The organism is Lysobacter arenosi, from assembly GCF_016613475.2.
Taxonomy (GTDB): domain Bacteria; phylum Pseudomonadota; class Gammaproteobacteria; order Xanthomonadales; family Xanthomonadaceae; genus Lysobacter_J; species Lysobacter_J arenosi.
The window spans coordinates 2,840,959-2,897,213 of sequence record NZ_CP071517.1; the positions used below are offsets into that span (position 1 = coordinate 2,840,959).

Annotated in this window: 49 protein-coding genes and 1 pseudogene (2 of these 50 only partly in view); 23 read left to right on the plus strand and 27 right to left on the minus strand. The window is 68.1% G+C overall.

Going from position 1 to position 56,255, the window contains the following annotated elements:
* Positions 1 to 133: the end of a PAS domain-containing hybrid sensor histidine kinase/response regulator gene (locus HIV01_RS13100; protein ID WP_200607764.1), read on the plus strand. The gene continues 3,326 nt to the left of window position 1, outside the view; the window shows 133 of its 3,459 coding nt (coding positions 3,327–3,459); the start codon falls outside the window, past its left edge; it ends in the stop codon at positions 131 to 133.
* A gap of 14 nt (positions 134 to 147) precedes the next feature.
* Here HIV01_RS13100 and HIV01_RS13105 read toward each other — a convergent pair whose 3' ends face one another.
* The 5 genes from HIV01_RS13105 to acs form a co-directional block, all read right to left on the minus strand.
* Complete coding sequence (locus HIV01_RS13105; RefSeq protein ID WP_200607766.1) at positions 148 to 1,479, minus strand: PQQ-dependent sugar dehydrogenase; 1,332 nt, start codon at positions 1,477 to 1,479, stop codon at positions 148 to 150.
* Between the two features lie 123 nt (positions 1,480 to 1,602).
* Positions 1,603 to 2,052: a VOC family protein gene (locus HIV01_RS13110; RefSeq protein WP_200607768.1), complete on the minus strand. Its 450-nt coding sequence runs from the start codon at positions 2,050 to 2,052 to the stop codon at positions 1,603 to 1,605.
* 32 nt (positions 2,053 to 2,084) lie between these two features.
* Positions 2,085 to 2,915, minus strand: a complete 831-nt coding sequence (locus HIV01_RS13115) for a helix-turn-helix transcriptional regulator (RefSeq protein WP_200607770.1) — start codon at positions 2,913 to 2,915, stop codon at positions 2,085 to 2,087.
* Positions 2,916 to 2,960: 45 nt separating this feature from the next.
* Positions 2,961 to 3,629, minus strand: coding sequence for a response regulator transcription factor (locus HIV01_RS13120; protein ID WP_200607771.1), 669 nt, complete (start codon positions 3,627 to 3,629; stop codon positions 2,961 to 2,963).
* A 10-nt stretch (positions 3,630 to 3,639) separates the two neighbouring features.
* A complete protein-coding gene (gene acs / locus HIV01_RS13125; protein ID WP_200607773.1) occupies positions 3,640 to 5,592 on the minus strand; it encodes an acetate--CoA ligase in 1,953 nt (650 codons plus the stop codon).
* 220 nt (positions 5,593 to 5,812) lie between these two features.
* On the opposite strand from acs, the gene HIV01_RS13130 reads away from it, so the two are divergent.
* Both HIV01_RS13130 and HIV01_RS13135 read left to right on the plus strand, forming a co-directional pair.
* Positions 5,813 to 7,270, plus strand: a complete 1,458-nt coding sequence (locus HIV01_RS13130) for a DcaP family trimeric outer membrane transporter (protein ID WP_207526959.1) — start codon at positions 5,813 to 5,815, stop codon at positions 7,268 to 7,270.
* 14 nt (positions 7,271 to 7,284) lie between these two features.
* Positions 7,285 to 8,949, plus strand: a complete 1,665-nt coding sequence (locus HIV01_RS13135) for an MFS transporter (RefSeq protein WP_200607777.1) — start codon at positions 7,285 to 7,287, stop codon at positions 8,947 to 8,949.
* Between the two features lie 106 nt (positions 8,950 to 9,055).
* Here the strand turns inward: HIV01_RS13135 and HIV01_RS13140 are convergent, their stop codons facing one another.
* On the minus strand, positions 9,056 to 11,416 hold the full coding sequence (locus HIV01_RS13140; RefSeq protein WP_207526960.1) for a Tex family protein: 2,361 nt from the start codon (positions 11,414 to 11,416) through the stop codon (positions 9,056 to 9,058).
* 152 nt (positions 11,417 to 11,568) lie between these two features.
* Between HIV01_RS13140 and HIV01_RS13145 the strand changes: the two genes are divergently transcribed.
* The gene (locus HIV01_RS13145) at positions 11,569 to 12,297 is read left to right on the plus strand and encodes a ThuA domain-containing protein (RefSeq protein WP_200607781.1); all 729 of its coding nucleotides are present in this window, start codon (positions 11,569 to 11,571) and stop codon (positions 12,295 to 12,297) included.
* A gap of 57 nt (positions 12,298 to 12,354) precedes the next feature.
* Here HIV01_RS13145 and HIV01_RS13150 read toward each other — a convergent pair whose 3' ends face one another.
* From HIV01_RS13150 to HIV01_RS13180, 7 genes are all read right to left on the minus strand, one after another.
* Entirely contained in the window at positions 12,355 to 13,449 is a 1,095-nt protein-coding gene (locus HIV01_RS13150; protein ID WP_200607783.1) for an efflux RND transporter periplasmic adaptor subunit, read from the minus strand.
* Between the two features lie 26 nt (positions 13,450 to 13,475).
* The gene (locus tag HIV01_RS13155) at positions 13,476 to 16,574 is read right to left on the minus strand and encodes an efflux RND transporter permease subunit (RefSeq protein ID WP_200607785.1); all 3,099 of its coding nucleotides are present in this window, start codon (positions 16,572 to 16,574) and stop codon (positions 13,476 to 13,478) included.
* A gap of 234 nt (positions 16,575 to 16,808) precedes the next feature.
* A complete protein-coding gene (locus HIV01_RS13160) occupies positions 16,809 to 17,690 on the minus strand; it encodes a LytR/AlgR family response regulator transcription factor (RefSeq protein WP_245156802.1) in 882 nt (293 codons plus the stop codon).
* Entirely contained in the window at positions 17,687 to 18,772 is a 1,086-nt protein-coding gene (locus HIV01_RS13165; protein WP_200607788.1) for a sensor histidine kinase, read from the minus strand. The genes HIV01_RS13160 and HIV01_RS13165 overlap by 4 nt, the downstream gene beginning before the upstream one ends.
* 222 nt (positions 18,773 to 18,994) lie before the next feature.
* Positions 18,995 to 19,291, minus strand: coding sequence for an EF-hand domain-containing protein (locus tag HIV01_RS13170; RefSeq protein WP_245157003.1), 297 nt, complete (start codon positions 19,289 to 19,291; stop codon positions 18,995 to 18,997).
* Between the two features lie 95 nt (positions 19,292 to 19,386).
* Positions 19,387 to 20,574, minus strand: coding sequence for a DesA family fatty acid desaturase (locus HIV01_RS13175; protein WP_200607792.1), 1,188 nt, complete (start codon positions 20,572 to 20,574; stop codon positions 19,387 to 19,389).
* Between the two features lie 150 nt (positions 20,575 to 20,724).
* Positions 20,725 to 21,600 carry a CHAD domain-containing protein gene (locus HIV01_RS13180; protein ID WP_200607794.1) on the minus strand — a complete coding sequence of 292 codons (876 nt, stop codon included), beginning with the start codon at positions 21,598 to 21,600 and terminating at the stop codon, positions 20,725 to 20,727.
* A 79-nt stretch (positions 21,601 to 21,679) separates the two neighbouring features.
* Between HIV01_RS13180 and mutM the strand changes: the two genes are divergently transcribed.
* The 3 genes from mutM (at position 21,680) to HIV01_RS13195 (ending at position 25,999) form a co-directional block, all read left to right on the plus strand.
* Positions 21,680 to 22,492: a bifunctional DNA-formamidopyrimidine glycosylase/DNA-(apurinic or apyrimidinic site) lyase gene (gene mutM / locus HIV01_RS13185; protein WP_200607796.1), complete on the plus strand. Its 813-nt coding sequence runs from the start codon at positions 21,680 to 21,682 to the stop codon at positions 22,490 to 22,492.
* Positions 22,493 to 22,582: 90 nt separating this feature from the next.
* Entirely contained in the window at positions 22,583 to 23,146 is a 564-nt protein-coding gene (locus HIV01_RS13190; protein WP_158731879.1) for an ECF-type sigma factor, read from the plus strand.
* A 21-nt stretch (positions 23,147 to 23,167) separates the two neighbouring features.
* Positions 23,168 to 25,999 (plus strand): serine/threonine-protein kinase, encoded by a 2,832-nt coding sequence (locus HIV01_RS13195; RefSeq protein WP_200607798.1) that lies wholly within the window; start codon positions 23,168 to 23,170, stop codon positions 25,997 to 25,999.
* 12 nt (positions 26,000 to 26,011) lie between these two features.
* Here HIV01_RS13195 and HIV01_RS13200 read toward each other — a convergent pair whose 3' ends face one another.
* The 4 genes from HIV01_RS13200 to HIV01_RS13215 form a co-directional block, all read right to left on the minus strand.
* Positions 26,012 to 26,635, minus strand: coding sequence for a thymidine kinase (locus HIV01_RS13200; protein ID WP_200607800.1), 624 nt, complete (start codon positions 26,633 to 26,635; stop codon positions 26,012 to 26,014).
* A 28-nt stretch (positions 26,636 to 26,663) separates the two neighbouring features.
* A complete protein-coding gene (locus HIV01_RS13205) occupies positions 26,664 to 27,539 on the minus strand; it encodes a methylglyoxal synthase (RefSeq protein ID WP_200607802.1) in 876 nt (291 codons plus the stop codon).
* 113 nt (positions 27,540 to 27,652) lie between these two features.
* Entirely contained in the window at positions 27,653 to 28,375 is a 723-nt protein-coding gene (locus HIV01_RS13210; RefSeq protein ID WP_200607803.1) for a tetratricopeptide repeat protein, read from the minus strand.
* Positions 28,376 to 28,414: 39 nt separating this feature from the next.
* Positions 28,415 to 29,191 carry an SEL1-like repeat protein gene (locus HIV01_RS13215; protein WP_200607805.1) on the minus strand — a complete coding sequence of 259 codons (777 nt, stop codon included), beginning with the start codon at positions 29,189 to 29,191 and terminating at the stop codon, positions 28,415 to 28,417.
* A gap of 172 nt (positions 29,192 to 29,363) precedes the next feature.
* On the opposite strand from HIV01_RS13215, the gene HIV01_RS13220 reads away from it, so the two are divergent.
* The 6 genes from HIV01_RS13220 to HIV01_RS13245 all read left to right on the plus strand — a co-directional run bounded on the left by HIV01_RS13220 (position 29,364) and on the right by HIV01_RS13245 (position 34,714).
* Positions 29,364 to 31,343 carry a UvrD-helicase domain-containing protein gene (locus HIV01_RS13220; protein WP_200607807.1) on the plus strand — a complete coding sequence of 660 codons (1,980 nt, stop codon included), beginning with the start codon at positions 29,364 to 29,366 and terminating at the stop codon, positions 31,341 to 31,343.
* An 8-nt stretch (positions 31,344 to 31,351) separates the two neighbouring features.
* Positions 31,352 to 31,741, plus strand: a complete 390-nt coding sequence (gloA2, locus tag HIV01_RS13225; protein WP_200607808.1) for an SMU1112c/YaeR family gloxylase I-like metalloprotein — start codon at positions 31,352 to 31,354, stop codon at positions 31,739 to 31,741.
* 70 nt (positions 31,742 to 31,811) lie between these two features.
* Positions 31,812 to 32,057 carry a hypothetical protein gene (locus HIV01_RS13230; RefSeq protein WP_200607810.1) on the plus strand — a complete coding sequence of 82 codons (246 nt, stop codon included), beginning with the start codon at positions 31,812 to 31,814 and terminating at the stop codon, positions 32,055 to 32,057.
* A gap of 79 nt (positions 32,058 to 32,136) precedes the next feature.
* A complete protein-coding gene (locus HIV01_RS13235) occupies positions 32,137 to 33,150 on the plus strand; it encodes a transporter (RefSeq protein WP_200607812.1) in 1,014 nt (337 codons plus the stop codon).
* Between the two features lie 78 nt (positions 33,151 to 33,228).
* A complete protein-coding gene (locus HIV01_RS13240) occupies positions 33,229 to 33,720 on the plus strand; it encodes a GNAT family N-acetyltransferase (RefSeq protein ID WP_200607814.1) in 492 nt (163 codons plus the stop codon).
* Positions 33,721 to 33,787: 67 nt separating this feature from the next.
* Entirely contained in the window at positions 33,788 to 34,714 is a 927-nt protein-coding gene (locus tag HIV01_RS13245; RefSeq protein ID WP_200607816.1) for a 5'-nucleotidase, lipoprotein e(P4) family, read from the plus strand.
* Between the two features lie 240 nt (positions 34,715 to 34,954).
* Here HIV01_RS13245 and HIV01_RS13250 read toward each other — a convergent pair whose 3' ends face one another.
* From HIV01_RS13250 to HIV01_RS13265, 4 genes are read right to left on the minus strand one after another with little or no spacing between them, the layout of a single operon-like run.
* Positions 34,955 to 35,902 (minus strand): Csu type fimbrial protein, encoded by a 948-nt coding sequence (locus HIV01_RS13250; RefSeq protein WP_200607817.1) that lies wholly within the window; start codon positions 35,900 to 35,902, stop codon positions 34,955 to 34,957.
* Positions 35,902 to 38,352: a fimbria/pilus outer membrane usher protein gene (locus HIV01_RS13255; RefSeq protein ID WP_200607819.1), complete on the minus strand. Its 2,451-nt coding sequence runs from the start codon at positions 38,350 to 38,352 to the stop codon at positions 35,902 to 35,904. Before HIV01_RS13255 ends, HIV01_RS13250 begins: the two co-directional genes overlap by 1 nt.
* Complete coding sequence (locus tag HIV01_RS13260) at positions 38,312 to 39,025, minus strand: fimbrial biogenesis chaperone (RefSeq protein WP_200607821.1); 714 nt, start codon at positions 39,023 to 39,025, stop codon at positions 38,312 to 38,314. The genes HIV01_RS13255 and HIV01_RS13260 overlap by 41 nt, the downstream gene beginning before the upstream one ends.
* Before the next feature lie 2 nt (positions 39,026 to 39,027).
* On the minus strand, positions 39,028 to 39,519 hold the full coding sequence (locus tag HIV01_RS13265; protein WP_200607823.1) for a Csu type fimbrial protein: 492 nt from the start codon (positions 39,517 to 39,519) through the stop codon (positions 39,028 to 39,030).
* A 333-nt stretch (positions 39,520 to 39,852) separates the two neighbouring features.
* Here HIV01_RS13265 and HIV01_RS13270 point away from each other — a divergent pair, with 333 nt between their 5' ends.
* Positions 39,853 to 40,749, plus strand: coding sequence for a hypothetical protein (locus HIV01_RS13270; RefSeq protein WP_200607824.1), 897 nt, complete (start codon positions 39,853 to 39,855; stop codon positions 40,747 to 40,749).
* A 26-nt stretch (positions 40,750 to 40,775) separates the two neighbouring features.
* Positions 40,776 to 43,598, plus strand: a complete 2,823-nt coding sequence (gene plsB / locus HIV01_RS13275; RefSeq protein WP_200607826.1) for a glycerol-3-phosphate 1-O-acyltransferase PlsB — start codon at positions 40,776 to 40,778, stop codon at positions 43,596 to 43,598.
* Positions 43,599 to 43,608: 10 nt separating this feature from the next.
* Here plsB and HIV01_RS13280 read toward each other — a convergent pair whose 3' ends face one another.
* On the minus strand, positions 43,609 to 44,289 hold the full coding sequence (locus tag HIV01_RS13280; RefSeq protein WP_200607828.1) for a hypothetical protein: 681 nt from the start codon (positions 44,287 to 44,289) through the stop codon (positions 43,609 to 43,611).
* A gap of 261 nt (positions 44,290 to 44,550) precedes the next feature.
* On the opposite strand from HIV01_RS13280, the gene HIV01_RS13285 reads away from it, so the two are divergent.
* Complete coding sequence (locus HIV01_RS13285) at positions 44,551 to 47,289, plus strand: tetratricopeptide repeat protein (RefSeq protein WP_200607829.1); 2,739 nt, start codon at positions 44,551 to 44,553, stop codon at positions 47,287 to 47,289.
* A gap of 12 nt (positions 47,290 to 47,301) precedes the next feature.
* On the opposite strand, the gene HIV01_RS13290 is transcribed toward HIV01_RS13285, so the two are convergent.
* Positions 47,302 to 47,511: a YdcH family protein gene (locus HIV01_RS13290; RefSeq protein WP_200607831.1), complete on the minus strand. Its 210-nt coding sequence runs from the start codon at positions 47,509 to 47,511 to the stop codon at positions 47,302 to 47,304.
* A 105-nt stretch (positions 47,512 to 47,616) separates the two neighbouring features.
* Between HIV01_RS13290 and ttcA the strand changes: the two genes are divergently transcribed.
* The 3 genes from ttcA (at position 47,617) to HIV01_RS13305 (ending at position 50,435) form a co-directional block, all read left to right on the plus strand.
* Positions 47,617 to 48,519, plus strand: coding sequence for a tRNA 2-thiocytidine(32) synthetase TtcA (gene ttcA, locus HIV01_RS13295; RefSeq protein ID WP_200607833.1), 903 nt, complete (start codon positions 47,617 to 47,619; stop codon positions 48,517 to 48,519).
* Between the two features lie 110 nt (positions 48,520 to 48,629).
* Entirely contained in the window at positions 48,630 to 49,535 is a 906-nt protein-coding gene (locus HIV01_RS13300) for a recombination-associated protein RdgC (RefSeq protein ID WP_200607835.1), read from the plus strand.
* A 99-nt stretch (positions 49,536 to 49,634) separates the two neighbouring features.
* Positions 49,635 to 50,435 (plus strand): M48 family metallopeptidase, encoded by an 801-nt coding sequence (locus HIV01_RS13305; protein ID WP_245156803.1) that lies wholly within the window; start codon positions 49,635 to 49,637, stop codon positions 50,433 to 50,435.
* 42 nt (positions 50,436 to 50,477) lie between these two features.
* On the opposite strand, the gene HIV01_RS13310 is transcribed toward HIV01_RS13305, so the two are convergent.
* Both HIV01_RS13310 and hemH read right to left on the minus strand, forming a co-directional pair.
* Complete coding sequence (locus HIV01_RS13310; protein WP_200608547.1) at positions 50,478 to 51,347, minus strand: alpha/beta fold hydrolase; 870 nt, start codon at positions 51,345 to 51,347, stop codon at positions 50,478 to 50,480.
* A 14-nt stretch (positions 51,348 to 51,361) separates the two neighbouring features.
* Positions 51,362 to 52,387, minus strand: coding sequence for a ferrochelatase (gene hemH / locus HIV01_RS13315; RefSeq protein ID WP_200607837.1), 1,026 nt, complete (start codon positions 52,385 to 52,387; stop codon positions 51,362 to 51,364).
* A gap of 276 nt (positions 52,388 to 52,663) precedes the next feature.
* Here hemH and HIV01_RS13320 point away from each other — a divergent pair.
* From HIV01_RS13320 to tatC, 4 genes and pseudogenes are all read left to right on the plus strand, one after another.
* Positions 52,664 to 53,601, plus strand: a pseudogene (locus tag HIV01_RS13320) (lipid-binding SYLF domain-containing protein).
* A gap of 56 nt (positions 53,602 to 53,657) precedes the next feature.
* Positions 53,658 to 53,894: a Sec-independent protein translocase subunit TatA gene (tatA, locus tag HIV01_RS13325; RefSeq protein WP_200607839.1), complete on the plus strand. Its 237-nt coding sequence runs from the start codon at positions 53,658 to 53,660 to the stop codon at positions 53,892 to 53,894.
* Positions 53,895 to 53,928: 34 nt separating this feature from the next.
* Positions 53,929 to 54,396, plus strand: a complete 468-nt coding sequence (gene tatB, locus HIV01_RS13330) for a Sec-independent protein translocase protein TatB (protein ID WP_200607841.1) — start codon at positions 53,929 to 53,931, stop codon at positions 54,394 to 54,396.
* Entirely contained in the window at positions 54,393 to 55,181 is a 789-nt protein-coding gene (gene tatC, locus HIV01_RS13335) for a twin-arginine translocase subunit TatC (protein ID WP_200607843.1), read from the plus strand. The genes tatB and tatC overlap by 4 nt, the downstream gene beginning before the upstream one ends.
* An 81-nt stretch (positions 55,182 to 55,262) precedes the next feature.
* Here the strand turns inward: tatC and HIV01_RS13340 are convergent, their stop codons facing one another.
* Positions 55,263 to 56,165 (minus strand): hypothetical protein, encoded by a 903-nt coding sequence (locus HIV01_RS13340; RefSeq protein WP_200607845.1) that lies wholly within the window; start codon positions 56,163 to 56,165, stop codon positions 55,263 to 55,265.
* A 58-nt stretch (positions 56,166 to 56,223) separates the two neighbouring features.
* On the minus strand, positions 56,224 to 56,255 hold the 3' portion of the coding sequence (locus HIV01_RS13345; RefSeq protein ID WP_280633566.1) for a glutamine amidotransferase. It continues 706 nt past the right edge of the window; the window shows 32 of its 738 coding nt (coding positions 707–738); its start codon lies off the right edge, out of view; it ends in the stop codon at positions 56,224 to 56,226.

The window sequence follows — 56,255 nt, forward strand, 5'->3', positions numbered from 1 at the left end:
GCTCACCGGCGATGGCAGCGACGCACTCAAGCTGGCAGCGCGCGAACGCGGCTGCCGGGTGCTGACCAAGCCAGTGAAGCCGGCATCGCTGCGCGCGTTCCTGGCGGCGCAGCGGCAGGTGGTGCAGGTGTAAGGCGACCGCTCGCCCTATCGGGCAGCGCCGCGGGTTACACGCCAGATCACGTTGCCCACGTCGTCTGCGACCAGCAGTGCGCCACGCTTGTCGATCGCAACGCCGACCGGTCGCCCGCGCGCGTTGCCGCCCTCGTCGAGGAAACCGCTGAGCACGTCGCGCATCGCGCCAGCTGGCATGCCGCCTCGGAATGGGACGAAGACCACCTTGTAGCCATTGAGCGGTTTGCGGTTCCACGAGCCGTGCAGGCCGATGAAGGCACCCTCGGCGTAATCGCTGCCCAGCGCATCACCGTTCGCGAACGCCAGGCCGAGCGGGGCGACATGCGAGCCCAGGGCGTAGTCAGGGCGGCGCGCGGTGGCGACCAGGTCCGGGCGTTGCGGCTTCACGCGCGTGTCGACGTGCTGGCCAAAGTAGCTGTACGGCCAGCCATAGAAGGCGCCGCTGTCGACGCGGGTCAGGTAGTCCGGGACCAGGTCGTTGCCGAGCTCGTCGCGCTCATTGACCACGGCCCACAGTTGCCCGCTGCGCGGTTCCCACGCCAAGCCGACCGGGTTGCGCAGGCCACCCGCGTAGACGCGCTGGCTGCCGCCGTTAGCGTCGAGCTCGAGCACGGCGGCACGATTGGCTTCGGCGTCCATGCCGTTCTCGGCGATGTTGCTGTTGGAACCGACGCCTACGTAGAAGCGGCTGCCGTCGGGCGCCGCCAGCAGGCTCTTGGTCCAGTGGTGGTTGAACTTGTCGCCGGCCTTGCCGGGCAGATCGGCGACTTTCTCCGGCGCCGCCGCAAGACGCGTCTCACCGGCGGTGTAGTGCGCACGCACCAGCGAGTCGGTGTTGGCGATGTAGAGCGTGTCGCCGACCAGGGCCATGCCGAACGGCGAGCTGAGGTTGCTGGCGTAGATGCTGCGGGTTTCGGCAACGCCGTCGCCGTTGCTGTCGCGCAACAGGGTGATGCGGTTCGGGCTTGGCACCGCGCCGCCGGCGCGCTTCTTTACCGCGCCCATGATCTTGCCCTTGATGCCGCCAATCCCCGAGCGACCCGGCGGTGCGTTGGATTCGGCGACCAGCACGTCGCCGTTGGGCAGCACGTACAGCCAGCGTGGATGATCGAGTCCGCTGGCGAATGCGGTGACCTTGAGGCCGCTGGCGGCCGTGGGCGTGGTGTTGGCCGGCCACCCTTCGGCAGGGGCGATGTTCACGGTCGGAATGGCCGACGGCGCGGGCTCGGCGATCACCGGATCGGGTCCGGTGTCTTCGCCCGACTTCAGCGAGGCCTGGCCGGCGCACGCCGACAGCGTGGCGGCCAGGCCAAGGCAGGTGGCACGACGCAGCGACAGATGCATGCAGCCTCCATTGCGCACACTGGGATCAGCTGCAAGCACTACGCCGGCCATCGTGGTGCCTAAGTGATAACGGTGCGGACGGCGCGGCGATCGTTCAGATCCGTGGAGGCCGCGTGCACGTACCTAGTCGCACGGCCCCGCGGTCAGCGCGATGAAGCGGCGCTGCATCTCCTGCGGCGTGACGTCCTCGATGCTGTGGCCGATGTTCCAGCGATGTCCGAACGGATCGCGCACGACGCCGGAGCGTTCGCCGTAGAACTGGTCACGGGCAGGCATCACCACCGTTGCTCCGGCCGATACCGCGTGCGCGATCACTTCGTCGGCATTGTCGACATGCACATGCAGGGTCACGCTGCTGGAAGCCGTCGGGTCCGGCGCGAGGATGTCGTACTCGGGGTACTCCTCGCACAGCATCAGCGTGGTGCCGGCGATCGACACCTCGGCATGGCCGATGCGGCCGCCGGCGTCGACCAGGCGCAGGGTTTCGCTGGCGCCGAAGACATCGCGGTAGAAGTCGATGGCCGCTTGCGCATCGCGGACACACAGGTAGGCAAACAGTTCGCGGGTGGACATGGCGGTCTCGCGGCAGTGGGTGTGCGTGGACCTTAGGTCGGGGCCGTGCCCGCGTCTTGAAGGAAATTGACCATGGCGACGTGGGCCTCGCCGCGCACCGGCGCCCGCCTGTACGCCTGCGGCGTCATCCCGGACAGTTCGCGGAACTCGCGGTTGAAGTGCGCCTGGTCGCTGTAGCCGGCGTCGATGGCGATGTCGGCCAGGGGCTGGCCGCGCGCGAGCAGTCGCAACGCATGGCGGAATCGCAGCACACGGGCATAGGCCTTTGGCGCCAGGCCGGTCGCCGCGCGGAATCGCGCCAGCAGGTGTCGATGGCTCAACCCGCTGGCCTGGGCCAGGGATGCGACAGGCTCACGCTGCCCGAGTCCCTGCATTGCCTGGGCGATCGCAGGGTGCATCGCGCGTGCCGGGCGAAGGCGCGCAAACAGTGCGCGCTGCATGAGCTCGAGCTGATGCGATTCGTCGTCGCAGTCGAGCAGCGCTTCATGCAGTCGGCCTGCGGCGGGGCCCCATAACGCATCGAGGGGCGTGTGGCTGGACGACAGTTCGTCGGCGTCGCAGCCGAACAGGGCCTGCGTTGCGCCCGGCCGCAGGATTACGCCGACCGATCGCGAGGGCTGCGTAGTGTCCTTGACGTAGAAGCCGGCGCGCGCGCCAGCCACGACGGCATCGGCTACGGTCTCGCCGCGCAGGTCACCGGCGTCGCGATACAGGCGCAGCGGGCCATCGAGGCGAATCGCCAGATGCATGCCGGTGCAGGGCAACACGTGCTCGCGCGGCGCGACCGATTGCCCTGGCGCAGCGCTGGCCCAGACCGCCTCGACATACGGTCGCAGTGCAGGGTGCGGGCGGCGGAGGCTCATGGGGCGGAGAGTACACCCGCGGGGTTTTCGGGGCCGTGGAGCCGGCTACTCCGCCTCTTCCGGCGGCGGAACTATGGCGCTGGGGTCCAGGGCGAGGCGGCCGGCGATCAGCACGGCCTGGGTGCGGTTGCTGGCGCCGAGCTTGCGCAGGATCGCGGTGACGTGGGCTTTCACCGTTGCCTCCGACACGCCCAGCTCATAGCCGATCTGCTTGTTGAGCAGGCCCGAGCCGAGCATCTGCAACACGCGGAACTGCTGCGGCGTGAGGTCGCGCAGGCGCTGTGCGGCGTCGTGCTCGTCGGCGTGCGCGGCCGGTGCGGACAAGGCCGCCGCCGGTGCCCAGCGGTCGCCGTCGAGCACGCGCGTGATCGCCTCGCCGAGCGTCGCCGCGTCGGCCGACTTGGGAATGAAGCCGACCGCGCCGTGGTCGAGCGCGCGACGCATCACGGTGGGTTCCTCGCGCGCCGACACGACCACGATCGGCAATTGCGGATGCAGTGCGCGCAGATGCACCAGCGCGCTGAAACCCTGCGCGCCGGGCATGTTCAGGTCGAGCAGCAACAGGTCGGCATCGGGCTCGGCCTCGACCAGCGTGTACAGCGCATCGACGCTGTCGGCCTCGCGCAGCTGCGCCTGGGGCAGCACGCGCGCGACCGCGCCGCGCAGTGCCTCGCGGAACAGCGGGTGGTCGTCGGCGATCAGCAGGGTGGTCATGCGGTTGGGGTCAGGGCACGCGGCGTTCGTTGACCAGGCTTTCGACGACGCTCGGGTCGGCCAGCGTGCTGGTGTCGCCGAGCTGGTCAGGAGCGTTCTCGGCGATCTTGCGCAGGATGCGGCGCATGATCTTGCCCGAGCGCGTCTTCGGCAGGCCCGGCGCCCACTGAAGATGGTCGGGCGTGGCGATCGGTCCGATCTCCTTGCGCACGTGCGCGATCAGTTCCTTGTGCAGCGCTTCGGTCGCGGCCTCGCCGGCGATCAGGGTGACGTAGGCGTAGATGCCCTGGCCCTTGATGTCGTGCGGGAAGCCGACCACTGCCGCCTCGGCCACCTTCGGGTGCGAAACCAGCGCGCTTTCGACTTCGGCCGTGCCGATGCGATGGCCGCTGACGTTGATCACGTCATCGACGCGTCCGGTGATCCAGTAGTAGCCGTCGGCATCGCGACGGCAACCGTCGCCGGTGAAGTACATGCCCGGGTAGGTGCGGAAGTAGGTGTCGATGAAGCGCTGGTGGTCACCGTAGACGGTGCGCATCTGGCCCGGCCACGAATCGAGCAGGACCAGGTTGCCCTCGGCCTCGCCTTCGAGCAGTTGGCCATTGGCATCGACCAGCGCCGGCTGCACGCCGAAGAAGGGCTTGGTCGCCGAGCCCGGCTTGAGGTCGATCGCGCCGGCCAGCGGCGTGATCAGGATGCCCCCGGTTTCGGTCTGCCACCAGGTGTCCACGACCGGGCAACGCGAATCGCCGACCACTTCGTAGTACCAGCGCCAGGCCTCGGGATTGATCGGCTCGCCGACCGTGCCGAGCAGGCGCAGCGAGGCGCGCGAGGTCTTCTTCACCGGCTCGTCGCCATCGCGCATCAGTGCGCGGATCGCGGTCGGGGCGGTGTAGAAGATGCTGACCTTGTGCTTGTCGATCACTTCCCAGAAACGCGACACGCTCGGGTAGTTCGGCACGCCTTCGAACACGACCGCGGTAGAACCATTGGAAAGCGGCCCGTAGACGATGTAGCTGTGGCCGGTGACCCAGCCGACGTCGGCGGTGCACCAGTAGATGTCGTCGTCGCGCAGGTCGAACACCATCTCGTGGGTATAGCTGGCGTAGACCAGGTAGCCGGCGGTGGTGTGCAGCACGCCCTTGGGCTTGCCGGTCGAGCCGGAGGTATAGAGGATGAAGAGCGGATCTTCGGCGTTCATGCGCTCGGGCGCGCACTCTTCCGACTGGCCTTCGACGACGGCGTCGTACCAGCGGTCACGCGGCATCTGCATGTCGACGGCCGAACCGGTGTGGCGCACTACCAGCACCGTCTCGACGGTATTGGTGCCGGGCATCTTCAGCGCCGCATCGACGTTGGCCTTGAGCGGCACCTTCTTGCCGCCACGCAGGCCTTCGTCGGCGGTGATGATCAGCTTGCTGGTGCAGTCGGCAACGCGGTCGGCGATCGAGTTCGGGGCGAAGCCGCCGAACACCACCGAGTGGATCGCGCCGACGCGCGCGCAGGCGAGCATCGAGACGATCGCTTCGGGGATCATCGGCAGGTAGATGGTGATGCGGTCGCCCTTGCGCACGCCGAGCGAGCGCAGCGCGTTGGCCAGTTTGCACACCCGTGCATGCAGGTCGCGGTAGGTGATGTGCTCGGCCGGCTTGGACGGATCGTCCTGCTCGAAGATCAACGCGGTCTTGTCGCCGCGCTGGGCCAGGTGGCGGTCGAGGCAGTTGACGCTGGCGTTGAGTTCGCCGTCCTCGTACCAGCGGATGTGGAAGTCGTCGAGCTGGTAGCTGACGTCCTTGACCTTCGTCGGCGCCTTGAACCAGTCCAGGCGCTGCGCGACCTTGCCCCAGAACGCGTCGGGCTGGTTCACCGATTCGGCGTACATGCGCTCGTACGCTTCGCGCGTGACCCGCGACTTGGCGGCGAATTCGGGATCGACAGGGTGGACGACGGCGGGGTGGTTCATGGCGTGCTCCGGGACAAGGTTCTGTCTGGGTTTCTGGCGTGGGACGGTCCAGTTTGCCGCATTCACTGTTAAAGCCTCATCCGGCAGGGTGTAGACCATAGTCGTAATTGGCGGTTATCGAGCCTTTCCTACGACCAATGGGGAATGGTTGTGCAGCGCGATGCGCCAGCAGGCTGGCCGAGGCCGCGCATTGGGTGCGGCGTTCCGTTGGGAGGGAATCATGTCCGCAATCATTGCGTCGCCGACGAGGAAGGCCGCGACTGTGCGTCGCCGCCCGCTCGCCGCCGCCCTGCTGGTCGCGCTGGCGTTGCCGGGGATGGCATTCGCGCAAACCGCGAAGGAAAAAGAGCTCGAAGCACGCGTCGCCCAGCTCGAAGCCATGGTCAAGCAGCTGGTCTCGCAGCAGCAGCAACAGCAGAGCCAGATCAGCGAGGTCAAGACCGCGCAGGCCACGGCGCCCGCAACTGCCGCGGCCCCCGCCGCAGCCGTGACCGCGGGTGCCGCCGCCGGAAATCCGCCGGCGCCGGCCAAACCGACCATCCAGACCGCGCCGATCATGGCCACGGCGAACCCGGGAACGCGCTTCAGCTATGGCGGTTTCATCAAGCTCGATGCTTCGCTGACCCAGACCAACGACGGCGACATTCCCGACGGCACCGTCGGCCGCCTGTTCTACGTGCCCAAGGCAATCCCGGTCGGCGGTGGCCGCACCGACGAAGGCGGCTCCGACACCGACATGGGCGTGAACTTCTCGCGCTTCTGGTTTGGTGCCGACACCGACCTGGACAGCGGCGACAAGCTCAAGGCTTACCTCGAGTTCGATCTGTTCGGTGGCGGCAGCACCGCCTTCACCGGCAACGAGATCGCCACCAACACCTACGCGCTGACCCTGCGCCAGGCGTATGTGCAGTGGAACAACTGGCTGGCCGGCCAGACCTGGACCAACTTCCAGGACACCGCCGCCCTGCCCGACACCGTCGACTTCCTCGGCCCGACCGAGGGCACGGTGTTCGTCCGCCACGCGCAGTTGCGCTACACCAACGGCCCGTGGTCGTTCTCGATGGAGAACCCGGAGACGGTCTACACGCCCTTCAACGGCAACATGGGGCAGGTGCAGGGTGACGACGGCGAGATGCCCGACTTGACCGGCCGCTACACCTTCAAGGGTGATTGGGGCCACTTCGGCATCGCCGGCCTGGTGCGCCAGTTGGCCTTCCAGAACGGCCCGCTCAACCAGGACTCCGACGAGATGGGTTACGGCGTGAGCGTCTCGGGCAAGTTCAACCTCGGCAAGAACGACGACATCCGCTACATGGTCACCGGCGGCAGCGGCATCGGCCGCTACATCGGCCTGGCGCTCAGCAACGACGCCGTGCTCGATTCCACCGGCAACCTGGACAACATCGACCTGATCGCCGGGTTCGTCGGCTGGCGCCATGTGTTCAGTCCGAAGCTGCGCACGAACATCTTCTATTCGCGCGCCGACTACGACCAGGACACCGCCCTCACCGGCCTTGGCATCACCAAGGGTGCGCAGTCCGGCCACGTCAACGTGATCTACACGCCGCTGCCCAAGCTCGACCTCGGTGCCGAGCTGATCTGGGGCCAGCGTGAACTCGAAAACGGCGACCGCGGCGACCTCAATCGCCTGCAGACGCACGTGAAGTACAACTTCTAAGGGGCGACGAGCACATGTCCACCATCACTGCAAACTCCGACAAACCTGCCGCATCGCTGACCCAGGGGCACAAGAAGGTCATCTTCGCCTCCAGCCTCGGCACCGTGTTCGAGTGGTACGACTTCTACCTGTACGGCTCGCTCGCGGCGATCATCGCCAAGCAGTTCTTCTCCGGCCTCAATGACACGAGCGCCTTCATCTTCGCCCTGCTCGCCTTCGCCGCCGGCTTCGCCGTGCGACCGTTCGGCGCGATCTTCTTCGGTCGCATCGGCGACATGATCGGCCGCAAGTACACGTTCCTGGTCACGATCGTGATCATGGGCCTGTCGACGTTCCTGGTCGGCATCCTGCCCAACTACGCCAGCATCGGGTTTGCCGCACCGGCCATCCTGATCTTCCTGCGCTTGTTGCAGGGCCTGGCACTGGGCGGCGAGTACGGCGGCGCGGCGACGTACGTGGCCGAGCACGCCCCGCACGGCAAGCGTGGCCTGTACACCAGCTTCATCCAGACCACCGCGACCATCGGCCTTTTCCTGTCGCTGCTGGTGATCCTGGGCGTTCGCACGTACTTGGGCACCGAGGCGTTCGAGGCCTGGGGCTGGCGCATTCCGTTCCTGCTGTCGATCATCCTGCTCGGCGTGTCGGTGTGGATCCGCCTGCAGCTCAACGAGTCGCCGCTGTTCCAGCAGATGAAGGCCGAGGGCAAGACCTCCAAGGCCCCGATCACCGAAAGCTTCTTCACCAAGAACGGCAAGATCGTGCTGCTGGCCCTGCTCGGCGGTACCGCCGGCCAGGCCGTGGTCTGGTACGCGGGTCAGTTCTACGCGATGTACTTCCTGACGCAGTCGCTGAAGGTGGATGCCACGACTACATGGCTGCTGATCGCGGCGGCACTGGCGATCGGCACGCCGTTCTTCATCTTCTTCGGCTGGCTGTCGGACAAGATCGGCCGCAAGAAGATCGTCATGGCCGGCTGCCTGATCGCCGCGCTGACCTACTTCCCGCTGTTCAAGGCGCTGACCCACTACGCCAACCCGGCCATCGCCGAAGCCAGCACGAACGCACCGGCCGTGGTCCATGCCGATCCGGATACCTGCTCGTTCCAGTTCGACCCGGTCGGCAAGAAGGTCTTCACCAACTCGTGCGACATCGCCACCGCGGCCCTCGCCAAGGCGGGCGTGCCGTACACGATTGCTGCCGCTCCTGCCGGCACCGTGGCCAAGGTCACCGTCGGTTCGGTGGAAGTGGCGGGCTATGAAGGTGCGGGCCTGAGCAAGGAAGATAGCAAGGCCAAGGGCGATGCGTTCACCGGTGAGCTGAAGGCGGCGCTGAAGGCCGGCAGCTATCCGGAGAAGGCCGATGACGCGCGCATCAACAAGCCGATGGTGCTGGTGGTGCTGACCATCCTGGTGATCTACGTGACGATGGTCTACGGCCCGATCGCGGCATGGCTGGTCGAGCTTTTCCCGACCCGCATCCGCTACACCTCGATGTCGCTGCCGTACCACATCGGCAATGGCTGGTTCGGCGGCTTCCTGCCGACGATCGCCTTCGCCCTGGTCGCGGCCACCGGCAACATGTACTACGGCCTGTGGTACCCGATCGTGATCGCACTGATGACCTTCGTGATCGGCTCGCTGTTCCTGCGCGAGACGAAGGACGTGGATATCACGCAGTAACGCTGCCTCTCTCGTCGTAGTGCGGTAACGACAACGCCGGCCCTGGGCCGGCGTTGTTGTTTGAGGGACATCGTCATCCCGGCGTACGCCGGGATCCATTTGCTTCCTAGCTCTTCTTCGCCCGCGCAAACGCCGCCGCCAGCGCGTTGTTCGCCGGTGCCGGAGCCTGCTTCGGCATCGGCGCACCACGGCCGCCATCACGGCCGCCGCCACGGTTCTGGTTCGGCCTCGCATCGCGATCCTCGCGCGGACCACGCGGTGCCGGAGCGCTGTCGTCCAGGCGGCGCGTCAGTGCGATGCGCTTGCGGGCGACATCGACCTCCAGCACCTTGACCTTGACGATGTCGCCGGCCTTCACGACTTCGCGCGGATCCTTGACGTACTTGTCCGACAGCGCCGAGATGTGGATCAGGCCGTCCTGGTGCACGCCGATGTCGACGAACGCGCCGAACGCGGCGACGTTGCTGACCACGCCTTCCAGGATCATGCCTTCGCGCAGGTCCTTGATGTCCTCCACGCCGTCGGCGAAACGCGCGGCCTTGAACTCGGGGCGCGGGTCGCGGCCGGGCTTTTCGAGTTCCTTGAGGATGTCGCGCACGGTCGGCACGCCGAAGCGTTCGTCGGTGAACTGCTCGGGCTTGAGGCCGCGCAGCAGCGAGGCATCGCCGATCACCTGCTTCACTTCACGACCGCACTGCTTGAGGATGCGCTCGACCACCGGATAGGCCTCCGGGTGCACCGACGATGCGTCCAGCGGCTGGTCGCCGTCGCTGATGCGCAGGAAGCCGGCGCACTGTTCGAACGTCTTGTCGCCCAGGCGCGGCACTTTCAGCAGTTCCTTGCGGCTCTTGAACGCGCCGTTGCTGTCGCGGTAGACGACGATGTTCTCGGCCACCGTCGACGACAGGCCGGACACGCGCGTCAGCAGCGCCGCCGAGGCGGTGTTGACGTCGACGCCGACGGCGTTCACGCAGTCCTCCACGCGCGCATCGAGCGTGCGCGCCAGGCGGAACTGGTCGACGTCGTGCTGGTACTGGCCCACGCCAATGGCCTTGGGCTCGATCTTGACCAGCTCTGCCAGCGGATCCTGCAGGCGTCGTGCGATCGACACCGCGCCACGGATCGACACGTCGAGGTTGGGGAATTCCTTGGCGGCGAACTCGGAGGCCGAGTACACCGACGCACCGGCTTCGCTGACCACGATCTTCTGCATCGACAGCGTCGGCACGAGCTTGATCAGGTCACCGGCGAGCTTGTCGGTCTCGCGCGAGGCGGTGCCGTTGCCGATCGCGATCAGTTCGACCTGGTGCTTGACGCACAGCTGGCGCAGCAACGCCAGCGACTGGTCCCACTGGCGCTTCGGCTCGTGCGGGTAGATCGTCGCGTGGTCGACGAACTTGCCGGTGCGGTCGACCACGGCGACCTTGACGCCGGTACGCAGGCCCGGATCGAGGCCAAGCACGGCCTTGGCACCGGCCGGCGCGGCCAGCATCAGGTCCTTGAGGTTGTCGCCGAAGACGTCGATGGCCTCGACTTCGGCCTTCTCGCGCGCCTGCGCGAACAGGTCGAGCAGCAGGTGCAGGTGCAGCTTGGCCTTCCAGGTCAGGCGGCAGCAATCGAGCAGCCACTTGTCGGCCGGACGGCCCTGCGCCTTGATGCCGGCGTGCACGGCGACGCGGCCTTCGGCCAGCAGGTGGCCGGCCGCGGCATCGGTGCCCGGGTCGAGGTCGAGGAACAGGAACTCTTCGCGACGGCCACGGAACAGCGCGAGCAGACGGTGCGAGGGAATCTTCGCCAGCGGTTCGGCATGGTCGAAGTAGTCGCGGAACTTCTCGCCGGCCAGCTCCTTGCCTTCGGCGACCTTGGCGCGGATCACGCCGACTTCGTGCAGCCAGCCGCGCAATTCGCCGACCAGTGCCGCGTCTTCGCCCCAGCGCTCCATCAGGATCGCGCGGGCGCCGTCGAGCGCGGCCTTGACGTCGGCCACGCCCTTCTCGGCATCGACGAAACCGGCGGCGAACTCTTCCGGCACCTGCATCGGATCGGCCAACAGGCCATCGGCGAGCGGCTCCAGACCGGCTTCGCGCGCGATCTGCGCCTTGGTGCGGCGCTTGGGCTTGTACGGCAGGTAGAGGTCTTCCAGGCGCGACTTGCTGTCGGCTGCCTCGATCTCGCCGCGCAGTTCGTCGCTGAGCTTGCCCTGTTCCTCGATGCTGGCCAGCACCGCGGCGCGGCGGTCCTCGAGTTCGCGCAGGTAGGTCAGGCGCGTCTCAAGGTTGCGCAGCTGGGTGTCGTCGAGGCCGCCGGTGACTTCCTTGCGGTAGCGCGCGATGAACGGCACGGTCGCGCCTTCGTCGAGCAGGGCGATGGCGGACTGGGCCTGTTGCGTCTGGGCGCCGATTTCCTCGGCAATCAGGCGGGCGATCTTGCCCGCGACCTGGGCGGCGACTTGCTTGAGATCCTGCATTGCATCCAATCGTGAAATCCCGGAGTACCGGGGAGACGGCGATTGTCGCAATGCGGGCGCTGGCGCGTAACCCGTTGACACGACGGCGCTGGAGTGCGTGCGCCCTCCCTGCCCTGTTCAGATGCACTGGGTCGCCATGGCATGATCCGCGCATGCGCCGACTGACCCTTGCCTGGCTATGCACGTCGACCTTGCTGCTTGCCGGTTTCGCGTCCGCCGCGACGCCGGAGCGGGCACTGGTGTTCACCAAGACCACCGGGTGGCGGCATACGTCGATCCCGACCGCCGTGGCCACGCTGCAGCAGCTGGCGGGCGCACAAGGCCTTGCCGTCGACCACAGCGAGAACGCGGCGGACTTCAACGCCGCCAATCTGGCGCGCTACAAGGTGGTCGTGTTCGCCAGCACCACCGGCGACATCCTCGATTCGGAACAGAAGCAGGCACTGCAGGCCTTCATGCGCGCTGGCGGCGGATTCGTCGGCGTGCACTCGGCCGCGGATACCGAGCACGACTGGCCCTGGTATGGGCAGCTGGTCGGTGCGTGGTTCAAGTCGCACCCGAAAGGCCTGCAGGCCACGCAGGTGCGGCCGGAGCTGGCTGGCAAACGCAACGGCAAGCCCTGGCCGATCACCGACGAGATCTACAACTACGACCGAAATCCGCGCGAGCAGGTGCGGGTGATCGCCACGGTTGACGAGTCGTTGTACGAGGGCGGCACCATGGGTGCGGACCATCCGATCAGCTGGTGTCATGCCTTCGAAGGCGGGCGCAGCTGGTATACGGGATTGGGTCACGACGAGGCCGTGTACTCCGATCAGAACTTCCTGCAGCAGCTTCGGGCCGGTCTGCGTTACGCGACCGGCAAATCAGACGACTGCTGATCCGCTCCGCGTTCGGTAACGAACGCGGTAATTGCGGGCCAGGGCGAACTTGCGTGGCTAGCGGACCGACACCGCCCGCGACAGGTCCTGGATCGTCACCGACTGTCCGGCCTCGACGCGCTCGCCACCGCGCACGATCAGGCGATCGCCGGCTTTGACGTTGCCGCTGACCTCGACCAGGTCGCCGACTTCGGTCCCGGTCTTCACCGGCAGTCGCTCGGCCTTGTTGTCGCCGCCGACGCGCAGGACGAAGTCACCTTCGCGACGCAGGATCACCGCGTCGCGCGGAACCGCCACGACCGCGCGCTTGGCCGCGCTCGGCATGCCGACTTCCACCGCGGTGCCGACCGGGAACTCGCTCGCATCCATCCGGATGCGCAGCTCCAGCTGGCGTGAGGCTTCATCGCCGACCGGAACCAGCGCGCTCACCGGATGACCGCGTTCGCTGTCGCCCACGCGCACCTGCACCGGCGTGCCGACGGCGAGATGGCGGGCAAGGTCGACCGGGGCGCGCACGCGAACTTCCTGCTCGGCCGTGTCGACCACGCGCGCAACCGCGTCGCCGGTGTTGACGAACTCGCCAAGCTCCACTTCGCGCTCGGCGACGACACCGTCGAACGGCGCGCGCACCAGCATCTGCGTGCGCTGGTGGCGGGTCTGCTCGAGCAGCGCCTGGGCACGGGCGCGTTCCTGCACCAGCATTTCGCGGTCGGCCTGCAGCTGTTCGTGCTGGGCGCGGGCGATGTTCTGCTGTTGCGCCAACAACGCGTAGCGCTGCTCCTGGCGCGTGGCCATGTCGAGCTGCGCCTGGATGCGCGCCAGGTCGGCCTGTCCCTGGCGTTCGCTCAGACGCAGCGCGGTGTCGTCGAGCACGGCGATGGGTTCGCCGGCGCGGACATTCTGCCCGACCTCGGCGACCTGGATCACGCGGCCGTCCTGTTCGCTGGCCACGTGCGCGTCCTGGCGGCTGATCACACTGCCCGGGGCCCAGTGCCGCGGCGCCAGCTCGGTACTGACCGCGGCGGCCACGCTGACGATCGCGGGCGGCGCCTCGGGGGGAGGTGCGCTGGCGCCGGCATCCAGGTCAAGCAGCGGGACGGTCAGGACCACGGCCAGCGCCGCGGCAATCAGGGTTTTGTGCAAGGTGCGCATGACGATCTCCGGGGGAGGAGTGACATTCAGGGGGAGGTTTGCGGAACAGGCATGGCGTCGATGCCGTCGACAGCCGTCGCGGCCTGGCGACGCGAGTCGGCCAGTCGCAGCAGCGCGGGAATCAACACCACCAGGAAGACCAGGCTCAATGCGACGCCGCCAACCGACACGGCGGCGAGGCCGCGGTAGATCACCGCGCCAGGGCCGGGATTGATCGCCATCGGCAGCGCGCCGAGCACGCCGGTCAGCGCGCCGATCAGGATCGGCCGCAGGCGCTGATCGAGCGCCTGGTGCAGGGCCGCATCGAGCGTGGCGCCGGCGGCCTGCGCATCGCGCGTCTGCGCGACCAGCAGGATCGCGTTGTTGATCACCATGCCCAGCAGCATGATGAAGCCGATCATCGACAGCAGGTCCAGCGTCTGCCCCGCGGCGAGGTCGAGCACGCGCAGGCCGAGCACGCCGCCGAGTACGGCCATCGGCAGGGTCGCCATGACGAACGCGCTGTCGCGCAGCGAGCGGAACATCGCCGCCATCAGCATGAACAGCACCACCAGCGCCATCGCGAAGTTGATGCCCATGCTGCGCACCACTTCACCGAGACGGTCGGCACTGCCGGAGACGCGGATCTCGGCATCGGACGGGAGCGCTTTGCGCAGCGCGGGGACAACATCGGCATCGACGATGTCGAGCGCTTCCTGCAGCGACATGGCCGCGGGCGGGTCAATGGTCAGGGTCACCGTGCGGCGCCGGTCGATGCGGCGCAACTGATTGGGGGCGAGCACGGTGTCGACCTTGGCCAGCTCCGCCAGGCTGAGCACGCCGCCCTGCGGCGTCGCCAGCGGCGCCGCGCCCAGCCGAGAGATGCTGCTGTCGCGGTCGGTACGCAGGATGATCGCCAGGCGACGGTCACCGTCGAAGTGTTCGCCCAGCCATTGGCCATCGCCGAGCGTGCGCACGACGGTACCCAGCTCCGGGCGACGCCAGCCGACTTCGGCGAGGCGGCGGTCGTCGGGATTGACGCGCAGCTCCGGCGTGCCGGAATCCGCGTTGGGCCATGCCTGCACGTTGGCACCGGGGAAGCGCTCGGACAGCAGCTTGCGGCCGGCTTCGGCGGCGCGCGTGAGGGCGTCGCCGTCGGCGTGCTGCAGGTGGATGGCGATAGCGCGCGCCGAGCCGCCGAAACTGCCGAACAGCTCGCCTTCGCTGGCGAAAGCGCGGGTGTCGGGGAATCCGACCACCACTTCGTCGCGGACGACTCGCTCGAGTTCGCCGATGTTGTCCGGGTCGACCACGCGCGCGCCAATGGTGCCGCCGCCGGGCCACAGCAGCAGATACCAGTTGCTCAGTTGCGGACCCTTCTCGCCGTCCATGTAAGGGCGCATGCGCTCAAGCACGGCCGGTGCGATCTCGCGGTTGACGCGCTCCGGGCCCATGCCGGGAGGGAAGTTGAAGATCGCATCGACGGCGGCGCGCTTCACCGGTGGCAGGTAGTCGATCTTCGGCATCAGCACCGCCGCCAGCAGCGCCGGAGCGAGCACCAGGCCGCCGACCCAGGCCAGCTGGCGCTGGCGGCCGGCAGTCACGCGCATCGCCCAGTCACTGACGCGCGACCACGCGCGGTGCTGTTCGCGCGCGTCCTTGCGCTCGCGCAGCCAGCTGCCCGCGGCGGCAGGCAGTACGGTGACCGCGACCAGCAGCGAGATGCCCACCGCGATCGAGATGGTCAACGCGAGGTCGGCGAACAGCTGGCCTTCGACGTCTTCCATGAAGATCACCGGCACGAACACCGCGACCGTCGTGATCGTGGACGCCACCAGCGCGACGGCGACCTGGCGCGTGCCTTCGAGCGCGGCCTGGCGCCCGGGCATGCCTTCCTCGCGCAGGCGCACGATGTTCTCGGCGACGACGACGGCCGCGTCCATGACCATGCCGACCGCGAACGCCAGGCCCGCCAGCGAGATCACGTTGAGGCTGCGACCGGTGAGCTGCAGGACGATGAAGGTCGCCAGCAGCGAAATCGGAATGGCGCAGGCGATCAGCGCGGTGGCGCGGACATCGCGCAGGAACCACCACAGGCAGCCCACAGCAAGCAGCACGCCGGCGAACAGGCTGCCCGAGAGCAGGCTGATCGCGCGATTGATGAAAACGGAGGCGTCGAAGCTCTGGGCGATGTCGAGACCAAGCGGGCGCAGGTCCTTTTCGCGGACGTCGGCGACCACGCGCTTCACTTCATCCAGCGTATCCAGCACGTTCGCGCCGGTCTCGCGGATGATGCGCAGGCCGATCGCGGGATTGCCGTTCTGGTAGGCGAAGAAGCGCTGCTCGGGCCGCTTGACCTCGACCTTGGCGACGTCGGCCAGGCGCACCGGGCGACCGTCGCGCCATGCCAGGATCAGGTTGCCCATCGCCTCGGGCGAATAGCGGCCGGCGAAGCGCAGCACGTACTCGCGACGGCCGGCTTCGACCACGCCGCCGGACACGTCGGTGGCACGCGCGGCCACGGCGGCCACCTCCGGAATCTGGATGCCCATCGCCGCGGCGCGTTCCAGGTTCAGGCTGATGGTCAGTTCTTCTGGCGCACCGCCGTTGATCTCGACGCCGGCCACGCCTTCGACCGCCGACAGCTTCGGCACGATGCGGTCTTCGATCATCTGCCGGTAATCGAGGATGTCGCCGGCCGTGCCCGGCAGCTTCTGCACGAAGAAGTACGTCAGCGAATTGTTGGCGTTGTCGGCGCCCGACTGCACCACCGGCGGAGTGGCGTCGCGCGGCAGCGGCTGCAGGCGGTTCATCCGCGACAGCACCTCCACCAGCATCGCGTCCATGTCGGCGCCGACGGCGAAGGTCAGGTTGATGAAGCTGTTGCCGGCGTTGACGTTGGACTCGATCTCCTCGAGTCCGGGCAGGCCCTGCATCACCGCCTCGATCGGCTCGACGATCTCCGATTCCATTTCCTGCGGCGAGGCCGCGCGCCAGCTGGTCTGCACCGACATCTGCGGGCGCTCGATGTCGGGGAACAGCTGCAGCGGCAGCTTGAACAGGCTCATCAGCCCGAATGCGCAGACCATGGCCACGATCACCGCGACGGCAGCGGGGTTTCGTAGCGAGGCGTCGGTGAGTTTCATCGGCGTGATCCGCGGGGGAGTGCGGTGCGCACGATGCGCCGCCGCGCTTACCGCGCAGATGGCCCGTAAGTCACGCGGAATCGGACTTTGCGTTGAATGGTGGTTCGGGCGCGCTGAAGCGTTTCGGCGGCACGGAGGGTGCAGATCTGGCCCGCTTCTTGCCACGGGCGAGACTGACGAGCCCGAGTTCGATCGTGAACGGGCGCCGGAGGGGACGTTCGGAGCGGGTTGGCGTTACAGCAGCAGATCGAGCTTGTCGCGATGGCTGCGCGACAGCTTCAGCTCCTGCCCGCAGTCCAGGCGCAGGTAGCCCTCGCCGTTCGTGTGCGGACGCATTTCGACCACGCGACGGGCGTTGACTATCGTCGAGCGGTGGATGCGCGGGAAGCGCTGCGGGTCCAGCTGCTTTTCCAGGTCGCGCATGGTCGCGCGCAGCACCAGCGTTTCGCTGTCGGTGTGGATGCACATGTAATCGCCCGCCGCGTCGATCCAGCGGATGCTGCCCAGGTCGACGCGAACGGTGCGCCCGCCATCGCGCACGGCGAGCTTGTCTTCGCGCCGCAGCTGTTCGAGCGCATCGGGTTTCAGCGCCTCGTCCAGGTCGAGCATCGGATGGCCGCTGAGTTCACTCAGCAGGCCCAGCAGGTGCGCGCAGTGGCCGCGGGCTTCGCGTTGCGAATGCGCCTGCCTGACCTTGGCCAGCGCCTGGTGCAAACGCGCGTCGTCCACGGGCTTGAGCAGGTAGTCGGTGGCGGAGGCTTCGAAGGCGCGGATGGCGTAGTGGTCGTAGGCGGTGACGAACACCACCAGCGGCATCTCGACCGCGGGGATGCTGCGCAGGGTCTCGAAGCCGTCCATGCCGGGCATTTGCACGTCGAGGAACATCAGGTCCGGGCGATGCTCGCGCAGGCCGGCGATCGCCGCGGCGCCATCGCCGTACTGGCCGACGAGCTCGATGTCGGCGTGGTCGGCCAGGCGGATCTCCAGGCCGCGCCGCGCCAGCGGCTCGTCGTCGACGACTATCGCGCGCAGTTTCGTCGCCGCCTCGGCCGCGTGGTGTGCGCCGTTGCCGTTGTGACCGCGTTCGTTTCTCGCCCGGTCCATGCTCACGCTCACTCGCCGATCGTCTGGGAGGTTTCGAACGGCAGGCGCAGCGTGACTTCGATGCCGCGCTCGCGGTTGCGCACGCCGAAACCGCTGGCTTCGCCGTAGAGCACGCTCAGGCGCTCGCGCGTGTTGCGCAGGCCCACGCCCTTGCCGGCCGGCAGCTCTCCGCCCTCCAGCGAATTACAGCCCGGGCCGTCGTCGATCACGCGCAGTACCAGCTGCGCGCCTTCGCGCTCGGCCTCGATGCGCAGCAGGCCACCTGCGATCTGCTTGGCCACCGCGTACTTGATGGCGTTCTCGACCAGGGGTTGCAGCAGCAGGCTCGGCAGCAGCGCGCGCCAGCAATCCTCGTCGATGGAGGTCTCGATGCGCAGGCGCTCGGCGAAGCGGATCTTCTCGATGTCCAGGTACAGCGTCAGCGCGTCGAGTTCCTGGCGCAGCGTCACGCGCTGCATCGGATCGTTGTCGAGCGAGTGGCGCAGGAACGCCGAGAGTCCCTGCACCATGCGGTTGGCCGTGGCGTTGTCGCGATCGAGGATCAGCGTAGAGATCGCGTTGAGCGTGTTGAAGAGGAAATGCGGGTTGAGCTGGTAGCGCAGCATCTTCAGCTGCGCCTGGTGGGCCATGGTGCGTGCCGCCAGCGCGCGCCGGGTTTCGTCCTGCAACTGGCCGTAGTACTTCACGCCCAGGTACAGGCCGACCCAGGCGAGCACGACGTAGATGTAACTCAGCGCATAGGCGACGTAGGCGGCGCGGTTGGCCGGCACGCAGGTTTCGCAGAATTCGACCAGCACTGTGCGCGTCGTCAGGTCCATCACCGCCGAGCTGGCGAGGATCGGGACCACCATCACCATCATCAGCCGCCGCGGCGGCAGGCCCCAGCAGGCGCGCAGCAGGTAGCGCAGGCCGAGAGTGGCGATCGCACCGGTGGCGGCCGCGGTCAGCGGCACGATCCAGTAGCCCGATGGCTTGCCGTGGGCGATGGCGGACAGGTAGCCCAGCGAGAAATAGGCGATCCAGCCACCCAGGTGGAGCAGCCAGAACAGGTGCTGGCGAGGCAGGTCGAGCGGGTGGGATGCAGCGATGGCCATGGGCGCAGCGGGTCTGGCGGTACAGGACCCAGATGCTACGCCTGCCCGGGTGGGGGGCTGGCAACGGCTCGGCGCGGGGGAGGCACGGTTCGCCGCGAGGGAAGGCCCCCGTTCGTCCTGAGCGTAGCGCCGCAGGCGCGGAGTCGAAGGACCCGGGCCGACAGCGCTGCGGGCGGTCCTTCGACTTCGCTGCGCTACGCTCAGGACGAACGGGTGTGTGGGTTACTGCGGCGGCGATGCCAGCTCGCGTGCGTCCAGGTAACCGTCGCGATTGCGGTCCTGGCGGCCGAAGGTGATCGCCAGCGTCTGCCGGTGCTCGGCCAGGCTGACCGGCTTGCCGCGTCCACCGGGAAGTTCGGCCGGGACCAGCACGCCGTCGCCGTCGGCATCCATGCGGGTGAAGGCGTAGCTCATCCAGTCCTGGTACTCGGGCAAGGCGATGCGCCCGTCGCCGTCGCCGTCCATGCGCGACAGGTAGTCGCCGGTGGCCTGCACCTGCGCTGACGCCACCACCGGCATCAGAGCCAGCGCCAGCAGCAGCGCAAAAGAAACGCCCGCACCTTTCGGCACGGGCGTGTCATTGCGCAACACCGGAGGCATCACGCGCGAGGTGCTCAGGCGTGTGCCGGTGCGAGGGCGTAGCCCTTCAGCCGCGCCGAGAATGCCTGCAGTGCTTGGTTGCCACTGGCCTCGGCCTCGGTGCACCAGGCGTGCAGCTTGGTCAGCGTGGCCTGGGCGTCGTGCGAGCGCTCGTCGAGCACCTGCGCCAGGCGCTGACGGAAGTCCGCCAGCGTGGCCATGCTCGGGCGCTCGGCGAGCCAGGCCTGCAGCTTGGCGCGCTTGTCGTCGTCGAGCCAGCGGCCGTCATCGGCAAGGCCCTGGCGCAGGCTGCGCGGCAGCTTGAACTTGGCCTCGCGCAGCGCCGGCAGGGTGACGTTGCGGTAGTAGTCGGTCATCGCCTGGAAGCGGATCGCCAGCAGTGCCTTCAGCGTCTCGCCGTCGGGCATGGCGATGTTCGGGCGCACGTCCAAAGTGGGTGCGACGCGCAGGACCTTGGCCAGGCCGACAGACTCCAGCAGCTTGATCGCGCTCCAGCCGATGTCGAATTCGAACTTGCGCAGCGCGAACTTGGCCGAGCTCGGGAAGGCGTGGTGGTTGTTGTGCAGCTCTTCGCCGCCGATCCAGAAACCCCACGGGGTGAGGTTGGTGGCGGTGTCGGTGGTCTCGAAGTTGCGGTAACCCCACCAGTGACCCAGGCCGTTGACCACGCCTGCGGCCCAGAACGGGATCCACAGCATCTGGATCGCCCACACGGCGACGCCGGCGAAACCGAACAGGGCGAAGCTGGCGAACAGCAGCACCACCGGCCCCATCGTTGCGTGGCGGGTGTAGAGGTTGCGTTCGATCCAGTCGTCCGGGCAGCCCTTGCCGTACTTCTCGATGTCATCGCGCTGCGCGCGCGCTTCGCGGTACAGCTCCACGCCGCGCCACATCACCGTGTCGATGCCCTTGAACTGCGGGCTGTGCGGGTCTTCCTCGGTCTCGCACTTGGCGTGGTGCTTGCGATGGATCGCCGCCCACTCGCGCGTGATCATCGAGGTGGTCAGCCACGTCCAGAAGCGGAAGAAATGCGCCAGCACCGGATGGAAGTCGACGGAGCGATGCGCCATCGATCGGTGCAGATAGAGCGTGACCGAGAAGATCGTCAGCTGGGTGACGACCAGGAGGTAAACGAGCAGCTCGACCCAACTGGCCTGGAGGATGCCGCCGGCAAGGAAATCGAGCAGGGATGAAACGAACATTGAAATAACTCCGGAAACGCACAGATCAGACCGGCAGACACGCTCGATCCATAACAGTGATCATGCCAGTCCGGGAGCGCCCTGCGCGCCGGTATGGGCGGAAGATGTGATGGGGTCGTTCACATCGACCCGCAAGGTCGGGCCGCGCAATCAGCGACGGACGGTCGAAATCCGCTTGCGCAGCCGCGCCAGCGCCGGTTCGGCGTAGGCGCGAAGGGCGCGGCGGTGCTCCTTGCTGAACGGGGATCCCTTGCCGCAGTGATCCAGCAACAGGGTCAGATCCTGTGCCTCGCCGAGGCGCTCGGTCGTGCGTTTGTCGAAGACTTCCGGCCCGCTCGCCGGAACGTTCACGCCCACCGCTTCCAGCGCGCGCCGTTGCTGCGACGCGCGGCGCGCGCGACGGCGCCAGCGGTGCCAGTCGTTGTCGCGCCCCGTCCGCAAGGCGATGTCGCGTGCCTCCTGGCTGCGGTCGTCACTGTCGGCCAAGGCCATCCGCGACGCCGATGGCGTCAGGCGCTCCCAGTCGAGCGCTGGCACGGCTGCCGCCAGCACCTCGATCAGGCCGCGGCGCTGGCCCAGCGCCGGGTCCATCGACAGCTCCACCTCGGTAATGGCCGTGCGGGCGGCGATGGCATCGGCCCGCGCCTGAGCGAACAGCTGCCGCGTGTCGTCCTTGCGGGCACGCTTGTGCATGCGTCCCAGCGTCTCCACCAGGGCATGCGCGTCGCGCAGTCCGGACAAACCGGTGTTCAGGTGCTTGATCTCGCGATCGATCAAGGTGACACCCGGGCCGAGAATGCCGTCGCCCAGTGCCAGTGTCGCGCGCACGCGGCGCAGGCCCTTGCGGGCGCGGTGGATGCCTTCGTGGATATCGTCGCCGGCCTGGCCCAGTGCCTCCACGGCGGCTTCCAGTTCGGCCAGCGCGTAGTCGCGCAGGGCCGGTCCCGGCGAGGGCATCGGCAACACGGGAGCCGCGGCGACCTTGAGGTCGACGGCAATGCTGGACGGATCCGCGCTCGTGCCCATGACGACCTTGACCCTCGCTGCCTTGCCCAATGAGTGCCCGGACCCCACTCATCGGATGTCCGGATAGTACGCTGACCCCATGCCCGAGTTGCCCGAAGTAGAGACCACCCGTCGCGGCCTGGCACCGCACGTCGAAGGCCGTCGCGTGGTTACCGCCACCCTGCGCCGGCCCGACCTGCGCTGGCCGATCCCGGACGAGATCCGCGAGCTCCTGCCCGGCCAGCGCATCGACCAGGTCCGTCGTCGCGCCAAGTACCTGCTGCTCGACACCGTCGCCGGCAGCGCGCTGCTGCACCTGGGCATGTCCGGCAGCCTGCGGGTACTACCGGCCGACACCCCGGTGCGCGCCCACGACCACGTCGACCTGGCCCTGGACTCGGGCCAGGTGCTGCGCTTCAACGACCCACGCCGCTTCGGCAGCCTGCTCTGGCAGGCCCCGGACGAAACCCACGAACTGCTGGCGGGCCTGGGCCCGGAGCCGCTGTCGGATGACTTCGACGGCGACTACCTGTTCGCGCTCAGCCGTGGCCGCAGCGCGCCGGTGAAGACCTTCCTGATGGACCAGAAGGTCGTGGTCGGGGTCGGCAACATCTATGTCGCCGAGGCCCTGTTCGCCGCCGGCGTGTCGCCGCTGCGGGCGGCCGGCAAGGTATCGCGTGAGCGCTACCGGCAACTGGCCGAACAGATCCGCCGCATCCTCGGCCATGCCATCGACCGTGGCGGCACCACGCTGCGCGACTTCATCAGCCCGGACGGCGCGCCGGGCTATTTCGAACAGGAACTGTCGGCTTACGGCCGCGGTGGCGAGTCCTGCCCGCGTTGCGGGCGACCACTGAAACAGGCGGCAATTGGCCAGCGCGCGACGGTGTGGTGCGGAACTTGCCAGAGGTAAGTCCGACAGCCGAAAGGTGTGAAGGCCTTCCTGCACAGGCCAAAACAGTGAAACGCGTTATAGTCCGGACCACTGCGGAGGGGGCTCCCTATGGCCGAAACTGCCGATATCACATTGCTGCTGGATGCTGCACGTGAAGGCGACCGTGGCGCGCTCGACCGCGTCCTCGCCACCCTCTACCAGGAACTTCACACGATGGCGCGGCGCCAGCTCGCCGGCCAGCACGGGCAGACGCTCGATGCCACCGCGCTCGTGCACGAGGCCTATCTCAAGCTGATCGGCCGGCGTGAAGCGCAGTTCGACGACCGCGCGCATTTCTTCGCCTATGCCGCTTCCGCGATGCGTTCGGTGGTGGTCGATTACGCCCGCCAGCGCCTGGCGCAGAAACGCGGCGGCGACCTGCACCGCGTCACCGAACTGCCCGACGACGTCGAAGGCGGCCTGCGCCTGGACGAGGACACCCTCGGCCTGGACACCGCGCTGACCAAGCTGGCCGCGGTCGATCCGCGCCTGGCCCAGGTGGTGGAGCTGCGCTACTTCGCCGGCCTGTCGGAGCTGGAGATTGCCGCGCTGCTGGAGCGTTCCGAGCGCAGTATCCGTCGCGACTGGCAGAAGGCGCGGCTGTTCCTGCTGGCGTCGCTGAAAGACTCCTGAGGCCGGCCCAGGGGCAGCGGCGTGGACACCGAGCGCTGGCAACGGTTGTCCCCATTGCTCGACGCGCTGTTCGAGCTCGATGACCAGGCGCGCGAACAGCGCCTGCAACGCCTGCGCGAGGAAGACCCGGCGCTGGCCGACGAACTGCAGACGCTGATCACCCTCGATGAGCACCACGAGGATTTCCTTTCCGAACCGCTGATCGCCCCGCTTGCCGGCCTGCGCGCCGGTGGCGAGGTCGGTCCCTACAAGCTCGAACGGCTGCTGGGCGAAGGCGGCATGGGCCAGGTGTGGCTGGCCGCGCGCGCCGATGGCCTCTACCAGCGCCGCGTCGCGCTGAAGCTGCTGCGTCCGGGATTGGCCGACAGCAACCTGCGCGTGCGCTTCTCGCGCGAGCGGCAGATCCTGGCGCGCCTGGCCCATCCGCACATCGCGCGCCTGCTCGACGCCGGCGTCACCAGCGACGGACTGCCCTATCTCGCGCTGGAATTCGTCGAAGGCGAACCGATCACCGATTACTGCCGCAACCACCAGCTGCCGATCGAGCAGCGCCTGCGGATGTTCCACCAGATCTGCGATGCGGTCAGCCACGCCCACGCCAACCTGATCGTCCACCGCGACCTCAAGCCGTCCAACATCCTGGTCACGCCCAGCGGCGACGTGCGCCTGCTCGACTTCGGCATCGCCAAGCTGCTCGACTCCGATGCACCGATGGTCGAGCAGACGCGCACCGGTGTGCGCGCCTTCACCCTGCACTACGCCGCGCCCGAACAGGTGCGCGGCGAGCCGGTCACGACGATGACCGACGTGTATGCACTGGGCGTGGTGCTGTTCGAACTGCTCACCGACACCAAGCCCTACCGCCTCAAGCGTCAGACCGATGCCGAGTGGGAGGAAGCGATCCTCGCCGCCGATCCGCAACGTCCCTCGCAGACGCTGCTGCACCGGAGCGAGGACAGCGGCGCCGATGTGCACGCGTTGCGCCGGCAGGCGCGCATGCTGGCCGGCGACCTCGACAACATCGTCCTCAAGACGCTGTCCAAGCGGCCCGAGCAGCGCTATCCCTCGGTCGAAGCGCTGGCGCTGGACCTGACCCGCTACGAGGCCGGTCGCCCGGTGCTGGCGCGGCCGCAAAGCGTCGGCTACCGGTTCGGCAAATACCTGCGCCGCCATCGCTGGTCGTTGGCTTCCGGTGGCTTGATCGCCGTCGTGCTCAGTGCCGCGCTGGCCATCGTCGCCTGGCAGGGCCGACAGGCGGTGGCCGAGGCCGGTCGCGCGCAGGCGATGCAGGACTTCATGGTCGGCGTGTTCGAAAGCGCGCGCGGTACGCCGGAAGGCCAGGCGCTGGATCTGCGCGGTCTGCTCGATGGCTCGCTTGCGCGCGGCAACCGCGAGCTGGCACGGCAGCCGCGGGCGCGCGCCGAACTGCTCGGCGTGATTGCGCGACTGCGCATGGGGCTGGGCGACTACCGCGAAGCGCTGGTGCTGCTGAACCGCCAGGCCGGCGTGCTCGCCAGCACCAGCGACATCCCGGTGAGCCTGCAGATCGAATCGCTGACCCAGCGCGGCCAGGCATTGCGCCTGCTGGGAGAGCCGCGGCAATGCATCGACCTGATGATGCCGGCACTGGCGACGGCGCGACGCGAACAAGCGCAACTGCCACCGCAGATCAGCGAGTACTACTCGCAGTTCGGCCGCTGCCGTCGCGACAACGGCGAGCTGCAGGGCGCGCGCCTGCTGTTCGAACGCTCACTGGCGATGCGTCGCGACGATCGCGATGAAGTCGGCACGGTCGAGAACCTGATCGACCTGGCCAACCTGCAGGCCGATGCCGGCCAGACCGGCGCCGCGCTGCAGGGCTACGGCAAGGCGCGCACGCAGCTTCGGCAGAAGGTCGGCGAGCGTCATGCCCTGCTCGCCGAGATCGGCAGCCGCGTAGCGTCGCTTCGACAGGGACTGGGACAGGTCGACGCCGCCGAACGCGAGGCCAGCGAGGCCTTCGCCATCGCGCTTGAGGTCTATGGCGCCCAGCATCCGGTGACGCTGTCGCTGCGTCGGCAGATGGCGATGCTGCACATCGACCAGGGCCACTATCGCCAGGCCGAGACCGAACTGCGTGCAGCCATCGCCGCGCTGCAGCGGCGGCTGGCGCCGGAAGGCGTCGATCCGGCCGAGACCCGTCGCGGCATGATCGAACTGGGCGGACTGCAGCGGCGCCTGGGCCAGGTCGCGTGGGAGCGCGGCGAGATCTCGACCGCGCTGACCGCGTTGCAACGCGCGGTGGTGATCGCGCGACGGCAGAACGACAGACCGCACCTGGGCGACGCCTTGTACGACTACGCCCGCGTGCTGCACGCGGTGGGCCGCGATCGCGCCGCGCTCAAGGCCGTGCAGGAGGCGCACGAACTGCGCCTGGCGCAGATGGGGCCGCGCCACCCGCTGCTCGGCGACACCGAGCGACTGCTCGGTCAGATCGAGATTTCACTGGGCCAGCGCGAGCAGGGCATGGCCCACCTGGCGCAGGCGGTCACGTTGACCCGCAGCGGCTATGGCGCCACCCACCCGAACACGCGCGAAGCCGAACTGGCCCTGGCGCGGCAACAGGCGCTCGAAGGCGACGACAGCGCACTGCTCCGGCTCGATGCGCTGGCGGGCATGCCGCACAGCGACCGCGACCTTCGCCGCACGGCCTGGCGCGCCCAGGCGTATGCCGCGCAGTTGCGCTGCCATGGGCCGGACCGCGTACCGGCGCTGGCGCGCCTGGATACGCTGCAGGACCAGTTGAAGACCGCGCAACCCGACGGCGGGGCGATCCCGCGCGAAGTCGGTGCGATCGTCCGCGGCTGTGGTTGAGCGATCCCTTCCCTAGGTGAGCTGCAGCGACTGCTGCGCCGGCTCGATCGTGCCTTCGCCGCGCATGATCTTCTTGTACTCCGCGCGCGACACCGAGATGTAGCGGTCGTTGCCGCCGATCTCGACCTGCGGGCCTTCGTGCACCGCGCGGCCTTGCGCATCCACGCGCACCACCATCGTCGCCTTCTTGCCGCTGTGGCAGATGGTCTTGATCTCGGTCAGCTCGTCGGCCCAGGCCAGCAGGTACTGGCTGCCTTCGAACAGTTCGCCGCGGAAGTCGGTGCGCAGCCCGTAGCACAGCACCGGGATGCGCAGCGCATCGACCACTTCACTGAGCTGCCAGACCTGCGCCCGGTTCAGGAATTGCGCTTCATCGACCAGCACGCAGTGCAGCGGGCCGTGGGCGAGGATGTCGGCGCGGACGATCGCTTCCAGGTCGTCGTTGCGCTCGAAGGCGATGCCATCGGCGCGCAGGCCGATGCGTGAGGCCACCGTGCCGCTGCCGGCGCGGTCGTCCAGGCGCGGGGTCAGGATCGCCACGCGCATGCCGCGCTCGCGGTAGTTGTGCGCCGACTGCAGCAGCGTCGTGGTCTTGCCGGCGTTCATCGCCGAATAATAGAAATAGAGCTTTGCCATGCGTGCAGTTTAATGGCTGCCGGCGGCGTCAGCGTCGTCTGGCGCGCTCTGCCGCCGCACTCGCCCAGCGCTGGGCCACGGCCGGGGCGGTGATGCACACCGCTTCGTCGGTCACCGTGGTCACCGCGCGCTCGAGCAGCTGGATGTCGGCCTCGTGCTGGCGCGCCACGTGCGGGTCCTCGAAGAAGATCGCGCGCTGGCAGCGCCGCTCCAGCACCAGGTCGGCGATCTGGGCGTCGCCGCCCATCGGACCGCTCTGGTAGCGATGCACCCACGACCGTCCCTGCGGCCAGCCGCGGCTCCAGGCCAGCTCGTTCAGCCGCTGCCCGGTGGTGCCGGTGGCGACACGGCGGGCGAAACGCGAGAGCAGATCGAAGTTCTCGGCGGCGAAGGCCATCATCTGCGGCTTCATCGCGTCGTGGGCGATCAGCGCCAGGGTCTGCCCCTCCAGATCGTGCAGGCGGTCGGCGGCCGGGTCGGGAAGCAGGCCGGCGCGGATGCGCTCCAGTTCGATCCAGTCACGGGCCGAGGCGACGGTGGTGATGTACGGCTTGCCATGGATCACGCACTGGCGCTTGAGCGCGGCGGCCTCGGGAAACACCGACGAGGGATCGACCGGGTCGATCAGGTAGATCGCGCCATCGAGCGTGCGCTCGTCGTGATCGACGCCGACCACCTCCGCCACCAGCTTCATCAGTCCACCCTCGCGCCCGTACGGGTAGCGGCGCAGGCCCGGATAACCGGCCAGCATGCCGGCGGCGGCGATGGCGTCGTACGTGCGCCCGACCACGTGCAGGCTGATCTGCAGCTCGCGGATGCCCGGCTCGCAGGCGCGCAGCCAGCGGAACAGCGCCGCGTCTTCGCTGAGGTGATGCAGGCGGTTGGCCGCCAGGCCCAGGCGCATGTGGGATCCCCTGAAGTGGATAGCGGGCGTCGCCGGCGACCGGTGCTGGTTGCCAGCGAGCTGGGCATTACCTTAGGGGTTTTGCGATCCGGCGTGGGGAACCTCGCCCGGCATCATTTGCCGTTGCTGACCGGCCCGACCTCGACGTTGCCGTGCGTCCAGATCGCGTCTTCCACCGCCCAGTACTGGTGGGCGTCCCAGCGCCAGCTGGCGTACATCGGCGTCATGTCGATCGTGTCATGGCCGGCGCCAAACCCCTCGCCGTTGCCGCGCGGCGCGGTGACTTCGAGGTTGCCGACGTAGCCCAGGTGGCTGCCGGTGATCTGGCGCTTGCCCTGGGCCATGACGCGCACGAGCCGCGGCTTGGCGACCTCGTCGCCGTATTCGTCGTAGAGCGCATGCCCTTCGCGCAGGGCGCGATCGCGCGTGGGCTGGTCCAGCTGTTCCCACATCTTCTCGCGCAGGACCAAGAAGCTGGGGTACATGCGCTCGGCGGCGAGGTCGGCCCAGGCGTAGGCCATGGCCGGATCACGCTCGACTCCCACGCCATGCCAGTACATCAGGCTGATGCGGTGCTGCGAGTACTTGTCGCCGTAGCGCGCGGCCTGGCGGAAGTGCCTGATCGCATCCTCCCATTCGCCGCGCGCGGCCGCGTCGCTGCCGTACAGGCGCCACAGTTCGTTGGGATGCGTCCTGGAGAATCGCGTGCGCTCGTCGTACTGGCGCGCGTCCATCGTGTCGGTCTCGGCCACGACCGCGATCGTGCCATCGACCGGCGCCGCGCTCGGGGCGGCGGCCAGTGCCGCGCCCAGGACTACGGACAGCAATGCTTCCATGACGATCTCCTTCCTTTGCGAGGGGTGCGGCCGGTTCGATCAGTTCCTGGGCTTGTCGCGCGCCGGCACCATCGGGCCAACGCCGACGCTGCCGATGCCACTGCCCAGTTCGGCGTCCTGCGCCTGCCAGTACGATGCGGTCTGGGTGCGGTCGTCGGCGTAGAACTGGTCGCCGGTGGTATGCCCGACCACCTGTTCCGAGGCCGCCAGCATGCCCGGCGTGGTGTTGCCGAACGAGCCATTGATCGGACCGCCCTGGGCGATGTCGATCGCCTGGTTGCGGTAGCCGATGCGGCTGCCGGTCATGGTTCGGGCGAAACGGCGGATCTCGTCGTCGGCGCGCGGGCGCGCGACCTCGTCGCCGAACCTGGCGTAGTAATCCGGGCCGAGCTGTTCGACCTGCTTGCGCTGCTCCGGGCTCAGGCCTTCCCACATCTTTTCGCGTATCACCAGCAGGCGGCGCACGCCGCGCTCGGCGGCCAGGTCGCTCCAGATGTAGGCACGCACCGGATCGGCGGGCACGCCCTGCCCGTACCAGTACATCAGGCTCAAATAGTGCTGCGAATGCTTGTCGGCGTAGGAGGCGGCGTTCTCGAAGCGATCGACGGCCTCGTCGTAATGGCCGTCGAGATAGGACTTCAGTCCGTTCAGGCGCCAGGTCTCGTTCGGGTGGCCCATGGCCGACTTGATCTGGGCATCGATCTGCATGTAGCTGGCGCTGACCAGCTTGAGCGGTTCGTCGGCGGCAGCGGAAAATGCCAGGGCGCACAGCACCATGCCCGTCCAGCCTGCCCTGATGATGGTTGCCTTGCTCATGGCGATCTCCCGGCGCCGGCACGCGGCGCATGCAATGGCGATCCAGTTGAGAGCTTTGCGACCGGGACCCTGCCAGGCGAGGGCGAAGGGCCTCGAGCCGAAGAGCGCCGCCTCGCAAGGGGGCGGTTACGGCACAATACGCCGCCGCAACCGCGGCAGCAAACAGCCTTCAATGCACGGTCTCAACCCCCCCCAACGCGCTGCCGTCCTGCACACCGACGGCCCCTTGCTGGTGCTCGCCGGCGCAGGCAGCGGCAAGACGCGCGTCATCGTCGAGAAGATCGCACACCTGATCGCATCCGGGCGGATGCCGGCCAAGCGCATCGCCGCGATCACCTTCACCAACAAGTCGGCGAAGGAGATGAAGGAGCGCGTCGCCAAGCGCATCAAGGGCGACGCCGCCGAAGGCCTGACCGTGTGCACGTTCCATGCGCTGGGGCTGCGATTCCTGCAGATCGACCACGCCAAGGTCGGCCTGCGTCGCGGCTTCTCGGTGTTCGACAGCGACGACAGCGCCGCGCAGATCAAGGACCTGCTGCCGCCGGGCAGCAAGAACGATGTCATCGACAACGCGCGCAATCTCATCTCGCGCGCGAAGAACGCCGGCCTCTCTCCCGATGAGGCACTGGCTGCATCGCAGAGCCCGCGCGAGATGGAAGCGGCGCTGTTGTACCAGCGTTACCAGGCGCGTCTGTCGACCTTCAACGCGGTCGACTTCGACGACCTGATCCGCCTGCCGGTGCAGATCCTGGAGGCCGAGGAAGACGTGCGCCTGGCCTGGCGCGAGCGCATCGGCTACCTGCTCGTCGACGAGTGCCAGGACACCAACGATGCCCAGTACCGCCTGCTCAAGGCGCTGGCCGGCGACAAGGGCCTGTTCACCTGCGTGGGCGACGACGACCAGTCGATCTATGCCTGGCGCGGCGCCAACCCGGACAACCTGCTCAACCTGGGCAAGGACTACCCGGCGCTGCAGATCATCAAGCTGGAGCAGAACTACCGCTGTTCCAACCGCGTGCTGCGCACTGCAAACACGCTGATCGCGCACAACCCGCACGAACACCCCAAGACGCTGTGGAGCGACCAGGCCGACGGCGAGCGCATCCGCGTGTGGGAGTGCCGCGACAACGCACACGAGGCCGAGAAGGTCGCCGCCGAGATCCATTTCCTCGCCGCCGCCAAGCAGGCGCCGTGGAGCGACTTCTGCATCCTGTTCCGCGGCAACCACCAGAGCCGCGCGCTGGAGAAGTCGCTGCAGTTGTTGCGCGTGCCGTATCACCTGTCGGGCGGCACCGCGTTCCTCGAGCGCGGTGAAGTGAAGGACGCGCTGTCGTGGCTGCGCCTTATCGCCAACCCCGATGACGACGCGGCGTTCCTGCGCGCGGTGCAGTCGCCCAAGCGCGAAGTCGGCGCGACCACGTTGTCCAAGCTGGCCGAGATGGCGCAGCACGCCGGCATGCCGATGTCGCGCGCGGCCGAGCAGATCGGCATGCTCAAGCAACTGGCACCACGCGCCGGCAACGCGCTCGACGGCTTCGTCAACATCATCCGCCACCTGCGCGGCGAAGCGTTCAAGATTCCGCCGTCGGAGCTGGTGCGCGTGCTGGCCGAGAAGAGTGGCCTGCTCGCCTCGATCCGCGCGCAGTGCAAGGACGAAGCGACCTTCCAGCGCCGCAAGGAGAACCTGGAGGAACTGGCCGACTGGTTCGATGGCGGCAAGAACTCCGGTCCCGGCGAACTGGCCGCGCAGCTGGCCCTGTTGTCGCACGCCGACAAGGGCGACGCCGGCAACCAGGTGCGGTTGATGTCGCTGCATGGCGCCAAGGGACTGGAGTTCCGCTACGTCTTCATCGTCGGCATGGAAGACGGCACGCTGCCGCACGAGATGGCGCTGGAAGAAGGCAGCCTGGAAGAGGAACGTCGCCTGCTCTACGTCGGCATCACCCGCGCCAAGGAACAGCTGTGGTTGTCGCACTCACGAGAGACGCAGCGCTGGGGCGACAAGATCCGCCTGAAGCCGAGCCGCTTCTTCGAGGAGTTGCCCGTCGCCGAAATCCAGCGCGACGGCGCCGACCCGGTGGCCGATGCGGCGCGCAAGCAGGAACGCGCGGTGGCCGGCTTCGCCGCAATCCGGGCGCTGCTGGACGAGTAACCGGACCGATGCAGCTCACCCGGATCCACCACGTCGCCATCATCTGCGCCGACTACGCGCGCTCGAAGCACTTCTACACCCAGGTGCTCGGCCTGCGCGTGCTGGCCGAAGTGCATCGCCCGGCGCGCGACTCGTGGAAGCTCGACCTTGCGCTGCCCGATGGCGGACAGCTGGAACTGTTCTCCTTTCCTTCGCCGCCGCCGCGGCCGTCGTATCCGGAAGCCCGCGGCTTGCGTCACCTCGCCTTCGAAGTGGCCGACGTCGCCGCCGCGGCCGCGGAACTGCAGGCGCAGGGCATAGCGGTAGAGCCCATTCGCATCGACGAGTACACCGGCCGGCGCTTCACCTTCTTCGCCGATCCGGACGAACTGCCGATCGAGTTGTACGAAGCGCCCTGACCAGGCCCGGCATTGACGCACCGGGCCTGCAGGCGCGTAGCATCGGCGCAACGGAAGACCGGGGACGCCCATGCTGTCGACGCTCGCAGTAGTCGTCGTGTTCGTGCTGGTGCTGGCGTGGCTGGTTCGCGCCTCCAGGCGCTGGTCCTCCTCCGGCAATGACGGCGGCTGGGATCCGGGTTACCAGCCTTACGTGAGCTCCGACGGCAACGGCTGCAGCCCCGGGACCGACCGCGATGATTCGTGCAGTTCGGACTCGGATCCGGGCGCGGACTCCGGCGGCGACTGTGGCAGCGATGGCGGCGGTAGCGACTGACTGATTGCAACGTGCCTCTGGCCTGATTCAACGTCCGGATGCCCGCGCATCTGCAACCCACTCGAACCGGCCTGACACGATGCGCATCACCGACACCAGCTACGGCTCGAACGAACATGGCCTGATCTGGGGCTATCGCTTCGCGCCGGGACAAGCCGCCCAGTCCATCAGCTCGGACGCGGCGGCGGCGTTCCTCACACAGGAAAGCGGCGAGCCGGAAGAGGCGTTCGTGTGGCTGCACTTCTCGCTGTCGAACACTGGCTCGGAGCGCTACCTGCACCGCCACCTCGACCTGCCCGACGCGTTCTACGACTCGCTGCGCAGCGAAGTCGGCTCGACCCGGCTAGAGCAGGATGCCGGCTTCCTGGTCGCGGTGATCCACGACGTGCTGTTCGAATCCACGTTCGACGCATCCGAGGTCGGTACGACCAGCATCTGCATCGGCCCGCGCGTGCTGGTCAGCGCGCGACTGCGGCCGCTGCGTTCGGTCGACCAGCTGCGCTCGGCCGTGCGCGCCGGGCAGACGTTCCGCTCGCCGGTCGAACTGCTTGCGCACTTGTTGCGCGACCAGGCCAGCGTGCTCGGCGAGATCCTGCGCAAGTCGACCACGCGTGTCGATCGCATCGAGGACCGCCTGCTCGCCAACCGGATCTCCACCGACCGCACCGAACTGGGCACGCTGCGACGTTCGCTGGTGCGCCTGCAGCGCCTGCTTGCGCCGGAGCCGACGGCGTTGTTCCGGCTGCTCAATCGCCCGCCGGAATGGTTCAGCGACGACGACCTGCAGGATCTGCAACAGGCCGCCGAGGAGTTCTCCACCGCGATCGGTGACTCGGCCGCGCTGGTGGAGCGGGTGAAGCTGATCCAGGAAGAGCTGGCGGCACTGGTCAACGAGCAGACCGGCCGCACCCTGTTCGTGCTGACCGTGGTCACCGTGCTGGCGCTGCCGGTCAACATGATTGCCGGCCTGTTCGGCATGAACGTGGGCGGCATTCCCCTGCAGAGCGCCGGCGGATTCGCCGTGATCGTGGTGACCCTGGTGATCCTGACCGTGCTGCTGGCATGGCTGGCCTTCGGCAGGTCGCGCGACTAGCGGCACAGGCCTTCTCCGCGGGTTCCTCCGTGCCGCTGGCTGCGGCACCATGGAATGCCCTGCCCCGCGAAGATCTCCATGGACCTCGTCCTGCGTCCGGCCCAGGCCGGCGACCACCCTGCGATCCTGGCGTTGAACCTGGCATCGGAAGAGATGCTCAGCCCGCTCGATGCGGCGGGGCTGCTGCGTCTTGATGCGCAATCGGCCTACCACCGCGTGCTGTGCGAAGGCGATCGCGTCGTCGCCTTCCTACTCGCGTTCCGCGAAGGTGCGCAGTACGACAGTCCCAACTACCTGTGGTTCGCCGCCCGCTACCCGCGCTTCCTCTATGTCGATCGAGTCGTCGTCGCCGAATCGCATCAGGGACGGGGACTGGGTGCCAGGCTCTATCGCGACCTGTTCGACTTCGCCCGCGGCAGTGGCGTCGATGCGGTGACGTGCGAGTTCTACACGGTGCCGCCGAACGAGGCCTCGCGCCGCTTCCATGCCGGATTCGGTTTCGCCGAAGTGGGCCAGCAGTGGGTCGCCGACGGCCGCAAACAGGTCTCGCTGCAGGTCGCCAAGCCCTGAGGCGGTGTCATCGCCCCTGCGCCTGGCTCGGCTACACTCGCCGCCCGACCAGACACCAGCGAACGCAATGAAACAGCGCGCCCTCACCCTGTCCGCTCTCGCCTGCGCGCTCGCGCTGGCTGCCTGCCAGCGCGCGCCTGCACCTGCGCCCAAGGCGGAGGCCGAGCCGTCCGCTGCCGCTCCGACCGACGTCGCGGCGACGTCGAAGCCTGCCGCGGTCGCGGCCGACGACAACCTCAACGCGGTGCTGTGGATGCAGGCCTCGGCCGAGTACCAGGCGGCGACCACCACCGTCTATCGCGCCGCGGCCGACAAGCTCGGCGTTGCCCTCGCCGAGAAGAACTGGGACGCGCTGGTGCCCGACGAGCGCGGCAACGCCGCCACCGGCCTGAAGCCGGCGGTGATCATGGACGTCGACGAGACCGTGCTCGACAACTCGCCATACCAGGCGCGCCTGGTGCGTGACGGCAAGGCCTACGACGAGGTCAGCTGGGACGCCTGGGTCGCCGAGAAAAAGGCCAAGCCGGTGCCCGGCGTGGTCGAGTTCGCCAAGGCCGCCGCGGCCAAGGGCGTGACCATCCTGTACCTGTCCAACCGCGCCGTGCATTTGAAGGACGCGACCATCGCCAACCTCAAGGCGGTCGGCATGCCGGTCAAGGACGACAGCGTGTTCCTCGGCCTGGGCACCGTTGTCGACGGCTGCGAGCAGAACGGCAGCGAGAAGAACTGCCGCCGCCAGCTGGCCGGCCAGCAGTACCGCGTGCTGATGCAGTTCGGCGACCAGCTCGGCGACTTCGTCCAGGTCGTGGCCAACACGCGCGAGGGCCGCACGCAGTTGCTCGATGAGTACGGCGACTGGTTCGGCGAACGCTGGTGGATGCTGCCCAACCCGAGCTACGGCTCGTGGGAGCCGGCGACGTTCAACAACGACTGGTCGCAGCCGCTGGAAGCGCGCCGGGCGGCCAAGCGGGCGGCGCTGGACGTGGCGCCGTAAGCGGTCCGCGCTGGCCGCTGGCGCATCGCAACATCGAACTACACCGTAAAATCAATGAGTTGCAGCGAGATTCTTCAAGCATTGCATTAACTCCGGAGGGCGGTTAGTCTGCCCTCCGTCCGGCGCGAGCCGGAGCCATGCCACAACTCGACGTCCATCCGGTGAGAGCCGGATTTGAAGGAGGCCCACGGCCTCCTTTTTCTTTGGTTGTCTGCTGAACTACGACCGCGTGACGCGAAGTCAGTAGGTCACTGTCGCGGTGACCACAGACGTGTAGGTCCCGCTTTGGAGGTTTTGCGTCGGCGGCACCTGGCCATAGACAGGGATATCCTGCGTTGCGCCGGTGCCCTTGTCCGTGTACACGGCGCCTCCATTGCCGTCGCCCCATACCTGCAGACGGGTGGGATCCAGATAAAGCTGGAATTTCGCGGTGGGCGCGCCCGGAGGGGCCCCGCTGCGCGCCATCCTGCGGTCACTGACGGAACTGCCCGGGACGTTGCCGGCGCTCAGCGCGATCGAGTAGGCCATCATGTTGTTGCAGCGGACGTGAAGTGCTCGGGTGACATTGATCGCCGTGGTCACTGCGCCGTTCACGATGCCGAAGTTCATCAACGGGTCGGCTGTGAACGTGCACGTACCCAGTACAGACACGTTGACGTCGAATGTGCTGGTCGAGACCCTGTCGAGCGTCGAGTTGCAGCTGGTGCCGCGCGGGATGCCGACCCTGATCTGGTCGTCGGTCAGGCCGGAGCGATACAAGCCTGCGGCTGGCCCCTGCTCAGGGTCCATGCGGGCGTACATCGTCAACGTCGCCGAACCCGTACCGGAGACCATAGGCACATCGACGGCCACCATGTTGTTGCCTGAATTGTTCCAGACGCTGGTACGACCGGGATTCGAATAGATCTCGTACTCCAGCCACGCCCCGCCGAGATCATTGCCGCCCAGGAACATCACTCGCCCCCCAAGATAGCCGGAAGGAACAATGCCCACGCATACCTTGGCAGTGGCGCTGCCCGTGCCTGTGCAGGAAATGTTGATGGTGCCGGTGGCGTCCGTCGCCGGTACCTGTGCGGCAACGTTTCCGAAGTACACACCGGACGACGTGGAGCTGCATGTCTGGGCCAACGACAGCTTCGGTACCAGAAGCATCGCCAACATCAGTAGCAGCAGGCAGACGGCACGCATCACAACTTCTCCTCGCAGGGCAGCGAGCCCAGGTGTGCGACGCCGCCGTCGCTGATGGTGTCAGGCAATCGATAGCGGCAGACCGTCCCGTTGTTCGCCACCTGGAGTACCGCACCGGGGGCGTAATCATCCAGATACGCCTCGCCATCCAGGCCGACGATGAAGGGCCGATTGTCGTCGCCCCCGCGACCTTCGCTGCCTGCCGCAACCGGCCGACCGTCGCGACCGAGCAACGTCACCCATGCCGGGTGAATGCGCGACACTGCGAAATTGACGAGGACACCACCCGAATCTGACGGAGTCACATCCTGCACCAGCACCGGAAGCCTGTAGTCCGCTCCAAGCGTGTCGGGATCTATCGCGATCCGGTTGTGCTCCCATCCGCGCATATCGGGCAGCAAGAGGAAACCCTCGGAGTTGGTGTGCCCGTAAAGACGGTTCTCGTACTGGATCGGCACATTGGCGACGCCGTTACTGCTGACCACGGCGAAAGAGTCATTGATGCGACGACTGACAAAGCCCGTGCCGCCCATGACAACGACACTGCCATTGCCCTGGGCGAAGTACCCCGTATGGCCTTCGATGTGATCGGCACCGAACGACGCCTCGCCATAACGACCCCGCACATCGGCCTGGGCCTGTGCGTACCCACCACTGCGATCGCCGCCCTGTACCACCCAACCCCAACCGCCTTCGTACGGGGCGGTCTGCCTGGCGGCACCGGTGATTTCTTCGCGGCCATTGCTGTGGTTGATGGAAACCGCTGCATCGCGCTGCTCGCCCCACGGAACGCTGAGAGTCAGCCCGAAGCCGCTTCCAGACTTGGCGCTATCGAAGTAGCTGAGGCTGAGATACGCGTTGCCCGCCACGGTCTGGGACCAGGACAAGGTGCCGATGCGATCCTCCAGGCCCTCGTTGTCCCGCCAGCGCAACCAGGAAACGGCCACGCTGCCGTTCGGGACGGTCAACCATGCCGACGCCCGATCCTGGGATCGAACGGAGACCGGGACGAAATCGTCCTCCAAGATCCTCTCATCGACAATGTCTCCCAGGTCGCGATAGCCACGGCTGCGACGCTGTGAGTACAGGTCGAAGCCACCGCGCGAAGTCATCCACTGATAGCCGTAGGTGCGCTGGCTTCCGTCACCGATGCCGCTGCTCTGCGCTACCGAACCCGTCAGCAGCCCGAGTCTGCCGGCCGGGGCCCAAACGCCGCCCGCGCCCGCAACGCGGATGCCCGCGCCGTACTCGGCGTGGACCTCACCAGTGAAGGAATCGCTGATGCCAAGGCGATAGCTGCCGCTGGCGGCTATGCCGCTGTCGTAGTCGTCCTTGTCTGTCGCATAACCGTGACGAAGGCTGCCAGCCTCGAAGCTGAAATCGCTAAGGCCAGGCGCCAGGCGTTGCTGGTCGATATAGATCGGCACGCTGGTCTGGGTGGTTCGCCCCAGCGCATCACGCACGACAAGCGTCGCTTCACCCGAGCCGTTGATGCGGGGAAATGCGTCGAGCACGAACGGGCCGTCATCGATGTCACTGCCGTACTGGCGGACGTTGTTCACGAGCAGCTCTACGGACGACGGCAACGTGGCCTGACCGGCAAAGCGCGGGATCGGGAAGGTGATCAAGTCCGGGCGCGTGCCAAAGTTGCGCCGCAGTTGAATGCCGCCCAGGCGCACCGGACGTGTCCACGCCAGGCCACCGCTAATCAGGTCGCCGGCGGTCCAGGTGAGCAAGCGGCCGGGATCGCTGTAGCTCCAGCGCGTGTCGAGGCGGCGGTAGCTATCCGACTGGCCATCGTCCCCCGTGCTACTAACACCAGACAGTTCGACTGCACCCGCGTCGCCGAACCAGCGCAGCATCGAGGCGACCGACAGCGTTTCGACGTCGCCGATGCGACGCGCATATGCGTCGTAGTTGACCAGCAGGCCGTTGCCGCGATCCACGCGCACCGGTGCCGGCGCCTCATAGCCGAGGTTCTGTTGCGGCCGCAATGTCGGTGGCACGTCGAGCACCAGCCGTTGCGTCGATTGCTCGTAGCGGTAAGCCAGGCCCGGCAGGCGATCGAGGTCGATCCGGCCCTCGGCGTCGGCGTTGAGCGAAGGATCGATGATAAGGCCCAAGGCTCGCAGGTCGTCGGGTTTTGCACTGACCCGGGAGCCTCCAACTCGCACGTCGATCATTCGACCGGTAGGCCGATCACCGAAATAGACCTCGAGAAAGAGCAGGTCGTTGCCCGCGCTGGCCACAGCGGCGCCGCCGAACTCCGGGACGCCAATGTCGTCAAGCGAGAAGGACGCCGACGCCTCGCCCGCGGGCGAAGGGCCGGGTTCCGGCGCCGGATCGGGCGCGCCGATCGCCGGTAGACCGCACCAGAACAGTGCGGCACCAACAGCGAAGGCGAGCGCGTTACGGGGCGCGGATGACAGGAATCGCGGCCGGCTGACCATTCAGCTGTGTCTCGAGCCGCAGTTCAGCGGTCAACGTGGTTACGAATCCGGACTCCAACGGCCATTTCCGGCTGCTGCCGGGCAACACGTAGCCGAAAAGTCCGCGCGAGAGCGCCACGAGCGATCCCTTGGCGTCGATCAAACGCGTCGCGCCGAGCTGGGCCGCCTGGCCTCCAGAGTTGGTGCATGTCAACGTCGCCATGCGAAGTTCGCATGTGAGCGACGGTTCTTTTGCCTGTGCCGCGCGCAGGTACACCGGCACGACGAACCGCATGCGGAAGTTGATACCGGTCTCTTGCTGCTCGGCAGGCGGCGGGAGTTCATCGACAATGATGCGGTAGGTGGCATCTTTGCCTGCAGGCGCTGCGCCCTGGCGCACCACTCGCACCACCTGCTCGGCACCTGCCTCGATCTTGGTGATGGCCGGGCTGAGTACCACTTCCTGGGTCGGGGCCAGGCGGTCCTCGCCATCGACCTGGGTCCAGCGGAAGACACGGAGCTGTGCAGAGACCGGCTGGTCTCCGCTATTGGCAAGGGTCATGCGCCCGGCGGTGAGGCCGGGCGCAATGTCTACCAGGGTCGGCCCGGCCTGAAGCTGGCCGCGTGCAGCCGCGGCCTGGCTCAGCACCAACGCTGCGACCAACGACAGGGAACGGGTGACCTGGCGTTTCAAGATCAGTACTCGATCGTCGCGGTGACGATGTCGGTGTACGAACCAGCGCCGACCGACTGGGTGGCCGGGACGGTGCCGTAGACGGTGATCGACTGGGCACCATTTGCGCCCGTGCCCTCGAACTGGTCGGCCGTGTTCAGGGCACCCCATGCAGGGCCGGTGTCGGAATCGCGGAACAGGTCGTAGTTGACGTACTGGTTGCTCGGACCCGCCAGACGGCGCTGGCCGCTAAGCGCGTGGGCACCATCGCTCAGGCCGATCTTGTAGGCCGCACCCTGGTTGCAGTTGACGTTGAGGCTGGTGCTGGACTTGATCGGGGTGTTGATGTTGCCGGTGACGGGCGTGAACGTCAGGCCGGCGGCGGCGGCAGAGAACGTGCAAAAGTTCTGCACGGTGAGCTGCACGTTGATGTTGGCGCTCAGCTGCGCGGCCGAGGCCACCGGGGCCAGGGCCAGCAGGGCGGTAGCGAGCAAACAGGGCTTAACGAGATTCATTGTTTTGGTCTCTTGTTCCGGCGCATTCGCGCGATTCGCACCGGCGGAAATGCCGGGTTGAGTTGGTAAAAGCAGAAAGTGTGCCAACCGTCGCAAAACGGCTTCGCTGACGTGAAATCGATGTTAAGACCGCCAGATTTGACAAAGCTGAACGAGATTCGCATCACACTTCTGAGCGGCTTTAGTCAAAAGTGACAATCGACGTCACCTTGTGTCCTCATAATTCATGAACAGGCGATTTCCCCCCTGAAACATCAATTCGGGACGTTGTCGCTTGCCCCCGACCCGGCCGACGGCCAAGATTCGGACCCAGCGACAGGGGAACCGCACCGCATGCCATCGATCCAACGCGCCACTGCCGCGCTGCTCCTGGTTGCCGCGGTGGCGGTGGCCGGCTGCGAGCGCGCGCCGGCGCCGGCAGCGGCGCCCACCCCGACCGAGCCGGCCCAGGCGGTCGAGCAGTTGATCGAGGACCTGCGCCGCAACGACTTCGCCGCCTATGCCCGCCACTCGGTGCCGCCGGCCCTGCACGCCAGGCTCGACCTGGCCTGGAACGAAGGCCGCACCCGCTGGCCGCTGACCGAACTGCCGCTGGACGATCGCCTGCCCGCCTTCATCTCGGCCCTCGCCGCACCCGGTGCCGAGAAGCAGTTGCTGACCACCTACAACCGCCAGTTCTCCGGTGCCGGTGCCGAGTTGCGTTCGGCCGCCTCGACCCTTGGCCTGTTCGCCACCCAGTACCTGCGCAAGGAAGGCGACTACAGCGCCGACGAGCGTGCCCACTACGCGCAGCTGGTCGCGGCCTTGAGCCGGTGGGGCCAGAAGGCACCGCTGGGCGACCCGCAGCGTGCGCGGCGGACGATCCCGCAACTGGTCGCCGCGGCGCGGCAGACCGGACTGGCCGGGGGCCCCGACACCTTCCGGCAGCTCGGCATGCAGCGCAGCCTGGAGCGGTTCGGCCCGTTCTTCGCCCGTTTCAAGCAGGTGCTCGTCACCTACGGACTGGACGTCGACGCCGACCTGGCCAGCGCCCGGGCGACCCTGGTCGAACGCGACGGCGACCGCGGCCGGGTGCGCCTGGACTACACACTGGCCGGGCAGAAGATCGAGGCGCATCTTGCCGTCGAACGCCATGAAGGCCACTGGTACCTGAGCGACGCGCTGCGCCATGCCGAGACCCAGGCAAGCGCGCCGGCGGCGCCGCAACCGGCGGCCCAGCCGACGCGCTGAACGCGACTTCGACAGCGATAGGCATAATGCCCGCGATGCCGAATCAGACTCCCCTGCCATTCCCGGAACCCGCCAAGGACGCGTCGGCCACCGACGCGACGCCTGCAGGCGCATCCGAAACCGTGCCCGAAGCCGCTGCTGAAGCGACAGGCGAAACTGCACCCGAAGCCGCGATCGACGACGCGCCGGAAGCCCCCGTGCCGCCCGTCGCCGAACCGGATCCGGCCCAGCCCGAGCTGCCCATTCCTGCCGTCCCCGCCGTCGCGGCCGCCGCCTCGTCCGTGCGCCCCGAGCGCCGTCGTTCGGCCGGCACGCCGCGCCGTCCGTGGTGGGCCAAGCTGCTCGGCCGCCTGATGGCGCCGTGGGTGCAGCTGACCATCGAGCCGCGCAACCCGACCGCCGAGATTCCCGAGGAGTGGAGCGGCCGCCCGGTCTGCTACGTGCTCGAGGACTATGGCCTGAGCAACGCCCTGATCCTCGAGCGCGCCTGCCGCGAATCCGGCCTGCCCTCGCCGCTGCAACCGCTGCCGGGCGATCCGCTGCGCCGCAAGCGTGCCTACCTCGCGCTGTCGCGCCGCAACGTCAACACGCTGGCGCAGCTGCAGGCGCTGGCCGGCACCGCCGAGCCGACCACCAAGAGCCATTCCAGCTCGCTGGCGCGCCTGCTCGATGCGCACCGCAGCGATCCGACGCTCGACGTGCAGCTGGTGCCGGTGTCGATCTTCGTCGGCCGCGCGCCGGACAAGAACAGCGGCTGGTTCTCGGTGCTGTTCTCGGAAAACTGGACCCTGGTCGGCCGCTTCCGCCGCCTGCTGGCCATTGCCCTCAACGGCCGCGACACCCTGGTCCGCTTCGCCCCGCCGATCGGCCTGCGTTCGATCGTCGACGAAGGCCTGCCGGCCGAGCGCACGGTGCGCAAGCTCTCGCGCGTGCTGCGCGCGCACTTCCGCCGCATCCGCGCGGCCGTGATCGGCCCGGACCTGTCGACCCGGCGCCTGCTGGTCGACCAGGTGCTGACCTCGACCACGGTGCGCGAGGCCATCGCCGACCAGGCGCGCCGCGACAACTCCAAGCTCGCCGACGCCTGGAAGAAGGCGCACACCTACGCCTACGAGATCGCCGCTGACTACTCGCACCCGGTCGTGCGCTCGGTCAGCTTCCTGCTGGCGCCGGTGTGGAACCGCATCTACCGCGGCGTGCTGGTGCACCACCTCGACCAGCTCAAGGACGATGCGCCCGGCCATGAAGTGGTCTACGTGCCCTGCCACCGCAGCCACATGGACTACCTGCTTCTGAGCTACCTGCTGTACACGCGCGGCATCGTGCCGCCGCACATCGTGGCCGGCATCAACCTCAACCTGCCGGTGGTCGGCACGCTGCTGCGCAAGGGCGGCGCGTTCTTCATCCGCCGCAGCATCCGTGGCAGCGCGCTGTACTCGGCGGTGCTTGGCGAGTACGTGGCGCAGCTGGTGTCGGGTGGCTATTCGATCGAGTACTTCGTCGAAGGTGGTCGCTCGCGCACCGGCCGGCTGCTGCAGCCCAAGGGCGGCATGGTGGCGATGACGCTGCGCGCGTTCCTGCGCCAGCCCACGCGCCCGGTGCTGTTCCAGCCGGTGTACATCGGCTACGAGAAGCTGATGGAAGGCACCAGCTACCTCGACGAACTGTCGGGCAAGCCGAAGGAAAAGGAATCGATCTGGGCGCTGCTGTGGGGCATCCCGAAGGTGCTGCGCAGCAACTACGGCCAGGTGGTGGTGAACTTCGGTGAGCCCATCCGCCTCAATGACGTGCTCGCCGAGCACGCACCCGACTGGGACGGCAAGCCGGTCGGCGAGGACGAGAAGCCGGCATGGCTGTCCGGCGCCGTCGACGCGCTGGCCGACCAGATCCAGGTCAACGTCAACCGCGCCGCCGACGTCAATCCGATCAACCTGCTCGCGCTGGCGCTGCTGTCGACGCCCAAGCACGCGATGGGCGAAGCCGACCTGCTCGCGCAGATCACGCTGAGCAAGACGCTGCTGGCTACGCTGCCGTATTCCGACCGCGTCACCGTCACGCCGCATTCGCCGCAGGAAATCGTCGCCCACGGCGAGGAGATCAATGTCCTCAGTCGTACCGCGCATCCGCTCGGCGACGTGCTGGGTGTCAGCGGCGACAACGCGGTGCTGCTGAGCTACTTCCGCAACAACGTGCTGCACCTGTTCACCGCGGCGTCGTGGATCGCCTGCTGCTTCCAGAACAACCGCCGCATGAGCCAGGCCGGCGTGCTGCGCCTGGGCCGAAATGTGTATCCCTTCCTGCAGGCCGAGCTGTTCCTGCCGTGGAGCGAGGACGAATTCTCGCAACGCCTGTCCGACACCATCGAGGTGTTCATCCGCGAAGGCCTGCTCGAACGCATCAACGAGGAAGAAGGCGGCATTCTCGCCCGCAATGCCGGCCAGACCGACGAGGTGTTCCGCCTGCGCGCGATCGGCCACTCGCTGCAACAGGCCTTCGAGCGCTACTACATCGCCATTTCGGTGCTGGTGAAGAATGGTGCGGGCACGCTCACCGCCTCCCAGCTTGAAAGCATGTGCCAGCTGGCGGCGCAGCGCTTGTCGCTGTTGTACGCACCGGCGGCGCCGGAGTTCTTCGACAAGACCCTGTTCCGCGGCTTCATCCAGAAGCTGCGCGAAATGAAGCTGGTGTGGCCGGACGAGAACGGCAAGCTGGCCTTCGATGCGCGACTGGATGCGTGGGCCAAGGACGCCAAGGTCATCCTCGGCCGCGAACTGCGCCACACCATCGAGAAGATCAGCCCGGAAACGGCCAAGGCCGAACCGGTCGCGGAAATCACCCCGCCAGCCTGAGCCTGGGCGGTCAGAGCCCCTGCGGACCCTGCAGGGCAGCCTGGACGATGCGGCGATACAACGTCGCCGCATGCCAGGCGCCGTCGCACAGCGCGCGCCGCTGCGCGCCTTCGTCCGCCTGTTGCCACAGCCAGCGCCAGTCGCAGCCGTCGTCGGCGGCCAGCAGGCGGTGCAGCAGGTAGGTGCAGCCACGCACCGGCAGGAACGAGCGTTCGAGCACGGCCACCAAAGCCTGGCGGGCCATGCCGCCGGTGACGGCTTCATGCAGCGCGATCGCACCAAGCACGCGATAAGGACGCTGGCGACGGTGGCGCTCGACGAAATCGCGCCAGGGCTCGGCCGCCACCGGCGCGATGGCGACGATGCCGTCGGTGCGGCGCACGTCCGCCGCGGCCATCCGTTCCCAGTCGCGCATCTTCTGGGTGCGTTCGCCGGCCCATTGCCGAAGGGCCGGTGTGGACAGGGCCGGCGCCATCGATTCCAGGACGAAGGCGCCGGTCCTGCACAGCGCGTTCTCGGCCGCCAGCCAGCGCAGGTAGCTGTCGCGATCCAGGCCGTCGCCACCGATCAGCAGGGCAAGGTCGTCGGCGAGGTCGTGCTGGGCGGTCTGGATGGCCTCCTGCCAGCGCAGCGCGGCGGCGTGGTCGCCGAAGTGTGCCTGCCCGCGGCTTCGCCTGGATCCGGTTTGCATGGCGTCCCCCCGAGGCCGATGCTCGATCGATGCCGACGCGGACGGTGGCCCGCGGCGATTGGTCCGGCATCGTGCCGGGGCCGGGCGACGCGAATCCTTGCCCGGTCCTGAAGAGTTCTGAAAGCTTGTGAATCGCCGGCGCCGATTTGTGATCGTGCGTGCCGCCGGGCCGGCCCGCCCCTTGCCGGCCGCGCGGCCACTTGCCAAAGTGCAGCTTCCGCGACGGAGGGGGCCGTGGCCGAGTCGCCGTCATCACTGAACATGTCGCCATCGCCAGGCATCTGGCGGTACGGCGAAGTCGTGCTCGACGAGCGCATTGCCGCGGTCCGGGCCGGCGCGGCCGAGGTCGAGCTCGACCGCAGCAGCTACGACGTGCTGCTGGCGCTGCTTCGCCACGCCGGCGAGGTGGTGACCAAGGACGAACTGCTCGAGTCCGGCTGGCCGGGGCGCGTGGTGTCGGAGAACTCGCTGGTCAAGGCGATCGGCCGACTGCGCCAGGCCCTGGGCGAGGACGGCACGGCGATCCGCGTCGTCCATGGCTACGGCTACCGGCTGGCGGCGGCGGTTCGGTTCGAGGCGGTCGCCGTGGAGAAGGTGCACGCCCACCCGCACGAAGCCGAGCGCCTGCGCGATGGCGACCGTCTGCCGCACCGTCCGGGCTGGCGCCTGGTGCAACGACTGGGCGAAGGCAGTGCCGGCGTCATCTGCCTGGCCCGCTCCGACAGCGGCGATACCCGCGCGATCAAACTGGCGACCAGCGAGAGCGGTCTGCGCAGCCTCAAGCGCGAGATCGCGCTGGCACGCTACATCCAGGCGGTGCGCGCCGACCTGCCGGCCGTGGCGCCGGTGCTGGGCTGGAACCTCGCGCAGCCGCCGTTCTTCCTGGAGATGCCGTACTACCCGCACGGCCACCTGCGCGACTGGGCGCAGGCGCAGGGCGGGCTGGGCGCACTGTCGTTCCAGCAGCGGCTGTCGCTGTGCGTGCAACTGTGCGAAGCGGTGGCCGCGCTCCACGAGATCGGCATCCTGCACAAGGACCTCAAGCCGGAGAATCTCTATCCGGTCGCCGACGACCAGGCACCGGGCGGTTGGCGCATCGTCCTCGCCGACCTCGGCGCCGGCGAAGCCGCACTGGCGCCGCAGCTCGCCGAACTCGGCCTGACCTACAGCCTCGTCGACGGCACCCATTCGCTGTCGTCCGCGCAAGCCGGCAGCCTGCTCTACATCGCGCCGGAAGTGATCGCCGGCGAAATGCCGACCCAGAGCAGCGACGTCTATGCATTGGGCGTGCTGCTGTACCAGCTGCTGGTCGGCGACCTGCGCCGTTCGCTGGCACCGGGCTGGGAGGCCGCGCTCGACGATCCGCTGCTGTGCGAGGACATCGCCCAGGCCGCGGCGCTGGATCCCAGGCAGCGCGTGCTCGATCCGCGCATGCTCGCCACGCGCCTGCGCACGCTCGACCAGCGCCATGACGAGCGCGACCAGGAACTTCGCAGGCGCGATGAAGACGAGCGCCGCGCGCGTCGCCGGGCCAGCGAGCGCACTCGCCTGCGCATGTGGGCGGCGGTCACCGCCGCGCTGCTGGTGGGCCTGGTCGCGACCACGGCGATGTCGGTGCGCGCCGATCGCGCGCGCCTGCTCGCCGAGGAAAACGCCCGGCAACGACAGGCGGTGCTCGACTTCGTCACCAGCGACGTGCTGGCACAGGCTGATCCGTATTCCGGGAAGGGTGACTCCGGCAAACCCACGGGCGGCAACCAGGTCAGCGTTCGCGACGCCGTCGATCGCGCCGCGGCGCAGGTCGACCAGCGTTTCGCCGACGATCCGGCGGCGGCGGCGACCGTCCATGCGCTGGTCGCCAATGTCTTCTTCGGCCAGGACCGGCACGCGCTGGCGATCGGTCATTACCGCCAGGCCCGCGCGCTTTACCGGGGCCTGGGTGCCGACCAGCTGCCGGCACTGATCCGGGTCGAGACCGGGCTGTGCGACGTGCAGCGCATCGCCAACGATCTGGCAGCAGCGGAGGAAGCCTGCGCTTCGGCACTTCGCTTGAGCGAGGAAGCGCCAGCGCAACGTCCGTTCGCGAGCCTGAAGATGGGCCAGCTGCGCACCGAGCAGGGCCGCTACCGGCAGGCGCAGGCGATCCTGCAGCCACTGCTGGCATCACAGGCGCTCAAGGACGATGCCAAGGCGCAGGGCGAGCTGTACTGGTCGCTGGGCCTGTGCGCGCGCGGCCTTGGCGAATACGGGCAGGCGCGCAAACATTTCGAGAACCTGCTCGCGCTGTACCGCAGCGCCGGCGAAACCACCACCTGGACGGCGTGGGCGTACAACTCGCTCGGCAGCGTGCTGGTGGAAACCGGCGATTACGACGCCGCCGAGCCACTCCTGCTCAATGCACGGCGCATCTTCGAGCAGACCCAGGGCGTCGGCCAGGTCGAGGCGCAGATGCCCAACATCTGGCGCACCGAGAGCCGCCTGCGTCGCGGCCAATGGCACGAAGCCCGCGCGCTGCTGCAATCCTTGCTGGACAGCTGGTCGGGGGCGCTCAAGCCCGATCACCCGCTGCCGCTGCGCGCGCAGGCCAACCTGGCGTGGGCCGAGGCCATGAGCGGCGATCGCGCCATCGCGCTGACGCGCCTGCAGGCGGCCATGCGCGATCGCGCCCGCCTCTTCGACCAGCCCGGCGATCGCGTCGTGCCGCGCGTACTGCGCTGGGTTCGCGCCGCGCTGGCGCTGGACAGGCTCGACGACGCCGCCACCCTGCTGGCGATCTACGACTCACGCGCCGACGAAGAGCTGCCCGCCGCCCATCCGTTGCGCGGCGAAGGTGATTGCCTGCGTGCGCAGCTGACATTGCGCCAGCGCGATGTGGGCCAGGCCCGCGGCGAGGCAATCAGCTGCGACAGGATGCTGCGGACGTTCTATTCGCCGGCGCACCCGCTGGTGCGCGAATCGGCGTCACTGCTGCAGCGCCTGGACCAGGCCGATCGGGGCTGAAGCCCCTTCCGCTCAGGCCGGTTCGTCGGGGATCAACGCGCTTTCCAGCCGCGAGATGCAGTCCTTGAGCCACAACTTGCGCTTTTTCAGCCGCTTGACCGTCAACTCGTCGGCATCGGGTTCGCGCACCAGGCGCTCGATCGCCACGTCCAGGTCGCGGTGCTCCAGACGCAGCTCGGCGAGCTGGCGTGCGAGGACGGCGGGATCGTCGCTTTCGATCATCCGCGAAGCTTAACGCGCCGGCGTTGCAGGCGACACCGCGCGCTCCCGGCATAACCCTGCCGGCATAAGCCGTGCCTGTTGGACGCCCGGTAGAATGGGCGTCCGATGAGCACCGTCCTGCCCCTTCCCGAACCTGCACCCCACGTGCGCGCCGTCCAGCGCCGCGCGCACGAGAACAACAAGCTGGCCAAGCGCCTGCGCCACCAGGTCGGTCGCGCGATCGCCGATTTCGGCATGATCGAGGACGGCGACAAGGTCATGGTGTGCCTGTCCGGCGGCAAGGACAGCTACACGATGCTCGACATCCTGCTGCAGCTGCAGGCGAAGGCGCCGGTGAAGTTCGAGCTGGTCGCGGTCAACCTCGACCAGAAGCAGCCCGACTTCCCTGAACACGTGCTGCCGACGTACCTGGAGTCGATCGGCGTGCCGTACCGGATCCTCGAGCAGGACACCTACTCGGTGGTCACGCGCGTGGTGCCGGAAGGCAAGACGATGTGTTCGCTATGCTCGCGCCTGCGCCGCGGGGCGCTGTACGCCCACGCCGCCGAGCACGGCTTCACCAAGATCGCCCTGGGCCACCATCGCGACGACCTGGTGTCGACGTTCTTCCTGAACCTGTTCTTCCACGCCAAGCTCGCCGGCATGCCGCCCAAGCTGTTGTCGGACGATGGCCAGCACGTGGTCATCCGCCCGCTGGCCTACGTGCGCGAGGACGACATCGAAGCCTACGCACAGGCCCGGCAGTTCCCGATCATTCCCTGCAACCTGTGCGGCTCGCAGGAAAACCTGCAGCGCAAGCAGGTCAAGAAGATGATGGACGCGTGGGAGCGCGAGACGCCCGGGCGCATCGAAACCATCGCCCGGGCGCTGGGCAACCTGCGCCCGGCGCAGCTGGCGGATCCGAACCTGTTCGACTTCCTTTCGCTCGGCCGCCGCGGTGACGCGCCGCTGCCCGATGCGCGTGCATGGCTGGCGGGTGAACCGCAAGGCGAAGACACGCCGGCCTGATGCGTCTGCAACCTGTTACCGTCATTGCCCAGCCTGCGCCATTCCCTCGAATCTTCGTCATTCCCGCGTTCGCGGGAGTGACAGCTTGATCTCCCTTTTCAGGATTCTCGATGTTCTTCCGCAACCTGACGCTGTTCCGCTTCCCCACCACCACCAAACTCGATGAACTCAACACCGGCCTGGGCGAATGCCTGCTCAAGCCGGTCGGCCCGCTGGAACTGTCCAGCCGCGGCTTCATCTCCCCGTTCGGCCGCGGCGACGACGAGCTCTCGCACACCCGCGGCGATGCCACCTGGCTGGCGGTCGGCGGCGAGGACAAGATCCTGCCCGGCTCGGTCGTCAACGACATGCTGGCCAAGAAGCTGGCCGAGATCGAACAGAAGGAAGGCCGCAAGCCCGGCGGACGCACCCGCAAGCGCATCAAGGACGAGCTGATCACCGACCTGCTGCCGCGCGCCTTCGTCAAGCCCAGTCGCACCGACGCGCTGATCGACCTCGGCCACGGCGTGGTCGCCGTCGACACCTCCAGCCGCAAGAGCGGCGAGAACGTGGTCAGCGAAATCCGCCGCGCGCTGGGCAGTTTCCCGGCCTTGCCGCTGAACGCCGAGATCGCGCCGCGCACGGTGCTGACCGGCTGGGTCGCCGGCGAGGAGATGCCCGAAGGCCTGTCGCTGGGCGACGAATGCGAACTGCGCGATCCGATCGACCAGGGCGCCGTGGTCAAGGTGCAGCGCATGGAACTGCAGAGCGAGGAGATCACCAAGCACCTGGAGTCGGGCAAGCAGGTCACGCGCCTGGCGCTGACGCTCGACGACCATGTTTCGTTCGTGCTCGGCGAGGACCTGGTGGTGCGCAAGTTCAAGTTGCTCGACGGCGCCGTCGACGAACTGGAGTCGACCGAGCGCGAGGACCTGCGCGCCGAACTCGATGCCCGCTTCGTGCTGATGGCCGGCGAGTTCAAGCGCCTGTTCACGGTCCTCGAAGGCGCGCTCAAGTTGTCCCGCGCCGAGCTGTGATGGCGCCGGCGCGCGGTCGTCACTGCTTCGAAACCTGCGACGGCCGCGAGCACGTATGATCGGACGCAACCGCGTTCGTACCCCACCGAGCCGTCCGCCATGCCTTCCCAGTTTCGAATGTTCGGTCGCCTGATCGCGCCGAAGCCACGCACGATCGAGCGCGAAGCGCTCGAGGTCGAACTGGATGAGGGCCGCACGATAGTCCTGCAGCGTGTGCGTGATCCGCGCTCGCGCCGACTGAAGCTGTCGGTCGACGAGCGTGGCGCGCGCCTGACCATGCCGACGCGCTGCAGCATCGCCGCCGCCGATCGATTCGTCGCCGAGCATCGGCAATGGCTGGCGACGCAACTGGACCGCTACGGCATCGATGGCGTGCCGGTACTCGAGCGCGACATCACCGCGCAGCTGCCGTTGCGCGGCGCGATGCTGCCGCTGCAGTGGCAGCCCGGGCGATTCAGCCGGCTCGAAGCGCTCGACGATTCGCTGGTGTTCACCTTGCCGGCGCGAGCCGGCGATCTGGCAATCCGCCGCGCCGCCCGTGATTTCTATGAGGCGCAGGCACGCGCCGACGTCGGCCGCTGGCTGCCGCGCTACCTGCCATCGCTGCCGCGGGCACCGCGGCGGGTGACGTTCAAGTTGATGTCGTCGCAGTGGGGTTCGCTGGCGCCCGATGGCTCGATGGCGCTGGACCTGTCTTTGGTGCTGGCCCGGCCGAGCGCGTTCGAGTACGTGGTCGTGCACGAGCTGTGCCACCTGATCCACGCCGATCATTCGCGCGCGTTCTGGCGCGAGGTGGAAGCGCGCTGCCCGCACTGGCGCGATGAGCGCGAGTATTTCCACGGCGAAGGACGGCAGTTGAAGGCGACGCTGCGGGCGTTGTGCGGGAAGGCGGCGACGTAGATTTGAGTCATCCCGGCGAACGCCGGGATCCAGGCCCTCGGCTCAGCCTTCGCGCGGCACCGTCAGGAAATCTCCGATCGCCGTCGCCACCATCTCCGGATCCTCCATGTGCAGGTGGTGCCCGCCTTCGAGCACGATCAGTTCGCCGCGCGGCAGCAAGCCGGCGCGCTCGCGACGCAGTTCGTCGGGCAGGTAGGGCTGCGCCGGACTGGCGAATATGACGCGCGTCGGGCATTCGATGCCGGACACCAGGTCGCGAACCTGCTGCTCGGTCAGGCGCTGCATCGACGGCAGCGTCAGGCGCGGATCGCTGGACCAGACGAAACCGCCCTCGACCGGAACCACGCCACGCTCGACCAGCATCTTCGACGCCGATTCGCTCAGCCGGCTGCCGACCTGGGCACCGGCGGCCATGCGCGCGCGCACCGCGACCATCGGATCGGGGAACACGCGCAACGACTTGCCTGGCAGCGCGCGCATCGCCGCGACCGCATCGCGCAGGCGCGAGACGGTGCGCTCGGGCACTTCGGCCAGCGCACCCAGTGCCTCGATCGCGACCAGTCGCTCCACCCGCTGCGGGCAGGCCGCGGCGACCAGACTCGAAATGCCGGCGCCCATCGAATGCCCAAGCAGCGCGAAGCGGTCCCAGCCCAGCGCATCGGCGACATCGAGCACGGCGTTGACCGCCGCGGCGAACGAATAGTCCGCACCCGGCGGCAGGTGCGCGCTGGCGCCATGACCGGGAAGATCCACGGCGACCAGGTCGATGCCATGCAGGTGCTCGGCCAGCGGCAGGAAGCTGGCGGCGTTGTCGAGCCAGCCGTGCAGGGCCAGCACGCGCGGCGCGCCCGGCTTGCCGCCACGCAGGCCGGTGATGCGACCCAGCGGGGTGTCGAGTACGAAGTCCTGCATGGGGTGTACGGGCATCAGTGCCAGGCCTCGAGGCGCTTGCTTGCGATGGCGGCCAGCGCGCGGGCATGGTCGCGACGGTCATTGAGGCACGGGATGTAGCGCAACGCGCCGCTGCCATCGGCGAACTGCGCGGCGAAGTCCTCGGCCAGCATCATCGCCACTTCCTCCAGCGTTTCGATGCAGTCGACCGGAAAACCGGGCGCGACCACGTCGAGGTTGCGCACGCCGCGTGCGGCCAGCGCGCGCAGCGTGCCCTGCGTGCTCGGTTCGAGCCAGCGATCGCGGCCGAAGCGCGACTGGTAGCTCAGCGTCCACGCGTCGTCGGCCAGGCCCAGGCGCTGCGCGACCGCGCGCGCACTGGCCTGGCACTGGCTGGCGTACGGGTCGCCGGCATCGACCAGGCGCTGCGGCAGCCCGTGGAACGAGAACAGCAGGTGCGCGCCGCTGCCGTGCGCAGCGCGGTGGTCGCGGATCGAAGCGGCCACCGTATCGACCCAGCCCGGGTCGAGGTGGTAGTCGTCGACCATCTGCGTCTGCAGGCCTTCGCCTGCGGCGGCCAGCACGTCGGCCACCGACGCGGTGGTGGTGGTCGAATACTGGGGATACAGCGGCAGCACGATCACGCGGCGCACGCCCTCGCTGCGCAGCTGGCGCAGGCGCGCGGCCAGTGACGGCGTGCCATAGCGCATGGCATCGATCACGCGCAGGCGCGGCAGTTCTTCCTGCACGACCCTTGCCAGGCGGCGCGTATACACCGCCAGCGGCGAGCCGCCATCGTCGCCGGGCACCCAGATGCTGGCGTACTTCCTGGCCACCGGCTTGCAGCGCAGCGGCAGGATCACCAGGTGCAGCAGGGGCAGCCACAGCGCTCGCGGAAGGGCGACAACGCGGCGGTCGGAAAGAAATTCGGCCAGGTAACGGCGCACCGCAGCGGGAGTCGCGGTGTCGGGCGTGCCCAAGTTGACCAGCACTAGTGCCGTGTCAGGGGTGGATGCGGGAGGCGCGTCGTCGCCGACGGCGATGCTGGCGGGGGCTTGCATCCGCATAGGATGACAGCTGGCCGCGAGGTTGCCCACGTTGTCGGGGCACGCTGTCAGTGCACGCTGTCGGGGCGGGACCCCCGGCATCGAAACCATCGCCGATCTGCCGTGGGATCTTTCAGCTTATGCGACGCAGAGGCGTTTGCGTGCTTTTACTTTCGCGCCGATTCGGTGAGGATTCATCGCCATATAACTAGCCTGAAGCGACTGCCCTGTTGGCGGTCGAGTCCACATCCCCTCGAGTCCGCCATGTCCCCCCGTCTGCCGTCACGCCGCTTGCCGCGCCTCGCCGTCCTGATGCTCAGCCTCAGCCTTGCCGTGACCGCGGTGGCGGGCCCGACCGAGGACCAGCGTGCCGTCGACGCGGTCCGCGTGCTCACGCAGATCCAGCAGATTCCCGAGTCCGGCATTCCCGACAAGCTGCTCGACGAAGCACGCGGCATTGTCGTCGTGCCTGATTCGCTCAAGATCGGCCTGGTCCTGGGCGGCCGTCGCGGCCACGGCCTGCTGTCGGTGAAGAACCCCGACGGCACCTGGTCCAACCCCAGCTTCGTCAAGCTCACCGGCGGCAGCATCGGCTTCCAGGCCGGCGTGCAGTCGGCCGATATCGTGCTGGTGTTCCGCAGCGATCGCGGCCTGGATTCGATCGTCAACGGCAAGGTCACCCTCGGCGCCGATGCCGGTGTCGCCGCCGGCCCGGTCGGCCGCAATGCCTCCACCGCCACCGATGGCCAGCTCAAGGCCGAGATCTGGTCGTGGTCGCGCGCCCGCGGCCTGTTCGCCGGCATCGCCCTCGACGGCGCCGTGCTGTCGATCGACGACGCCGCCAACGAAGCGGTCTACGGCAACGACACCACGCCGCGCATGATCTTCGAGGGCCGTGCCCACGGCCAGCCGTCTTCGGCCATCGTCGACTTCCGCGATCGCCTCGAGGAAGCCAGTTCGATCGCGCGCACCGCACGCAGCAACGCCAGCGCCGACGCGCGCGCCCGCGGCACCGCGTCGCCAGCACCGGCAGCGCGCCCGGCCACGTCGACGGCACCGGCCCCGGCGGCCACGACTGCGCCGATCCAGGCACCGCAGTCCGGCCCTGCGCAGGCCAAGCCGAGCCAGTTCGAGACCGTCGAAAGCCCGGTCAAGGCCGAACCGCTGCCCTGAACGGGTCGCCGGGCACCGGTCGAGCTGTTCTGGCGGTACTTCGCACACCCCGGTAACAACGTCGACTACGGCGCTGGGGTATCCTGAGCATCCATTTCCTGCGGACATACTCATGGGCGGTTTGAGTCTTTGGCACTGGCTGATCGTGCTGGTGATCGTGGTGCTGGTGTTCGGCACCAAGCGCCTGGGCAACGTCGGCAAGGACCTTGGCGAGGCCGTGAAGGGCTTCAAGAAGGGCATGCACGACGAGGACGACAAGCCTGCCGCGCAGCTGCGCGATGATTCGCGCGACGCCGGGCAGCAGTCCAGCGACACGGCCAACAAGCAAGACGACCGCACGCCGCGCTGACGCGGCGTGCCTTGACCTGCGTCGGTAGCCGGCCATGTTCGATATCGGCTTTTCCGAGCTGTTCGTCATCGCGATCGTCGCCCTGCTCGTGCTGGGGCCGGAGCGCCTGCCCAAGGCAGCGCGCTTCGCCGGACTGTGGGTGCGGCGCGCTCGCGCGCAGTGGTACTCGGTGAAGTCCGAACTCGAGCACGAGCTGGCCGCCGAGGAGCTCAAGCGCAACCTGCGTGATACCGAGCAGACGCTGCGCGACGCCCACGACGAGCTCAAGTCCGGCCTGGACGAGGCCCGCAACCGCATCCAGCGCGAGGGCGATGCCCTGCGCCGGGGCGTCGACGATATCGACGCGGAGTTGCGTGCGCCAGCTGGCGAAAGCGGCCCGGCCGCGGACAGCAGCACAGACAGCACGCCGCCGTCCGCCGATCCGTGGACGACCGAGCCCCATCCCGGCCCCGAGCCGCATGACCCCTCACCGACCGCGGACGACGCGGTCGAGCGCCGATGAATCGCGACCCTTCGCACGCCTCTGCCGGCACGGATCACGACAGTGACGCCGGCGCCGAACCGCGCCTGATCGACCACCTGATCGAGCTGCGCGCGCGCCTGCTGCGGGCGGTGGTCGGCCTGCTCGCGGTATTCCTGGTGCTGATGCCGTTCTCGGCGCAGATCTACGGCCTGCTGGCGGCGCCGCTGCTGGCGAACCTGCCGGCAACCGGGCAACTGGTCGCCAACGACCCGGCCGGCGGTTTCTTCGTGCCGATCAAGCTGGCCTTCTTCGCCGCGCTTTTGATATCGGTGCCGTGGCTGCTCTACCAGGCCTGGGCCTTCGTCGCTCCGGGCCTGTACCACCGCGAGAAGCGCCTGGCCGTGCCGCTGCTGGTGTCGGCGGTGGCGCTGTTCTACATCGGCTGCGCGTTCGCCTTCTTCCTGGTGCTGCCGTCGGTGTTCGGCTTCCTGGCCAGGTTCACCCCGGATGTCGTGGCGATGATGCCCGACATCGGCAAGTACCTCGATTTCGTCCTGGTGATCTTCCTCGCCTTCGGTGCCAGCTTCGAGCTGCCGGTGGCGCTGGTGATCCTGGTGCTGCTGGGCTGGGTCACGCCGCAGCAGCTGAGGGATTCGCGCGGTTACGCGGTGGTCGGCGTGTTCGTGATCGCCGCGATCATCACCCCGCCCGACGTGGTCTCGCAGCTGATGCTGGCGATCCCGATGTGCCTGCTGTACGAGGTCGGGATCATCGCCGCGCGCTGGCTTGTGCCGCAGAAGGCGGAGAGCGACGCCACGCCGTAACCTCGCCACCGGACGTGCAAGAAAAAGCCCCGCTTACGCGGGGCTTTTCTTTTGCCAGCGCCTGGAAGGCCGTGATCGAACTCAGACTTCGATGCTGTCCAGGCTCGGCGGCACCGCAACGGCAGTCTCGTCGCCGAACGTGTCACGCCATGCGTAGTAGCTGCCGGCGACCAGCACCACCAGCACCGCGGCGCCGTAGGCGATGTACACCATCAGCACCAGCACCGCGCCGAACAGGCCGCCGATCAGCGACAGCATCGCCGATACCAGCAGCATCACCAGTGCGCTCAGCGCAACGCTCAGGATGAACAACAGCGCGGCCAGGGCGTTGGCGCCAACATTGGAGATCGAAGCGCGCAGGCTGTCCTTGACCGCCGCCGAGAGGTTGGCGCCGGCGAACAGGATCAGCGGCACCGAGAACAGCATGATCGCGTAGCTGAAGTAGTTGAACAGCAGCTGCGCGGCCATCAGCAGGCCCGGGTGATCGGGCTGCGGCATGACCGGAACCGAGCCGCTCATCGCGCCGCGGACGGCGGCCATGTAGTTGGTCCAGTAGTCGCTGCCGGCGAGCACGCCGACCAGGGCACCGCCGACGATCGCCAGCACGATCTGGATCAGGCCCATCAGCGCCAGCGCGCCGGCCTTCTTCTGCCGGATCGGCGCAAACAGGTCGCGCGCACGCACCGGTCGCCCGGCTTCGGCCTCACGCACGACATGCATCATCCCGCCGAGCAGGATCGGCAGCAGGAACACCATGCCGACGAACACCGCCGCGATCGCGGGAATGATCTGGCCCAGGTCCGGCTGCCCGGAACGGGCCAGCATCGCCACCGGCACCACCAGGATCAGGCCGACGCCGTACAGCGTGCAGATGAACAACAGGGCCGCGCCGAAGATCGCCCGCGGACTGCGCCGGCCGACGTTGATTGCCTGAACGAACCAGGCCAGGCCCTGGCGCACCGGCACTTTGCGAATCTGCGTCATCGCTCTCTTTCCAATCTAGAAGTCGTTATGTATCGGTGCCGCGGTCGTCGACCGCGGCTCAATGATCGTGCAGGTTGCGCGCGTGGCGGA

What these genes read in the sequence shown, in the direction of transcription:
- HIV01_RS13115 (WP_200607770.1), bottom strand. Translation starts at nt 2,915, where the DNA reads ATGAGCCTCCGCCGCCCGCACCCTGCACTGCGACCGTATGTCGAGGCG.
- HIV01_RS13140 (WP_207526960.1), bottom strand. Translation starts at nt 11,416, where the DNA reads ATGCAGGATCTCAAGCAAGTCGCCGCCCAGGTCGCGGGCAAGATCGCC.
- gloA2 (WP_200607808.1), top strand. Translation starts at nt 31,352, where the DNA reads ATGCAGCTCACCCGGATCCACCACGTCGCCATCATCTGCGCCGACTAC.
- HIV01_RS13135 (WP_200607777.1), top strand. Translation starts at nt 7,285, where the DNA reads ATGTCCACCATCACTGCAAACTCCGACAAACCTGCCGCATCGCTGACC.
- HIV01_RS13255 (WP_200607819.1), bottom strand. Translation starts at nt 38,352, where the DNA reads ATGGTCAGCCGGCCGCGATTCCTGTCATCCGCGCCCCGTAACGCGCTC.
- HIV01_RS13305 (WP_245156803.1), top strand. Translation starts at nt 49,635, where the DNA reads ATGCCTTCCCAGTTTCGAATGTTCGGTCGCCTGATCGCGCCGAAGCCA.
- HIV01_RS13235 (WP_200607812.1), top strand. Translation starts at nt 32,137, where the DNA reads ATGCGCATCACCGACACCAGCTACGGCTCGAACGAACATGGCCTGATC.
- tatA (WP_200607839.1), top strand. Translation starts at nt 53,658, where the DNA reads ATGGGCGGTTTGAGTCTTTGGCACTGGCTGATCGTGCTGGTGATCGTG.
- HIV01_RS13170 (WP_245157003.1), bottom strand. Translation starts at nt 19,291, where the DNA reads ATGCCGGTGGTGGCGTCAGCGCAGGTGCAGGCCACCGGCGACTACCTG.
- HIV01_RS13165 (WP_200607788.1), bottom strand. Translation starts at nt 18,772, where the DNA reads ATGGCCATCGCTGCATCCCACCCGCTCGACCTGCCTCGCCAGCACCTG.
- HIV01_RS13285 (WP_200607829.1), top strand. Translation starts at nt 44,551, where the DNA reads ATGTCGCCATCGCCAGGCATCTGGCGGTACGGCGAAGTCGTGCTCGAC.
- HIV01_RS13265 (WP_200607823.1), bottom strand. Translation starts at nt 39,519, where the DNA reads ATGAATCTCGTTAAGCCCTGTTTGCTCGCTACCGCCCTGCTGGCCCTG.
- HIV01_RS13150 (WP_200607783.1), bottom strand. Translation starts at nt 13,449, where the DNA reads ATGCGCACCTTGCACAAAACCCTGATTGCCGCGGCGCTGGCCGTGGTC.
- HIV01_RS13245 (WP_200607816.1), top strand. Translation starts at nt 33,788, where the DNA reads ATGAAACAGCGCGCCCTCACCCTGTCCGCTCTCGCCTGCGCGCTCGCG.
- HIV01_RS13210 (WP_200607803.1), bottom strand. Translation starts at nt 28,375, where the DNA reads ATGGAAGCATTGCTGTCCGTAGTCCTGGGCGCGGCACTGGCCGCCGCC.
- HIV01_RS13340 (WP_200607845.1), bottom strand. Translation starts at nt 56,165, where the DNA reads ATGACGCAGATTCGCAAAGTGCCGGTGCGCCAGGGCCTGGCCTGGTTC.
- HIV01_RS13215 (WP_200607805.1), bottom strand. Translation starts at nt 29,191, where the DNA reads ATGAGCAAGGCAACCATCATCAGGGCAGGCTGGACGGGCATGGTGCTG.
- HIV01_RS13200 (WP_200607800.1), bottom strand. Translation starts at nt 26,635, where the DNA reads ATGGCAAAGCTCTATTTCTATTATTCGGCGATGAACGCCGGCAAGACC.
- HIV01_RS13105 (WP_200607766.1), bottom strand. Translation starts at nt 1,479, where the DNA reads ATGCATCTGTCGCTGCGTCGTGCCACCTGCCTTGGCCTGGCCGCCACG.
- mutM (WP_200607796.1), top strand. Translation starts at nt 21,680, where the DNA reads ATGCCCGAGTTGCCCGAAGTAGAGACCACCCGTCGCGGCCTGGCACCG.
- HIV01_RS13190 (WP_158731879.1), top strand. Translation starts at nt 22,583, where the DNA reads ATGGCCGAAACTGCCGATATCACATTGCTGCTGGATGCTGCACGTGAA.
- plsB (WP_200607826.1), top strand. Translation starts at nt 40,776, where the DNA reads ATGCCCGCGATGCCGAATCAGACTCCCCTGCCATTCCCGGAACCCGCC.
- tatC (WP_200607843.1), top strand. Translation starts at nt 54,393, where the DNA reads ATGAATCGCGACCCTTCGCACGCCTCTGCCGGCACGGATCACGACAGT.
- HIV01_RS13310 (WP_200608547.1), bottom strand. Translation starts at nt 51,347, where the DNA reads ATGCAGGACTTCGTACTCGACACCCCGCTGGGTCGCATCACCGGCCTG.
- acs (WP_200607773.1), bottom strand. Translation starts at nt 5,592, where the DNA reads ATGAACCACCCCGCCGTCGTCCACCCTGTCGATCCCGAATTCGCCGCC.
- HIV01_RS13250 (WP_200607817.1), bottom strand. Translation starts at nt 35,902, where the DNA reads ATGCGTGCCGTCTGCCTGCTGCTACTGATGTTGGCGATGCTTCTGGTA.
- HIV01_RS13300 (WP_200607835.1), top strand. Translation starts at nt 48,630, where the DNA reads ATGTTCTTCCGCAACCTGACGCTGTTCCGCTTCCCCACCACCACCAAA.
- HIV01_RS13175 (WP_200607792.1), bottom strand. Translation starts at nt 20,574, where the DNA reads ATGTTCGTTTCATCCCTGCTCGATTTCCTTGCCGGCGGCATCCTCCAG.
- HIV01_RS13155 (WP_200607785.1), bottom strand. Translation starts at nt 16,574, where the DNA reads ATGAAACTCACCGACGCCTCGCTACGAAACCCCGCTGCCGTCGCGGTG.
- HIV01_RS13240 (WP_200607814.1), top strand. Translation starts at nt 33,229, where the DNA reads ATGGACCTCGTCCTGCGTCCGGCCCAGGCCGGCGACCACCCTGCGATC.
- HIV01_RS13120 (WP_200607771.1), bottom strand. Translation starts at nt 3,629, where the DNA reads ATGACCACCCTGCTGATCGCCGACGACCACCCGCTGTTCCGCGAGGCA.
- HIV01_RS13270 (WP_200607824.1), top strand. Translation starts at nt 39,853, where the DNA reads ATGCCATCGATCCAACGCGCCACTGCCGCGCTGCTCCTGGTTGCCGCG.
- ttcA (WP_200607833.1), top strand. Translation starts at nt 47,617, where the DNA reads ATGAGCACCGTCCTGCCCCTTCCCGAACCTGCACCCCACGTGCGCGCC.
- hemH (WP_200607837.1), bottom strand. Translation starts at nt 52,387, where the DNA reads ATGCAAGCCCCCGCCAGCATCGCCGTCGGCGACGACGCGCCTCCCGCA.
- HIV01_RS13180 (WP_200607794.1), bottom strand. Translation starts at nt 21,600, where the DNA reads ATGGGCACGAGCGCGGATCCGTCCAGCATTGCCGTCGACCTCAAGGTC.
- tatB (WP_200607841.1), top strand. Translation starts at nt 53,929, where the DNA reads ATGTTCGATATCGGCTTTTCCGAGCTGTTCGTCATCGCGATCGTCGCC.
- HIV01_RS13280 (WP_200607828.1), bottom strand. Translation starts at nt 44,289, where the DNA reads ATGCAAACCGGATCCAGGCGAAGCCGCGGGCAGGCACACTTCGGCGAC.
- HIV01_RS13145 (WP_200607781.1), top strand. Translation starts at nt 11,569, where the DNA reads ATGCGCCGACTGACCCTTGCCTGGCTATGCACGTCGACCTTGCTGCTT.
- HIV01_RS13205 (WP_200607802.1), bottom strand. Translation starts at nt 27,539, where the DNA reads ATGCGCCTGGGCCTGGCGGCCAACCGCCTGCATCACCTCAGCGAAGAC.
- HIV01_RS13230 (WP_200607810.1), top strand. Translation starts at nt 31,812, where the DNA reads ATGCTGTCGACGCTCGCAGTAGTCGTCGTGTTCGTGCTGGTGCTGGCG.
- HIV01_RS13290 (WP_200607831.1), bottom strand. Translation starts at nt 47,511, where the DNA reads ATGATCGAAAGCGACGATCCCGCCGTCCTCGCACGCCAGCTCGCCGAG.
- HIV01_RS13130 (WP_207526959.1), top strand. Translation starts at nt 5,813, where the DNA reads ATGTCCGCAATCATTGCGTCGCCGACGAGGAAGGCCGCGACTGTGCGT.
- HIV01_RS13110 (WP_200607768.1), bottom strand. Translation starts at nt 2,052, where the DNA reads ATGTCCACCCGCGAACTGTTTGCCTACCTGTGTGTCCGCGATGCGCAA.
- HIV01_RS13220 (WP_200607807.1), top strand. Translation starts at nt 29,364, where the DNA reads ATGCACGGTCTCAACCCCCCCCAACGCGCTGCCGTCCTGCACACCGAC.